A 55523-nucleotide genomic window follows, 5' to 3' on the forward strand; every position below is an offset into this window, starting at 1 on the left:
CGTGTAGCAGGCTCAGCGCCATCGACGCGGCGATGCCGGCCAGCAGCCCCAGCCAGACGTTCCCCGTCAGCGACGCCACGGCGGCTGAAAAGAACGCCGCCGCCAGCATCTTGCCATCAAGGCCGATGTCGAAAATACCGGCGCGTTCGGAAAACAGACCGGCAAGGCAGGCCAGCAGCAGCGGTGTGGCAAGGCGCACGGTGCTGTCGAACAGTTGGATGAGCGTGATATAATCCATTATTCAGCAGGCTCCACCGGTTTGCGTTCGGGCTTGGGGGCCCGTGCGGCGCGCAGCGCCAGAAAGATTTTCTCGAGCGGCATACGCACCATGTTGTCCAGCGCTCCGGTAAAGAGGATCACCAGCGCCTGAATGACGACGATCAGCTCGCGCGGGATCGAGGTCCAGAGCGCCAGTTCAGCACCACCCTGATAGAGGAACCCGAACAGGATCGCGGCAAGGAAGACACCCAGAGGATGGCTACGCCCCATCAGCGCCACAGCGATCCCGATAAAGCCCGCGCCTTCCGTCGCGTTCAGCACCAGCCGTTCGGCTTCGCCCATGACGTTGTTGATCGCCATCATCCCCGCCAAACCACCCGAGATGATCATCGCGATCATCGTGATCTTGACCGGAGAAATACCGGCGTATTTCGCAGCCGATTCCGAATGGCCATAGGCGCGGATCTCATACCCCAGCCGCGTGCGCCAGATCAGCACCCACAGGAAGATACAGGCCGCAACCGCCACCAGAAGAGAGATATTGGCGGGCGCTGCCTTTGAAAACTCGATCCCCAGCGGGGCAAGGATATCATGCAGCGTCGGCAGCTTGGTCGCGTCGGGAAAGCGGGCGGTTGCGGGGTCCATGCTGCCTTGGGGGCGCAGCATATTGACCAGGATATAGTTCAGCACTGCCGCCGCGATAAAGTTGAACATGATCGTGGTGATCACGATATGGCTGCCCCGTTTGGCTTGCAGGAACGCGGGGATCGCGGCCCAGGCGGCGCCGAACACGGCAGCCATCGCAGCTGCACCGATCAGGGCCAGTGACCAATGGGGCCACGGGATATACAGACAGGCCAGCGCCACGCCCAAACCGCCCAGCATCGCCTGGCCTTCGCCACCGATATTGAACAGCCGCGCGTGAAAGGCGATGGCAACGCAGAGGCCGGTGAACATGAAGTTCGTGGCGTAATACAGCGTATAGCCCCAGCCATAGGTGCTGCCCAAAGCGCCGGACACCATCAGTTTGACGGCAGCAACGGGGTCTTCCCCGATGCCCAGAATGACCAGCGCTGACAGGATCGCTGCCAGCAATAGCGAAATCAAAGGCACGAGGACGACCTCGGCCCATTTTGGCATTACGTCCATGTTACACTTCCTTATGCGGATCGCCGCCCGCATGGGCCAGATTGTCTTCGATCTCTTCGATGGAATGGGGCGCATCGGTATCGGTGATGCCCGCCATCAGCAAGCCCAGTTCCTTTTCATCGGTCTGGCTGGCCTCGCGGATGCCCATGACCTGACCGTCGAACATGACAGCCACCCGGTCGCTGAGTGCGAGAATCTCTTCCAGCTCGACCGAGACCAGCAGGATCGCCTTGCCCTGATCGCGCAGGGCGACGATCTGTTCGTGGATGAATTCGATCGCGCCGATATCCACACCACGGGTCGGCTGGCCGATCAGCAGCAGGTCGGGGTTGCGTTCGATCTCGCGCGCTAGAACGATCTTTTGCTGGTTCCCGCCGGAAAAGTTCTTGGCCGCCAGTTTGAGGTTTGGCGGACGCACGTCGAAACGTTCCATCTTTTCAACGGTGTCGGCCTTGATCGCGGCGTTATCCATCAACATGCCGCTGCGGTAGGCAGGGTCTTTGTGATAGCCAAAGGCGGTATTTTCCCACGCCTGATAGTCCATGATCAGACCTTCGCGCTGGCGGTCTTCGGGGACATGGGCGATGCCGTGGTTGCGGCGGGATTGGCCGTCGGATTTGTTGCCGGTCAGGTCCAGTGCCGTGCCATTGACGCGCACGCTGCCCTTGCCGGTCTGGTATCCGCCCAGAACCTCAAGCAGTTCGGATTGGCCATTGCCGGCCACGCCTGCAACGCCAAGGATTTCGCCCGCGCGAACTTGCAGATCGATGCCGCGCAGACGCTCGACGCCCTTGTCATCAACGACGCGCAGCCCTTCGACATCCAGAATGACCGGGCCAGGGGCCGCGGGTTTCTTGTCGACACGCAGCAGGACCTTGCGGCCGACCATCAGCTCCGCCAGTTCGGCGGGCGAGGTTTCGGCGGTCTTGACGGTGGCGGTCATCTCGCCGCGGCGCATGACCGATACGGTGTCCGTCGTCTCCATGATCTCGCGCAGCTTGTGGGTGATCAGGATGATCGTCTTCCCTTCGGAACGCAGACGCCCGAGGATGCGGAACAGCTGGTCGGCCTCGGCTGGGGTCAGTACGCCGGTGGGCTCATCCAGAATGAGGATATCGGCCTGACGATACAGCGCCTTGAGGATTTCCACCCGTTGCTGCATGCCGACGCCGATGTCTTGCACCAGCGCGTCGGGATCGACCTTGAGCCCGTAGTCATCGGCCAGCTTCATCAGCGATTTGCGCGCCTTGGCCAGTGATGGCTTCAACAGCCGCCCGTCTTCGGCACCCAGAATGATGTTTTCCAGGACCGTGAAATTTTCAACCAGTTTGAAGTGCTGGAACACCATCCCGATGCCTGCAGCAATCGCGGCCTGGCTGTCAGGGATGTCGGTCTTTTTACCGGCGATAAAGATGTCGCCTTTGTCAGCTTTGTAGAATCCGTAAAGGATCGACATCAGCGTCGATTTGCCCGCGCCGTTTTCCCCGATGATCCCATGGATCGTGCCGGGCATGACGCGGATAGAGATGTTTTTATTGGCCTGTACCGGACCAAAGGCCTTGGAGATGCCTTTCAGCTCGATCGCCGGAGCGGCAGTTTCCTGCCGCTCCGTATGTGTTGCAGTGCTCACGCTTAGAAGCTCAGGCTCGGGCAGCTGTCGTCGGACATGTAGTCATGTACCTCAAGCGACCCGTCTGCGATCTTGGCTGCTGCTTCATCCACAGCGGCCTGCATTTCAGCGGTAACCAGTGCCTTGTTGTGTTCGTCCATCGCGACGCCCACGCCTTCGTTGCCAACGCCCATGACGTTAAAGCCTTTTTCCATGCCGGGGCCATCGGACATCGCGTCAAACACAGCATTGTCCACGCGTTTGATCATCGAGGTCAGGACTTTGCCCGAGTGCAGGTGGTTTTGGTTGCTGTCCACGCCGATCGATAGGATGTCTTCGTCGGCTGCGGTTTGCAGAACGCCGACGCCTGTGCCGCCCGCGGCTGCATAGACAACATCAGCACCCTGGCTGATTTGCGCTTTGGTCAGCTCGGACCCTTTTACGGGGTCGTTCCATGCGGCAGGGGTCGAACCGGTCATGTTCGAGATCACGGTCGCGTCGGGGTTCACGGCCAGAACGCCTTGGGCGTAGCCGCAGGCGAATTTGCGGATCAGGGGGATGTCCATGCCGCCGATGAAACCGACAGTGTTGGAGTCGGAGGCCATCGCCGCCATCATACCGACCAGATAGGAGCCTTCGTGTTCGTTGAAGACAACGGAACGGACGTTGGGCGCGTCGACAACCATGTCGATGATGACAAAATCGGTGTCAGGGTAATCGCCTGCAACCTGACCAAGCGCATCACCAAAGGCAAAGCCGGTCATCACGATAGGGTTGGAGCCCGCTTCGGCGAAACGGCGCAGCGCCTGTTCACGCTGTGCTTCGGACTGCAGTTCGATCTCGCGGAAGCTTTCACCGGTCTCTTCGGCCCAGCGTTGCGCGCCGGCAAAGGCGGCTTCGTTGAAGGATTTGTCGAATTTGCCGCCAAGGTCGAAGATCAGGGCGGGTTCGGCCAGAGCCGCACCGGCACTAAGAGCCGTGGCCGCAGCAGCGCCGAGGAATTTGGTCATAAGGGTCATGGAGTGTCTCCCGGTTTATTGTGTTGGGGCGCAAGCGCGAAGCCTTTGCCCGGTCGCAGTTCCGCGCTTGCGCCCGGTTCCGTCGATCAGATGTACGATACTGCGTAGCCCATGGGTAGGGTCAACCGGATTCTCAAGCGCTTGGGGATGATATTGCCTATTAACCGTGCGTAAACTGACGCGAAAGGATCAATGCATCAACGGATGGCGTATCTTTACGCTGATAATACCCGCTACGCGTGGCCGTCTGGCGAAATCCTGCAGAAGTGTAAAGCGCGATGGCAGCGGTATTGTCGGCTGCAACCTCTAGAAAGGCGGTGTCGGCCTGCGCTTCAAGCCCGTCCATCCAGCGTTGCAGCAAGCGGCGGCCAATACCCTGACGTTGGGCTGCGGGATCAACGGCGAGGGTCAGCAGCTCTGCCTCTCCCGCGATCAGGCGGGTCAGGGCAAAGCCATGCGGTTCGCCCAGATACGTCACGAAAGGGGAGGCCAGCAGATCGGCGATCTCTTGCGCCGTCCACGCACGGTCATGCACGAAAGCGGCGGTGTGAATCCGCGCCATATCTTGCGGGGTCATGAAAAGATCGCGGGCGGTGTGTCGCGGGCCGGGGCGGCATCGGCGGGGCGCAGATACAGCGGGGCAGGGCGCGGGGTCCGGGTGCCAAGCTTCGTGGCGGCAATGCGTGCCGTTGCCTCTGCCACGGGCATACGAGGGGGCAAGGCGGTGCCGTTACAAAGTGCTGCGATCATATCGGCCTGATGCCCCACACAGACGGGATCGGCGCGCGAGGGCACCGAAGGCAGATCATCCAGCCCACACATCACAGGGTCGCGGTCATCCATCGTGCCGAACACCTGCACGAACAGCTTGTCTTGCCGCGCATCGATGCTGCTGATGACAACGCCATCATGCCCGAAGGCCAGGGCCTGAAGATGCGAAACACCTATCGCCGGCACCTCAAGGCCAAGCGCGAGCCCACGCGCGGCCGAGACCGCGATGCGGATCCCGGTGAAGTTCCCCGGCCCGATGCCGACGCCAATCGCTGTCAGATCGCTATACGCCACATCTGCACTGGCCAGCACCTCGGCACACAGGCCAAGCAGCCGTTCGCCCTGACCCTTGTTCATCGGTTCCTCGACGCTGGCGATGATCTGGTCGCCCGACAGCAAAGCGGCCGCACAATGTGCGGCCGATGTATCAAACGCCAGGAGAAGAGGCGTCTTAGGCAACCGGGCGTACCTCGGTCACTTCGGGGATGTAGTGGCGCAGCAGGTTCTCGATGCCCATTTTCAACGTCAATGTGGACGATGGGCAGCCCGCGCAGGCCCCTTGCATGTGCAGATAGACAACGCCGCGCTCGAACCCGTGGAAGGTGATGTCGCCGCCGTCCTGTGCCACGGCAGGGCGCACGCGGCTGTCCAGCAATTCCTTGATCTGGCCGACGATCGCACCGTCTTCGCCCGTATGCTCCGCATGGCCCGACGCGTGGTCATGGCCGGTTTCCATCACCGGCTGGCCGGATTGAAAATGCTCCATAATCGCGCCAAGCAGGGCGGGTTTCAGGTGGTCCCATTCGATTCCGTCAGCCTTGGTGATGGTCACGAAATCGGTGCCGAAGAACACGCCGGTCACGCCTTCGACAGCGAACAGACGTGTGGCCAAAGGCGAGGCGCTGGCCGCTTCGGGGGCGGGGAAATCGGCGGTGCCCATCTCTAGCACGGTCTGACCGGGCAGGAATTTCAACGTTGCGGGGTTGGGCGTGGATTCGGTCTGAATAAACATCACATGCTCCTGAAAGGGTTGATGCAGATATGCGACCTGAACGCGCGCAAGTCAAGGTTTGGAACGATTCTAAGTTTGCGACAGCGTGCGGTGCCGCCTCAGGTGATCATCTCGAGCCGTTCTTTGCTCATGTCACCGGGGACGATGGTGATCGGGACCGGCAGCGAGCCTGCGTTGCGGGAAAGTTGGGTCACCAAGGGGCCGGGGCCTGATTTCTTGTCCGTGCCCGCGCCAAGGACCAGCACGCCGACTTCGGGGTCATCGGCCAGCTGGTTGATGATCTCGTCCACGATCACACCTTCGCGAATGACCAGGGCGGGCTCCACGTTCAGCCGGTCGCGCATCCATTTGGCGAAGACCTCGAAATGCACCTCGATCCGCTCGCGGGCTTCTTCGCGCATGACCTCGGCCACACCGATCCAATGATTGAATTCGTCAGGCGGGATGACCGACAGCACCACCACCCCGCCGCCAGAGTTGGACGCCCGCATCGCGGCAAATCGCATGGCGTTCAGGCATTCGCGGCTGTCATCCAGCACAACCATAAATTTACGCATAGCATCCTCCTGTTGAACGGCGGGGGGCGGGGTCAGCCACGGTCAGAGGCCGCCCAATCCCAATACATCTCGCGCACGCGGCGGGTCATGGGGCCGATCTGGTACTGCGTGTCGTCAAACGCTTTGACCGGCGTGACCTTCATCATATTGCCGGACAGAAAGACCTCGTCTGCGGCATGGAAGTCATCAAAGCTAAGCACTGTTTCGTGCACCTTGATCCCGTCGGCGCGCATGTTCGACATATGCCGCGCGCGGGTGATACCGGCTAGAAACGTGCCATTGGGGATCGGGGTGAACACCTCGCCATCCTTGACCATGAACACATTGGCAGAGGCCGATTCGGCGACATTGCCCATGGCGTCGGCGACCAGCGCGTTGCCAAAGCCCTTGGCGCGGGCTTCAACCATCATGCGGGCGTTGTTGGGATAAAGGCAGCCCGCCTTGGCATTGACGACGTTGTCTTCAAGCACGGGACGCCGGAAACGGGTCCGTGTCAGCGTCGTGGCCGCATCGGGTGCCGCCATAGGGATCTGTTCAAGGCTGATGGCAAAACCGGTCGCGTCCTTTAATGGCACGATCCCCAGCTCGTCGCCCGCCAGCGCCCAATACATCGGGCGGATATAGACGGCGGCGTCCTTGGGGTAACTTTTCAGACCCTCGCGTACCATCTCGACCATATCGGCGGTCTCGACCGTGGGGGTGATCATCAGCGCCTTGGCCGACCGGTTGATCCGCGCGCAATGCGCCTCCAGATCGGGGCTAAGACCGTCGAACAGCCGCGCCCCGTCGAATACGGTCGTGCCCAGCCACGCACCGTGGTCAGCCGCCTTGATGACAGAGATGTCACCTTCGTGCCAACTGCCTTCGTAGAATGTCTTGATATGTGTGCCAGTGGCCATTGCGTGTCCTTTGGTTACCGCTTGGGCGCGGTGCGGTAGATGCCCTCGGGCAGGTTCAGCGCGGCTGTCAGATCGTGCAGCTGCTCGGGCGAGAGGCTGATCTTGCAGACAGAGTTGGTGCGCGGGTCCCATTGCTCGAATGTGATAACGCTGGCAAAGGCCTGCACCGTCACATCTTCACGCAAGGGTGCTTTGCCTTCGTCGATCAGAGTGATCACACTGGCATCGAATTCGTGTTCAATCGTAAACATAACGGCACAGTATTCTTTCGGCGGTCCAATGCAAGAGCAGCACTGCGCTGTCTGTTCAAATCCGCGCCGCTGCGTTAAAACGGTAGGGGACCTGTTCGTTGCCCTTTTGAGGATGCGTTACGTGATGTTGAGATACTGTCTTGCTCTGGCCGCTGCGGCATTTATGGCTGCCTGCGAACCGACGAAGATGTCGGGGCCTGTCTCCACCCAACCCGAGCAAGGGCAACCCGCTAGTTTTTCCGCCAATGAATCCGCCCGCAGCTTTATCCGCGTGTTGCAAACGGTCGAACCTGTCGCCGAACGCGAATGTCGCGTGCGGACCTCGCAGGTGAATTGCGATTTCAACATCGTGGTCGATGACCGCCCCGGCCAGCCCGCCAACGCCTACCAGACCGAGGATAAGGCGGGGCGGCCGGTCATCGCCTTCACGCTCGCCCTGATTGCGGATGCGCGTAACGAGGACGAGCTTGCCTTTGTCATGGGGCACGAAGCTGCCCACCACATTGAAGGGCATATCGCACGCCAGCAGCAGAACGCCGTCGCCGGTGCGGTGATCTTTGCCGGTCTCGCCACGCTGAGCGGGGGCGATGCCACCGCAGTCGAATCCGCGCAGCGTCTTGGAGCGCAGGTGGGTGCGCGGACCTATTCTAAGGACTTCGAGCTTGAGGCAGACGCCTTGGGCACCATTATCACCGCACGCGCAGGGTATAATCCGCTGCGGGGGGCCGAATTCTTTACCCGTATTCCTGACCCCGGTGACCGTTTCCTGGGCACGCACCCGCCCAATGCATCGCGTCTGGATACCGTACGGCGGACCGCGGCGGGCTTGTAACGGCACCGCATGAAGCAGCTTGGCCAGATACTGTCGGACCGCGGGTCGAAATACGCCGTCTCAGGCTGCCCCGCGTCCGATCGCGCCGCAGTGGATGCCGCACTGAAAGAGCTCAGGCGCGATAAGTCCTATGCCAAGGCCACCCACAACACCTGGGCAGTACTGCTGTCGAGCGGTGGCCCACTGAAAGGCGATGATGGGGAATCCGGTGCGGGGATGGTGATCATCCGCATGCTAGAGCGTGAGGGGCTGGAGGATCACCTGATCGTTGTCACACGCTGGTATGGCGGGAAACATCTGGGCGGTGACCGGTTCCGCCACGTGCAATCCTGCGTGCGTGCCTATCTGGATGCGGTCTGACGCAGGCTTACAAGCTGATTGAGATCGCGGCGAAAAAGCAGATAGAGGCGGTCAGCACAAAGCTGTGCCAGATCGCATTCTGAAAGCGCATGCCGGGGTGGGCAAAGACGATCGTCCCCAGCGTATAGATCAACCCGCCGGTGCCAATCAGCGTCAGCGCCGTGGTAGGCAGGTTTTGCCACATTGGCCAGACCAGCAGCACAGACAGCCACCCCATGCCAAGATACAGATAAAGCGACGCTTTGGAGTCCGTGCTCCAGAAAGACAGTTTGGCGACCGCGCCGATAATCGCCAACGCCCAGACCACGGCGAGGATGCCATAGGCGAACCCCGTTCCGATGAGCACAACAAACGGTGTGTAGGTGCCCGCGATCTTGAAGTAGATCGCCGCATGGTCAATCCGCCCCAGCAGGGCACGGGTACGATCAAACGGTAAAAGGTGGTAAATCGCCGACGCCAGAAGCGACAGGACAAAGCAGGCCGCATAGACCAGCGTCGGTGTAAGCTGCTCCCCCTGGCTTGCAGCATAGGTCGTCAGCAAGATTGTTGCCGGTATTGCAAATCCCAGACCCAACACGTGGATCGTGCCATCGGCGAGAGTGTCAGCGGTTGGGTGCGGATAAGCCATAGGTCAAAGCTAGCACCCGTTTGCAACATTCCCATGTCAGATTTCGTCTAATTAATGGCGCTTTGGTATCTTGGCCTACCCATTCGTATAGGTGGCTAAGCCGACGCGGGGCACCGCTATGGATCAGCGAGGTTTATTGCCGTCGATCCAGCGCGACATCATCGTCTTGTCGCGGAAACATTCCTGCGGGATATCGCGGCGCTTCAGACGGGCGATGCGTTCGGCAAAAGCAACCTGCTTTGACGAAGGATACTGCGAAAACGGCCCTTCCACTGGCTTGGGCTTATGGGCGTCGATCCATTCAGACAGCGCGGCGCGGTCGGTCAACGCCCGTTTTGGCACGGGCGCGCCGGTCTTGAGGCTAAGCGCGGTGGCATAGTGCATCTGCTTTTCCGTCGGCGGCAAAGTGGCGCGCGCGTCGCGGGCTGATACTTCTGTATGGGCAGGTACGGCCCCGTGGTCGGGATCGAACATGCCGGGAAACTGCGGTTGGTAGGACATCGTGTAGGCCCCCTTGTTCTGGTTGGAACATATATAGAACATCACGTGCGCATTTTCAAGGGTTTCACCTCTGATACGCCGTGATGTGTCTATATGTAGGGTGCGGATGTAAGTTTTCCACAACATGCGCTGCGGCTACAATGGAGCCTGCCTATGCGCATAGGAACGCCAAGACGCTTGCTTTGTTCCACGGTAGAGAGGGGGGAGGGCGGTGGTCTTAGACCACGCGCCCCCAAAGATCGTATTCGCCGGCTTCTTCGACTTCGACGGTCACGATCTGACCAACGTTCAGGTTTTCGAAGCCTTCGTCGATGAACAGGTTGCCGTCGATCTCTGGCGCGTCTGCCTTTGTGCGGCAGGTGGCGGCCTCGTCGTCGATCTCGTCGATGATCACATCCATGCGGCGACCGACTTTGGCTTCCAGCTTGGCGGCCGAGATGGCTTGCGCCTTCTCCATAAAGCGGTTCCAGCGGTCCTGTTTGACCTCGTCTGGTACATGATCGGGGAGCGCATTTGACCGTGCCCCGTCAACGTTTTCGTACTGAAAGCACCCCACCCGATCAAGCTGCGCCTCGTCGAGCCAATCCAGCAGGGTCTGGAACTCTGCCTCTGTCTCGCCGGGGTAGCCAACGATGAATGTCGACCGCAGGGTGATGTCGGGGCAGGTGTCACGCCACGCGGCGATTTCATCCAGCGTCTTTGCTGCTGCCGCAGGGCGGGCCATGCGTTTCAGCACGTCGGGATGCGCGTGCTGGAAGGGAATATCCAGATAGGGCAGTACCAGACCTTCAGCCATCAGCGGGATCAGGTTGCGCACATGGGGGTAGGGGTAGACGTAATGCAGCCGTACCCACGCTCCGAGCGACCCCAAATCACGGGCCAGATCGGTGATATGCGCGCGGTGTCCACGGTCTTCGGCATGTTTGATATCGACGCCGTAGGCCGAGGTATCCTGAGAGATCACCAGCAGTTCGTTCACGCCGTTCTGCACCAGCTTTTCAGCCTCGCGCAGGATCGCATGGGCGGGGCGCGATTGCAGGCGGCCGCGCATGTCGGGGATGATGCAGAACTTGCACTTGTGGTTACAGCCCTCCGAGATCTTCAGATAGCTGTAGTGGCGAGGTGTCAGGCTGACGGCCTGCGCGGGCAGCAGATCGATAAACGGATCGGGCGAAGGCGGCACGGCCCCATGCACCGCGTCCAGCACCTGTTCATATTGGTGCGGGCCGGTGACAGCCAGAATACGCGGGTGATGTTCGCGGATATAATCCGGCTCGGCCCCCAGACAGCCGGTCACGATCACTTTGCCATTTTCGTTCAGCGCCTCGCCAATCGCGTCAAGGCTTTCGGCCTTGGCGGAATCAAGGAAGCCGCAGGTGTTTACAATCACCGCATCCGCCCCTGCGTAATCCGGCGACACGCCGTAGCCTTCGGCGCGCAGGCGCGTCAAAATCCGTTCGCTGTCGACCAGCGCCTTGGGGCAGCCCAGCGATACCATGCCGATGGTCGGCTGGCCGGGGCGGGACGGATTGCTGATCTGGGCCTTTGGCGCAAGATCGGGGCGTAGATTTGGTGGGTTTGTGCTCATGAACTGCGCTATAAGCTATGCAAAGGGTCTGGGAAAGGCCCCGCATCAGGCAAGGAGACGGGCGATGAAGTGGATTATTCGGGCAATTGGCATACTGCTGCTGATTTTGGTGGTCGCGGTGGGGTCGCTGTTCTTGCTGCCCGCCGACCGAATTGCGCGAATCGCGGCGGACCAGCTGCGTAATCTGACAGGGCGCGAGGTCACGATCACGGGCGATGTGGGGCTGACCTTCTGGCCGGTATTGGGCGTGACCGCAGGCGGGCTCGAGGTCGGGAACGCCGATTGGGCCAAGGATGGGGCGATGCTCTCGGCCGCCAATGCCGCCATCGGGGTTGATGCGATGGCGCTGATCCGGGGCGAGATCAAGATCACCAACATCGAGGCGCAGAGCCCCACCATCCGGCTGGAGCAGCGCCGCGACGGGCGCGCCAGCTGGCAGTTCAGCGACGGCGGCGGCGAGGCAGCCATCGAGACCGCTCCGACCGCGCCTGCGCGCAGCCCGCGCCCGCTGACGATCCAGCGGCTCAATATCACCGACGCCACGTTGATCTATGATGCGGAGGGCAGCGATCTGGTGCGATTTGAGGGTGTGGACCTGTCGCTCGACTGGCCCGAACGGGCGGGCGATGCGGTGATCAAGGCCGCCCTGCGCCCCGCGGCCGAGCGCGTGTCGATCGAGGCGACGATCAACCGGTTTGACCAATTCCTGAACGGCGACATCCGCCCGCTGCGCGCCCGTGTGGACACCAAAGGCGGCGGCGTCTCGCTGACCGGACGGGCGGGGCTGACCGGCGCTGTCGCGGGGGATCTTTGGTTCAAGACGTCGGACACGGGGCGTTTTCTGGCGGCGCTCGGGGTGGGTAACATCGCACTGCCGCAGGGCTTGGGAAAGACGGCGGATATCAACCTTGACCTGACCCTGACGCCCGACCGGCGCTTGGCCCTGCGCGAGGTGGTCGCCGATCTGGGCGGGAACGCCCTGACCGGCGCGGCGGATATCACGCTGAACGGCACGCCGGATGTGAACGCGCAGATCAACGTCGGCGCGCTGGACCTGACCGGCTTTGCAGGCAGCGCCCCCAGTGGCATCGCGCCCGCGTCCAGCACCCCCGCGCCTGCGTCCCCGACAGGGTGGTCGAAAGCACCGATTGATGCGTCCGCGCTATCCGCCTTCAACGGCGAGATCGCGCTGCGGGCAGATAGCATCGATCTGGGCACTCTAAGCTTGGGCGCGACGCGCGTATTGCTGCGCAACGACCGATCGCGTCTGGTCGCCGAGCTGCGCGAGATCAGGGCCTATGCCGGTGTGATCAGTGGCGAGTTCGTGGTCAACAACCGTAACGGCCTGTCGGTGGGCGGGGCGCTGAACGCGACCTCCATCGCCATGCAGCCTTTGCTGCAACAGACCGCAGGGCTGGGCCGGTTCCACGGTACGGGCGATGCAGAGGTATCTTTCCTCGGGTCCGGCGCATCGCTGGATGCGATCATGCGGTCGCTTAGCGGATCGGGCGCGGTGAATGTCGGGCGTGGGCATATCGAGGGGATCGACCTTGATGCGCTGATGGGCAATTTCGACGTCGAGGGTGGCACGACGGTCTTCGATTCCCTTGCCGCGACATTCGACATGGATCAAGGCGTACTGCGCAACGACGACCTGCTGATGCAGCTGCCGAACTTTACCGCCACGGGCACGGGGCAGGTGGGGCTGGGGGCGCAGACTCTGGATTATACCGTCACGCCCAAGGCACTGCGGGTGAACGGTGATCGGGGGCTGGCCATTCCGGTGCGCATCTTCGGGCCGTGGGCCGCACCGCAGATCAAGCCGGATTTGCAGGCGGCGCTGGACATGAACTTTGCCAAGGAAAAGGAACAGGCCCGCCAAAAGCTGAACGAAAAGCTGGAGGAGGAACTGGGCGTATCGCGGCAGGACGGGCAATCGGTCGAGGATGCGGTGAAACAAAAGGTAGAGGACGAGCTGCGGCGCGGGCTGTTCAAGCTCTTTGACTAGCGGCGCGCCACGCGGGCGGTGTATTTCCAAAACCTCAGTTTGGAAAATTGCAATTTTCCGTGGCGTTTTACGGGCGAGGGGCGGTACGGGCCCTTCGCCGCCCCCGCCCCGTCTTTACCTGTCGCGGCGGGGGCGTTAAGGCTGGTCGCCAAGCGCAAGGAGCACCTCCATGGACAACGATCTTTTCAACTCTTTCATGACCGGACCTGACGAGAATGGCCGCTTTGGCGATTTCGGGGGGCGGTTTGTGTCGGAAACCCTGATGCCGCTGATCCTCGAACTGGAAGCGGAATATGAAAAGGCCAAGACGGACGACAGCTTTTGGGCCGAGATGGACGACCTGTGGACCCATTATGTCGGTCGCCCCAGCCCGCTATATTTCGCAGAGCGTCTAACCGAACATCTGGGCGGTGCCAAGGTTTACATGAAGCGCGACGAGCTGAACCACACCGGCGCGCATAAGATCAACAACGTGTTGGGCCAGATCATTCTGGCGCGGCGCATGGGCAAGAAACGTATCATCGCGGAAACCGGTGCGGGCCAGCACGGTGTGGCTACGGCCACGGTCTGCGCCAAGTTCGGTCTGCAATGCGTTGTCTATATGGGCGCGCATGATGTTGAACGGCAGGCCCCCAACGTCTTCCGCATGCGTTTGCTGGGTGCCGAAGTGATCCCCGTCACCTCGGGCCGTGGGACGCTGAAAGACGCGATGAACGACGCGCTGCGCGATTGGGTCACCAATGTGCGCGACACATTCTATTGCATCGGCACGGTCGCAGGGCCGCACCCCTATCCGGCGATGGTCCGCGACTTTCAGGCGATCATCGGCAAGGAAGTGCGCGAACAGATGGACGCCGCCGAAGGCCGTCTGCCCGACACGCTGGTCGCCGCGATCGGTGGCGGGTCGAACGCGATGGGGCTGTTCTATCCGTTCCTCGATGACAAGGACGTCAATATCATCGGCGTCGAAGCCGGCGGCAAGGGCGTGAACGAAAAGATGGAGCATTGCGCGTCATTGACCGGTGGCCGCCCCGGCGTGCTCCACGGCAACCGTACCTACCTGTTGCAGGACGACGACGGGCAGATCCTTGAAGGATTCTCTATCTCGGCGGGTCTGGATTACCCCGGGATCGGGCCCGAACATTCCTGGCTGCACGACATTGGCCGCGCGCAATATGTGTCGATCACCGATAAAGAAGCGCTTGAGGCGTTCCAGCTGAGCTGCGCGCTTGAAGGGATCATTCCCGCGCTCGAACCCAGCCACGCGCTGGCGCATGTGATGAAGATCGCGCCAGAGCTGCCCAAAGATCATATCATCTGCATGAACATGTGTGGGCGCGGCGACAAAGACATCTTCACCGTCGCCAAGGCGCTTGGTTTTGACATGAAGGTCTGAGGATCAGACGAAAGCTTAGACGCTGACGATCACGAAGGGGGCGGCGCATCGCCCCCTTTTCTTTTGGCGCTGGCTTTATCGGGTCAGTTCTAGGATATCAAAGTCGCTTTCGACCACCGGCGCGGGAAACATCAGCCGCGCCCGCTGGTTGGTGACACGTTCGAATACCGCCACATCGGGCTGCAGGGCGCCATCTCCGGCAAAACCGGGTGGCAGGGCGTCGTAAGCGGGCGGCACCTCTCCGGCGACATAGCCGACGCCTGCATAGACCGCGCGCCCGTCTCGCAGCGTGATGACCCCCGTGGTGCGCTGCGACCCGCTGAGCTTTTCAAACAGATACCCGTTGCCCTGAAACGTCAGGCGGCATTTGAACGGGCTATAGACCACCAGCGCGGGCAGCCCGCCCAGTTTCATCGTGCGGCAGGACCAATCGCCGGCCAGCCCCTCGTCAAAGGCAACTTGCGGCGTGCCGGACAAGGCGCGCGACAGGGCGGCCAGGTCATCCGCGCTGCCGCTTTGGAACGCTTGCAGCAGGGCATCGCCCGCCGTGGCCTCGAACCGGTCGAGGCGGAGCTGCTCTTGCGGGCGCAGGGCGTCTTGGGCGATGGCTGGGGCGGCGCAGAGCACTGCGGTCAAGGCCGTAGTCAGGCGCAGCATCAGTCTGCCCCGCCGTTAGGGCGCAAGGCATGGGCCTGCAGGATGTTCAGTGGCACGATATCCAACGCGCGCTGATGTGTTGCCTCAAGATGCACCTTTGGCGCGCAGCCCTCGTCCGCCGCTTGCAAGAAACGCCCCGCACAAAGACACCACGGATCGCCCGCCGACAGTCCGGCAAAGCCGAATTCGGGGCGCGGTGTGCTGAGGTCGTTGCCGACATATTTGGAATAGGCCAGGAATTCGGCCGTCATGATCGCGCAGACCGTGTGGCTGCCCTGATCGGCGGCACAGGTGTTGCACGACCCGTCGCGGAAAAAGCCCGTGACGGGGTCGCTGCCACAGACGGCCAGCGGGCCGCCCAGAATATTGATGCTTTCGTCAGGTGTCATGTGCCCCCCAAGGCTGCGCTGATCTGGCGGAAGATGGCGATGTTCTGATCGCTGACCCCGGCCTCGCGGAACTTGCGGTCGGCGGCATTGGTCGCGATCACCACCCCGTCAGCGCGGTTGATGTAGATATACTGACCATACACACCGCGGGCCATGAATTCACCCTCTGTCGCGCCTTGGGGGATCCACCACTGATAGCCATAGCCAATCTGCCCCTCTGCCGTCGGGGCCGATGGCACGGTAGAGGCGGCGACCCAGTCTGCCGGTACAATCTGCCGACCGTTGTAGCGCCCGTTTTGCAGGAACATCTGCCCCATACGGGCGTAATCGCGGGTCGTCAGGTTCAACCCGCCCAAGACAAACGCGACACCCGCGCCGTCAGTCACGTAATAGGGCGCGTGTTCTAGCCCCATTGGGGTGATGACTTTTTCCGACAAAAGGTCAGTGACGGACCGGCCTGTTGCCCCCCGAACGACCATGCCGATGACATGGGTATCGATCGACACATACTGCCATTGGCTGCCGGGCGTGGTGAAAGTGTCGTTCAGGCTTGCGGTGAAATCGTCCAACTCTCCGCCAAGGGCGAGGGCGCGGCCCATCTTGTTGATGTCGGAATCCGGGTCGAGATAATCTTCGTCAAAGGTAACCCCGCTGGCCATGTTAAGCACGTTGCGCAGCGTCGCCCCGTCATAAGCGGTGCCTTTCAGCTTGGGCGCATAGGTCGTGACCTGATCGTCAAGCGATGCAATCGCCCCTTCGTCCAACAAGATACCCACCAGCGCGGAAAGGTAGCTTTTGGCGACAGACCAGCTGATCCGCAGATCATCGGGCTGGGTGCCTTTAAAGTAGTTCTCATAGACGATCTGACCGTCGTTCAGCACCACCAAGGCGGTCACATCCCGCGCTTCGATCCAGTCGTTGACCGTGGCCGGGGGCGCGTATTCGGGACCATAGGACAGCTCTGCCGTGGGGCCATCACCGCGCGACAGGGGCTTGGACAGGAAGGCGTCGTCCATATGGCTGAAGTTATGCACGATCTTGTCTTCGGCAAAGAGCGAATTCACCGCCAGCAGCCGCGTGATCTCTTCGCGCTTCCACAGGCCGACAACGACCACAGCCACCACAAGAGCCAGTAAAATACGGCCCAGCCACTTCCCGAATGTGCGCATGAAATCCTCCCTGATATGCGGGGATACCCAAGCACGAAGGCTGCGGTGGTGCCAGATAAACTTGGCGTCAGCCGGTGTAGGTCCAATCGATCCAGCGTCCGTGGAAATCGACCCGCGCCAAGGGCAGGGTGATGTCACCGGGCCAGAGCCTGATCGTCAGCGCCGCCCCCTTGAGGCCCGATCCGTCCTGCTCCATCGACAGCCATGCCAGCGGGCGGTTGCGCGTGGCGCGTTTGCCAGCTGCCTCGATCAACGCCTTGCCACGGGCCTGTGCCGCTTTGGGGAAATACTGCCACGCGACGGTGTGCTGGATCAGGTGCAGGCAGCCTTCGGGGGATTGGGGCAGGGTGCGGGCCAGCCAGTCAATCGCATCGCCGCGTTGCACCTGCGCCGTCATGACAGAGGCCGCGGTCCGCGTCAGTGTCAGGCGTTCGGGCTGGTCCGCCCAGATATAGGACATCAGCCGCAACAGGTGGTCGGGCCGCGTCGGGTCCAGCGGGTTCAGATCAACGCCGCGACGTTTTTCGACCTGCGGGTTGATCGCCGGAGGCAGTTTGCCTGTCCAGTCGGGCGACAGCAGGATCGTGGACATATTCGACCCGAAGCGATGCCCCTCGATCTCGAGCACGAAGTGGTCCCACATCAGGTTGAGCCCGCCGCTGGCCCCAAGTTCGGACAGGCGGATCGGCAGGTTGAAATGTTGCGCCGCGACGCGGGCCCCGGCGATCAGAGCGGCAGAGCGGCGGACCTCGTTCGTTTGCGGCGCGCTGTCGGTCCAATCAAGCAAGAAGGCTTCATGCGTGGTGATCGCATCGCGCACGGCCTCTGACAGGGCTTGGTCGCTCGCCTTGTGCGGGGGGTACACGGCCATCAACGCAGGCGCTTTGCGTTTCAACACCAGCGCATGCAGCCCGCCCGCGATGCGCAGGGGAAGGGAGGCACCCGACGGGCCGATGTCGCCTTCGAACGCTGTGAATTTACGGCCGAGGGCTGTGTCGGCGGGCCAATCCCGCGCCAGCACGCCCATCAATTGCCCCATGAAGGGAGACCCCAGTGCGATGCAATGCTCTGCCTGCTCTTCAAAGGCGGCTTGCAGTGTCACTTGAACCGGTCCAGCAGCTTTTGCATCGGGTTGCGGTCGTCGGTTTGGGGGGCAGGCTCTGCCTTGGGTTGCGTTGGGGCCGGCTGCGCGGGCTTTGGTACGGCGGCTTGCGGCTTGGCCGCGGCGCTCGCGGGTTTCTTGGTGCCCGTGCCGGATCGTGGCGGGGCAACACGCAAGGCCACGGCGTTCATGAACTTGGCCGTATCGCCGCGCGCTAGATCCGCGGCACCGTCGCTGATCCCGCGCAATACGTCGTCCAGCCACGCCTGCTCTGCCTTGGCAAAGTCGCGCAAGACATAGCCCGGTACGGCGTCCTTATGGCCTGGATGCCCCACGCCAAGGCGCACACGGTCATAGTCGGGACCGATATGCGCATGGATCGACCGCAAGCCATTGTGCCCCGCATGCCCGCCGCCGGTCTTGCATTTGACCTTGCCGGGGGCGAGGTCGATTTCGTCGTGCAGAACGATCACATCTGCCGGTTCAAGCTTGTGAAACCGCATGGCCGATTGCACCGACTGACCAGAGTTGTTCATGAATGTCTCGGGCTTGAGCAAGACCACGCGGTCCGCGCCAAAACGCCCTTCGACCGTTAGCCCGTTGTGCTTGGTCTTCCATCCGGCAAAGCCGTGGTCCTGCGCGATGCGGTCCAGCGCCATAAAGCCTATGTTATGCCGGTTGCCCGCGTATTTGGCACCCGGATTGCCAAGCCCTACGATCAGTTTCATGCGGACCCCTTCACGTGGATAAAAACGTTTGTTTGGCCAAGGATAGCAGACCGCGGGGCCAAACGAAATAACGCCCCAACGAAAAACGGGGCCGCCTATGGCGACCCCGTCTCGACCCATCCGCCGATACGCGCCCGCAGGCGCGACGGATATATCGGTATCAGTCTTCTTTGACTTCTGTTGCGGGCACTTCGTCTGCTGCAACATCTTCGTCTTCATCATCGTCCTGGCTAGCCAGACCGGAAGGCGCGGAAATCTGCGCGATCACGAAGTCACGGTCGATGACCGGCTTGGTGCCGTTTGGCAGCTTCACGCTCGAGATGGTGAGGCTGTCGCCGATTTCCAGTTCGGAAACGTCGATTGTGATGTGATCAGGGATATCGCCTGCGGTCACAACCAGTTCAACTTCGGGACGTACCAGCGTCAGAACGCCACCTTTTTTCAGGCCGGGGCTGACTTCTTCGCCTTCGACTTCAACCTGGATGAAGAGGTTGATTTTGGTGGTGCGCTTCAAACGCATCAGGTCGACGTGCGTTGGCAGGTCTTTAACAACGTGACGCTGAACGTCGCGGCAGATGACGCGGACGTCTTCTTGGCCTTCAACCTTGAGGTTGAACAGGGTCGCCTTGAAGCGGCCTGCGCGCAGTTTGGTCAGCAGCTTGTTAAAGTCCAGGTTGATCGGCAGCGGATCAAGGTCACCACCGAATACGATACCAGGAACCATGCCGTCGCGGCGTGCCTGACGAGCGGCGCCCTTGCCTGTCCCCGTGCGTTCGAAAGCTTCAAGATCAGGAATCTCTCCAGCCATTGTAATCTCCAATATGTTTAGGGCGGACATCCTCCAAGGCTGTATGTCCGCGTGAAGCCGCGCGTATAGACGGGTTTGGGCGTTTGGGAAAGACTAAAACGCCGCTTTTGCGCAAGTTGGCTTTGGTTTGCGACCTATGCGGGGCGGGGCAGGAAGTGCGCACAGGGTTTCCGCCCGCCCTGACATATCAGCCAAGGCGGGCGTATCATACGAAGAAGGCGCAGGCTCAGGGCTGCCAGTCGCCTTCAAAACCTTTTGGAATAAGCAGGTTATGCTTGCCCAACCCCGCGACAGAGGTTTCACCGCAAAGCGCCATGGACAGGTCGAGCTCCTTGTGGATGACCTCCAGCGCCGAGGTAACCCCGGCCTGACCCATCGCACCAAGCCCGTAGATGAAGGCGCGCCCGATATAGGTGCCCTTGGCCCCCATCGCCATCGCCTTGAGCACGTCCTGACCGGACCTGATTCCACTGTCCAGATGGACTTCGATCTGGTCGCCCACGGCCTCCAGGATCGACGGCAGCGCCCGGATAGAGCTGATCGCCCCGTCCAGCTGGCGCCCGCCGTGGTTGCTGACGATGATCGCATCCGCCCCGACTTTCAGCGCCATCCGCGCATCGTCGGCGTCAAGAATACCCTTGAGGATAACCTTGCCGCCCCATTGCTCTTTCAGCTTGGCGATCTTGCCCCAGTCGAGGGTGGGGTCGAATTGCTCTGCCGTCCATGCGCCGAGGTTGGCGGTGTCGTCGACGCCGTGCACATGGCCTACGATATTGCCAAAGCTGCGCCGCTTGGCCCCCATCATGCCGATGCCCCAGCTCCATTTGGTTGCCAGATTGGCGAGCGTTTTGGCGGTCAGCTTAGGCGGGGCAGAGAGGCCGTTCTTCAGGTCTTTGTGACGCTGGCCAAGGATTTGCAGATCAAGCGTGATGACAAGGGCCGAGCATTTCGCATCCTTGGCGCGCTGGATCAGCCGCGCGACATAGTCTTCGTCGCGCATGGTATAAAGCTGGAACCAGAAAGGTTTCGTCGTCGCCTCTGCCACATCCTCGATCGAATTGATGGACATGGTCGACAGGGTGAAGGGCACGCCAAAGGCTTCGGCGGCGCGGGCAGCTTTGATCTCTCCGTCAGCGTGCTGCATGCCAGTCAGCCCGACGGGGGCCAGCGCCACAGGCATCGCCACATCCTGCCCGATCATCTGCGTCTTGGTGCTGCGCCCGCTCATATCCACGGCAACGCGCTGGCGCAGGCGGATCTGTTCAAAATCGGTCGTGTTCTCGCGAAAGGTCTGCTCTGTCCAGCTGCCCGATTCCGCGTAGTCATAGAACATCCGCGGCACGCGGCGTTCATGCAGGCGCTTGAGGTCGTCGATGGTGGTGATCACGGGCATGGTGGCAAGTTCCTATGTATTGGTCAGATGATCTAACCAATACGGCCCGTTGAAATCAATTGCTTTACGCCACGACATCGGGTGGCGGGCAGGGCACTTAGGCCCGATGCGCACCATCCGACAAGGTTTTGACAAAGGTTAGCACGTCTTCGACAGGCAACCCGTCCGCAATTTTGGAGACAATGGCAGAGCCGACAACAACCCCATCAGCAACGCCTGCAATGGCTTCGGCTTTGTCTGGGGTGTTCACACCGAACCCGACAATCACGGGCAGGCCGCTGGCGTTCTGAATGCGCTCTACCTCGGGGGCGACATCGCCCGCATCCGCTTCGGCAGAGCCGGTGATGCCGGTGATCGACACGTAATACACAAAGCCCGAGGTGTTCTGCACAACGCGCGGCAGACGTTTGTCATCGGTCGTAGGGGTCGCAAGGCGGATAAAGTTCATACCGGCAGCTTGCGCGGGCAGGCAGAGTTCTGGGTCTTCTTCCGGTGGCAGGTCCACGACGATCAACCCGTCCACGCCGGCCTTCTTGGCCGCCTCAAGGAAGTTATCCACGCCTTTGGAATAGATCGGGTTGTAATAGCCCATCAGCACGATCGGCGTCGTGTCATCCTGTTCGCGGAACGCCGCAGCAAGCGCCAGCGTCTTGTCCAGCGTCATCCCGCCTTCAAGCGCGCGCTGTCCCGCCAACTGAATGGCAGAGCCATCGGCCATCGGATCGGTAAACGGCAGCCCCAGCTCGATAATATCGACACCCGCGCCAGGCAGGCCGCGCACCACCTCGAGCGACGTGTCAAAGTCGGGATCGCCTGCCATCACATAGGCGACAAAGGCTTTCTTGCCTTGGGATTTGAGGTCAGCGAATTTGGCGTCGATACGTGTCATGAGGGCGGCCTTTTTACGTTACCCTGCTGCAATGCCGAATATATCACGGGAAATCAATCCAACTCCGCCGGTGGGCTTGGGCGATTTTCCGAAAAAACCGGTGCCGAGGGCACTGTATTTATGCAGGTGTGCATCACATACTCCTTTAAATCCCGCCGCCGGTGCCTACATTTACCGCATGAATTATGTACTCGCCCTTCTGTTGCCGCCGCTTTCCATCCTGCTAACGGGACGGATCTTCACGGCGATTATCGTCTTCCTGATCTGGATTCCGGCCGTGATCTTTTCGGGCGGGTTGACCCATCCGATGTTCATCGTGCTTGCATGGATCCTGATTTACCAGACGCACGAGGACCGACGCCTGCGCTAAGACTTGCGCAAAGGCGGCCAAAACCCTAGGACAACGCCAACTTATAAAGGATGCTTGTCATGGGCTTTAAGATGGGAATCGTGGGTCTGCCGAATGTCGGCAAGTCGACCCTCTTCAACGCGCTGACCAAAACAGCGGCAGCGCAGGCGGCCAATTTTCCGTTCTGCACAATCGAACCGAACGTCGGCGAAGTCGCGGTGCCGGATTCGCGGCTGGATAAGCTTGCCGCGATTGCGGGCTCCAAGCAGATCATCCCGACGCGGATGACCTTTGTGGATATCGCGGGCCTGGTCAAAGGCGCGTCCAAAGGTGAAGGTCTGGGCAACCAGTTCCTTGCCAATATCCGCGAGACCGACGCCATCGCGCATGTGCTGCGCTGCTTTGAGGATGGCGATGTGACCCACGTCGAAGGGCGCGTGGACCCCGTGGCCGACGCCGAGACCATCGATACAGAACTGATGCTTGCCGATCTGGAAAGCATCGAAAAACGCCGTGCCGGTCTGGTCCGCAAGATCAAGGGCAATGACAAGGACGCAGCCCAGCAAGACCGCCTGCTGGCCGCCGCGCAAGAAGCCATCGAAAACGGCAAACCTGCGCGCACCGTCGAGGTTGACGCGGATGACGCCAAGGCTTGGCGCATGCTGCAATTGCTGACAACCAAGCCCGTGCTTTATGTTTGCAACGTCGGCGAATCCGAAGCGGCCGAGGGCAATGCCCTTTCTGCAAAAGTCGCTGAAATGGCCGCGGCGCAGGGCAATAGCCACGTCGTGATCTCTGCCCAGATCGAAGAGGAAATCAGCCAGCTGGAGCCTGAAGAGGCCAGCATGTTCCTGGACGAGATGGGGCTAGAGGAAGCCGGGCTCGACCGGTTGATCCGCGCGGGCTACGAGCTGCTGCACCTTGAGACATACTTCACCGTCGGCCCGAAAGAGGCCCGCGCCTGGACGATCAAGGCCGGCACCTCTGCGCCAAAAGCCGCAGGCGTGATCCACGGTGATTTTGAAAAAGGCTTCATCCGCGCCGAAACCATCGCCTATGACGATTTCGTGGCCTTGGGCGGTGAAGGCCCCGCCAAGGAAGCCGGCAAGATGCGCGCCGAGGGCAAAAGCTACACCGTCAAAGACGGCGACGTGCTGCACTTCCTGTTCAACACCTGATCTTATTCGACGGGTCCGACACCTATCGGGCCCGTTTATCCTCTGGCGTTCAGCCCCGAACCGGTCTTGCGATCAATCGACATGAAAAGGCGGGGACGTCTGCGACCAAGCAGGATCGTGGCGTAAACGGCTAGGGGCGTGCGCGCGGCGTTCACCGCATTCAGAATGCTTTATATTGTAGGGGAACAGTCAAATGTCAGACCAGAAATCCAATGGCCGGATCATTCGTCACGTTGTATTTTTCAGCGCCAAAGACGCGCAGGATATTGATCAAATCGTCGACGGCCTTTCCATGTTATCCGCTATCCCGTCCGTCAAGCATTTCGAGGTATCGCGAAACCGCAATGAAGACCGTTTTGCCAACGACGTAGATGTTATTGTTTATGCGGAATTCGAAGACGAAGCCGCATTAAAGGCGTATCGCGCCCATCAGATCTATCAAGATTGCATCGATCTTGTGCGGCCCCTGCGCGACATGCGTATCGCGGCCGATTTCTAGATGACAGTGAACCCGCAAGCGCGGTCGATCCTCTTTGACCGAGGGCCGCTTGGGGAAGGCTCCTTATTCCATCAACCAGAGCAAATCATTGAGGCCTGGCATCCTGACGAGGTCAGCGATGCCCTGCGTAGAATCGAAGCCTGTCATCAGCGTGGGAAATGGCTGGCAGGTACTGCATCATATGAGCTGGGGTATGCGTTGGTCTCCAAGCTACGTGCCAAGCTACCGATGGACCGCAAGGAACCGTTGCTTCGGTTCGGGGTCTTTGACCACGTCCATGTGCCGCCTGCTCCCGCGTTTAAAGGCGATTTCCACCTAGCGGCCTTCAAGCCGGAGTGGGATTTTCCGACTTACAAGCAAGCCTTTGATATCATAAGAGGCTATTTACAAAGCGGCGATATATATCAAGCCAATCTGACGTTTCCAATGACGGCAGCATATGACGGCTGTCTTATGCGCCTTTACGAGCGGTTAAAGCAAAAGCAGCCCGTTCCTTTCGGTGCTTTCGTGGATCTTGGCGGTGCAAAGCTATTGTGCCGATCGCCTGAACTGTTCTTTTCTCTATCGGTCGACGGGCAGCTGCGCACCCGGCCCATGAAGGGGACAATCAACCGCGGTGCGAATGCGGCAGAAGATGAGGCGCTCAAGGCCTGGTTAAGCCATTCCGAGAAGAACCAGGCCGAGAACCTGATGATCACCGACCTTCTTAGGAATGACTTCGCGCGTATATCGCAGGTTGGCAGCGTTCGGGTGCCAGCGCTATTCGAAATCGAAAGCTACGCAACCGTGCATCAGATGATCTCGGAGGTAACTGCCACCATCAAGCCCGACACCACACTGACTGATATCCTGACTGCGGTCTTCCCGTGTGGTTCGATTACAGGTGCGCCGAAAATCCGAGCGATGGAGATACTCTCCGACCTGGAGGCGTCGGCCAGAGGTGCCTATTGCGGTACAATCGGATGGATTGCTCCTGACGGTTCCATGGAATTCAATGTCGCGATCCGCACCTTGATCAGTGATTCTGAAGGACAGGCAAAGCTGAACGTCGGTGGCGGCGTGGTCTATGACAGCACGGCCCAAAGCGAGTATAACGAGGCTTTGTTGAAAGCGCAGTTCGCGCACATCTAAACGTCGATCCCCCGCGCGCCTGCGCAGACGATTTTGGCTGGGTTTGTCTTCAATAGCCGCCATAGCGATGTGCGCAGAGTGAAGTCGAACGGTCGGGGCACATATACCGACAACGCTAAATCCCCCGGTCTCAGTACCATCGCTCCCTCCGGCGCTCTTTTTCAGGCAAATAGACCCAAGACCCATCGCTAATTTCCGCCGCCGAGCCATACCTTTCAAAGGATGTTCACGCAGTTTCCAGAAATTTCGAATTTGCCGCTTTTTCGGAATTTTGACCTTGTTTCCTAAGCTATCCCTCTCTAAACGGGTCGACGGAGACGTGGCCGAGTGGTCGAAGGCGCTCCCCTGCTAAGGGAGTAGGCCCGGAAGGGTCTCGAGGGTTCGAATCCCTTCGTCTCCGCCACCCAACCTTTTGAAATAGCGCCTCATTTTTAGGGGCAGAGGTTAAGCGGGTTTGCTGGTGCCTTTGGGGTAAAAACAGCGATTGACCAATTGTTGCCCAGAATCGCGGAAGTACTGAGAATTGCTTTGAAGTGGCCGGCGCGCTAACAATGAGCAAAAAGCCTGCCAGCGCGTTTTTTGTGAATGGTGGCGACCACGGTTCAGAGGTGAGCAGTTCTTATGACGAAAGCCCGTTTTGAAATAGCCTTTGAGGGCGATCCATTTGACGATGGCGAGATCGATGTCCGTGATCTTGCTCCTACTCTCCTCGCATTCGGGAATGTCGTGCAGGCGGCGAATAAAGCACTCAACGGCGATCGCGCTGATGCTCGTCTCAAAGTCGCAGCAACCGATCAGGGGTCCTTTGTGGCCGCACTTACGATGGATGTTGGCTGGTTAACTGACATGTTGGACGCGGTGAATGCTCACCCTCAGCGCGTTGTCGCTGCTGACAAATTAATGGACCTGTTGATCAAGGCTGGGGGCATTGTGAGCGGCGGAGCGGTCGGCCTCTTTACCGCAATCAAAGTTTTGAGAGGCAAACGGCCGGAAAAGGTTGAGCCACTTGGTGATGGGACCACCCAAATAACTATCAACCACACAACGTTTGTTGTAGATGATCGCACAGTTGCTCTGTTGCAGGACCTACCCACGCGAGAAGCCGTTGAGGACCTCGGCGCGAAGGCGGCGCGTGTCGATGGCCTCGATAGTCTACGGATTGGTGTCGACAGTGGAGGTTTCGATGCGGTTCGTCTTTCTCGCAGTGATCTTCAGGCTCTCAAGGTGCCGCCAGAGCCGGATGAACCGGATACTGAGGTCACCCACCGAGATGCATGGTTAAAGATTGTTTCGGTTCATTTCCGTGACGGGTACAAATGGCGTTTTTCGGATGGTGGCGAGCGAGCGTTTACAGCTGAAATGGAAGACGCAGACTTTCAGAATAAAGTACAGGAAGGGCTCGTGACCCTAAATGCCAACGACGCAATTCGCTGCCGTCTGCGGGAGGAGCAGTCGCTATCTGCGTCCAGCCTGCTCAAGATTGTTTATGTCGAAGAAGTCTTAGAGTACCGGCCTGGGGCGCGACAGATGAGCTTGCTCTGAAGCGAGTTTGGCCGCAATCTTCGCGAGCTTAGGCTCGCTGAGCTTCCTGTACCAAGTTAATTATTCTTGGTTGTATTGGTCCTGGAAATTGCTCAAAAATTCGGCAAAAAATATTGATTACACGAGTGTTCCAGCTCAGTTTGATAGGAAAGTAAGGCTGATGACTAAATTCGTGCATGAGGGATCTTTGGCGGCGTTTAAGATTTTCTTGTGTTGTGATGAAGTCGAATTGTCACAGGGCACTGGCTTTTTGTATGGACATGCTGAGAAGACTTACTTGGTCACTAACAGGCACAACATTTCAGGGCGAAACACACTTACTGGCCAATATCTGGATAGAGATAAGCTACAGCCGAACTGGCTGAGCACAGACGTCAGGGTTTCTGGGTCAGGGGGAATCAGATCGGTAGCCGTGGGATTCGGTTGGGGGTTTAGTGGGACAAAGGCTTGGCTTGAGCATCCAGCGGGCCCTAACGTGGACGTCGTCGCTTGCGATGTTTCTGAATTCTTCAACGAACAGTCCGGTTCTCCAGTTAGGATCAATGAAATCAGTTCTGAATCATACCTAGTCGAAGTGGCCGATGAGGTTTTCCTTCTAGGCTATCCGTTGGGTTTGCATCTCGACGATTTCCCAATTTGGAAACGGGGGACCATCGCTTCGGAGCCAGCCCTCGATTATGAGGGTAGACCGATGATGGTAGTCGATACTGCAAGTAACAAGGGAATGTCTGGATCTCCGGTGATCTTGCGAAAAAGTGACGGTAGGATGGCTGACGGAAGTCAGGTTTTTGGTGGGCCCGTCGGGTTTCAATTTCTCGGAGTTTATTCGGGTCGTGTTGCTCCAAAGCGTGATTTGGATGCTCAATTGGGAATGGTTTGGCGAGCTCAGGTAATTGGGGAAATCATTGCGGCAAACACGCAATATGAGCCGCCAATGCGTTAGCCTGGTGCCAATAGCAAAGGACTAGCTAGATTGGTGAAAATGTTCGGTCATCATTCACAATTCTTAGCTTATTGCGTCCGCCGTCAGGCGTTGCCGACCGGAAGCCCCAGCCGTGATCCAGCAGTCGCTCGGACAGATCATGGCTTGCCAGTTTGCGGTACCGGTTGACCATATCGGCTTTCGACCAAACGCGCATGGTCCATGAGGCTGCCAAATTTGTATGTTTGAGCGTAGGATCACGTCTCTCAGGCGGGACGCAGCAATCCGTCGGGGTACTGCATGGGTTTCGCGACACACTTGCCTTCGCGCGCTCTGGTGTGCTGATCTGCCAATCGACAGTTACAGGGCATAAGAAGCCTATCCCGCTACCGGTCGCACAGGAGAATTAGACTTTGGCGCTTCTACACATGACGGACCGACTCGAAAACCTTCAGTCGATATGTGAGTATGGGTTGCTGTTTACTTATAACCCGCTCGAAGCTGCCGACACCCTGTTCGGCTCGAAGGAGCAAGCGGTAGCGTCGTTCGCACCAGGCGGCATGATCTGCCTGACTGAGCTGCCATACTGCGACGCACGTGATCTATTTGGGTCCAGATATGGTGTAGCGGTGACACAAGAGTGGGCGAAGCAGATAGGCGCGAGACCTGTAGTATACATTGACTCCGAAACGGATGCTGAGTTCACGGAACTTCGGGATCAAATATTTGCGGAAATAAAATCTGGCCTCCCTGCAGAAATCACAGAGCACGATGACCTTACACGATGGCTGATGGAGCTGGCCGTGACTAAACCAGCATTCGCCAAGTCGATGGGCGTTCCTGATCAATATGCGACCCTTAGAAGGCAGGCACTTTGGTTTCAGCGCGCAGGCTACAGGGAGGAAAGGGAGTGGCGCATTCGGAGCGGCGACCCATTCATCAACATTGAAGACACCAACTTAGATAAGACTGAGCAGCTAGACATGTTGCTGAATATGGTTAAAAACATCAAGGGCCTGCAGGCAAATCTAGCGCGTGTCATTCCTCCAAATGCAGTTGATTGCTTCTACGTCCCGAAAGGCCGCCGCATCGCGTTCGCTGAGTTCATTCAGGGTACCCAATATCACGATTCCGAGATTGCCTGCGAATAAACGGCAGTAAGTCACCGCGCTGTTGGCCAGCGTGCTTTGTCTGCAGGACAGCCAGCCTGGAGATCGTTCAGCAAACGCCAGGCATGCATAACGAATTAAGCAATACGGCCAAAGAACGAACGCAATGTAGATCGAACTGGCATTTGTCCGTCGTCAGCACAACCTAGTGGCCTAGTTTGTACCGCGGTAGCCGCTTTGCATATTCGGTCACGTTAATGGTCACTGACGATCTATGTGTTTAATTTTTATGTGGGAAAGTTCCAAGCCGCGCTTCCCTCGATAACACGAGGATCGTATTGCGTTACTGACTACGCAGAAGGAAAGACCAATGACAAATCCCAATAACAAAAGCGTCTTAGACCACGATGGATGGCCTACAAAAAGTCAGTTCGCCGAACTGCTTGGCTATGTCGCAAACGCTATCACAATCACAGTTCCCGTGACTGGAGGCCTCATATATCTGTGGAGCGAAAAGTCACTAAACGGATTGGATTTGATCGCCTTCATCATCCTTTTATTCTTTGGCGGAATAACGACCATTTGGTCATGGCTGATCGTGCTTTTCGCTACTAAAGGTGCAAACGCTGGCGACCCTAAGTACATGGCAGGAATGATAGCGTTCGGCGTGCTCGCCTTAGGTACCGCCTGCGGCATTGGTGCGACGCTTGGCTCCATCCTGTCGTAGAGTATAGATTCAATACTGGCATACGTATGCGTCGCAGTGCACGTCTAGTTTTTCAGCTCGACAGAGATTTGGCATTGAAATGCTGCACAATGTGTCGAACATCTGCTTCGTGTGAATTGCAATTGCGCGCTTGGGCATCTGGCAAACGGCTGGACAGGGCCGGAAGTCCCAATCATGTCAGACGTTGCGCATTCGGCGGATGCACCGATCCATGATGCGTTAGCTTTCGCCCAGCGTTGTGCTCGATCTTGATATCCGATTGTCTAGTGGGTGGCGCTGTACAGTCGCGGTCGTGTCTAGCCATCGCTGACGATGCGGATCTTGTTTCTCCGGTCCTCGGGCAGCTCCGGCCGGAAGTCCCAGCCGTGCTTCAGCAGCCTCTCTGACAGATCATCGGGTGCCAGCTTGCGGTACCGGTTCGCCATGTCAGCTTTTGACCACCCGCCATGGTCCATGAGGCTGCCTGTTGATTGTCACCGAGAACTGACCCGGCAACTGTAGAAATTGTCATTGAGAATTGACCCATGTGCAACCTTGCCCCTGCTTGAATCAGCTGGGAGCTATTGGAGTGTTAGACATGGGATTTCTGAGGATTATTCGGAAATGGGCTCTGCGAGACAAGATGCCCATCCGCGAGATTGCGCGCCGGACAGGGGTGTCTCGCAACACGATCAAGAAGTATCTGCGGACAGGGATAGTTGAGCCCGAGTTCCAGATTTTGAACCGACCGAGCAAGTTGGACCCTTATGCTGATAAGCTGACAGGCTGGTTGCTGTCTGAGCAGCGTAAATCACGGAAGGAACGGCGAACGGCCAAGCAGATGCATGCGGATCTGGTTCAGCTCGGTTTTGATGGTTCATATGAGCGTGTCGCGGCCTTCGTGCGGAACTGGAAGGGCGAACGACAGCGTGCTCAACATACGACTGACCGTGGTGTTTTCGTGCCGTTGGTCTTTCAGCCAGGCGAGGCGTTCCAATTCGACTGGAGCGAGGACTGGGCCTATGTCGGGGGCGAACGCCTCAAGCTTCAGGTCGCCCATATCAAGCTGTCTCACAGCCGCGCATTTCTGGTCCGGGCCTATCGGCTGCAAACGCATGAGATGCTGTTCGATGCCCACTGGCATGGCTTTCGAGTGTTTGAGGGTGTTCCGGGGCGTGGCGTCTATGACAACATGAAGACAGCCGTCGACCGGATTGGCGTCGGAAAGAAGCGCGATGTAAACGCACGGTTCCTTGCGATGACCAGCCATTATGTCTTTGACCCTGAGTTCTGCAATCCCGCGGCAGGGTGGGAGAAAGGTCAGGTTGAGAAGAATGTGCGCGACGCCCGCCATCGGCTTTGGCAACTCATGCCCGCCTTTCCGAACCTCAATGCGCTGAATGAATGGCTGGAGGAGCGCTGCAAGCTTCTGTGGGCCGAGACACCGCATGGCAGATTGCCTGGCAATATTGCGGATGTCTGGGACGCCGAGAAGGCCGCGCTGATGCCACTGCCCACAATGTTTGACGGCTTTGTCGAGCAGAGCAAGCGGGTATCCCCCACTTGTCTGATAGCATTCGACCGTAATCGCTACTCAGTGCCTGCCAGCTTTGCGAACCGCCCTGTCAGTCTCCGCATCTATCCTGAACGGCTGGTCATCGTCGCCGAAGGCCATGTGGTCTGCACGCATGAGCGCATTATTGAACGCTCACACCGTCAGCCAGGGCGCGTTATTTATGACTGGCACCATTATCTGGCGGTGGTTCAACGCAAACCCGGCGCGCTGCGCAACGGGGGCGCCCTTCGTTGAGATGCCAGAAGGGTTCCGGAAGCTGCAGGATCATATGTTGCGTAGGCCAGGTGGTGACCGCGAGATGGTCGACGTTCTGTCCTTGGTGCTCCACCATGACGAACAGGCCGTGCTTTGCGCGGTGGAAATGGCGCTGGATGCGGGCGTACCAACAAAAACCCATGTCTTGAACCTACTTCACAGGCTGGTGGATGGCGCACCGATAGACCAGCCCGATGTGACCCCGCCTGCGGCCCTTTCTTTGAATAAGGAGCCCGAGGCCAATGTCGCACGATATGACGGGCTACGCACTACAGGAGGAACACGTCATGCGTCATGATCCCGCAGGCGCTGCCATCGTCATTATGATGCGCAGCCTGAAGATGCCGGGCATGGCACAGGCCGTGCAGGACCTGCATGAGCAGGGATCGCCCGCTTTCGATGCAGCGATCCCCATGTTGTCGCAGCTGCTTAAGGCCGAAATAGCTGAACGTGAGGTGCGTTCCATCGCCTACCACATGAAGGCAGCACGCTTTCCGGCATACAAAGACATCTCTGGCTTCGACTTTAGCGCCAGCGAAGTCCGTGAAGCTTTGGTCCGTCAACTTCATCGATGCGAGTTCATGGAGGCGGCTGAGAATGTAGTGCTGATCGGAGGCCCTGGAACGGGAAAATCGCATGTCGCTACCGCCCTCGGCATTCAAGCAATCGAGCATCATCGCAAGCGTGTGCGCTTCTTCTCCACGGTCGAGTTGGTCAATGCGTTGGAGCAGGAAAAGGCCCAAGGCAAGGCAGGAAAGATCGCCGAGGCGCTGGTGAAAGCCGATTTGGTGATCTTGGATGAGCTGGGATATTTGCCGTTCAGCGCTTCGGGTGGCGCGCTGCTGTTCCACCTTCTGAGTAAACTCTACGAGCGCACCAGCGTCGTTATCACAACCAACCTGAGCTTTAGCGAATGGGCCAGCGTGTTCGGTGATGCCAAGATGACCACCGCGCTCCTCGACCGCCTCACACATCGTTGCCACATTCTCGAGACCGGCAATGACAGCTATCGGTTCAAGGCCAGCTCGGCGACAGCCAAACAAAAACGAAAGGAGAAAGCGGCATTGACGCCATCATAAAGCAAAGAACATAACAACTGGGTGGGTCAAGTCTCAGTGACAATGCCGGGTCAGTTATAAGTGACAATCAACAACCGGTGGCATCGGGGCGGCTTGGGAGGCGGTCAAAACTGCCATTGATCCTGTGCTGACCTGGATCGGTGATAAGTTCACCACGCTGATGACCTTGATCAAACCAGTGATCGAGGCGTTGAAGTGGGGCTATGAGAACGCGCAGCGCGCCGGCAACGCCATCGGCTCGGCCGTAGGCTCTGCGGTGGCCACGCGCGTTGAGCCTGGCAAAGTCTCGGGGCTCGGCAATACGGCGTCAAATGACAACGCGGCACCGATGACCAGTTCGGCCGCGGAGAAGCTATACGGAATCAAGCCGCAGAAGAACGCCTTGGGTGGACCCTTCCGTCCTGGCTGGCACCTGACCGGCGAGCTCGGTCCGGAGCTCAAGTTCGAGAATCGCTCGGGGTATGTGGCGAACAACCGCGCCATGCGCCAGCTTGCCGGCTATGCCGATCGTGTCGGCTCTGTGTTCAGCCCGACAGCGCGGCCGGCAAAGGATCGAGGTGTCCGCGTTCTGGATAAGCTGCGTCGCAACAGCTCGGGTGCGCGGCCGGCCAGCGATCGAGGAGCCCGTGTCCTGGACAAGTTGCGGCGCAGCAGCCCGCGGGTGGGTATTCCTGCGCAGCCGGCGCGTCGCCTGGGGACGGCTCCGCTTGCTTCGAATGAACACAGTCAGTCGCGCCGGCCTGATGTCGACGGCATGATGGCGCGCATCGAGGCCGTATTTTCCCAGACGGCCGCACCGGCACTGGCAGCAGCTCCTGCGCAGGCATCGCAAACCGTCACCAACCACTACACGATCAACGCGCCTGGGGCTGACGCTCATGAAATCTTGCGGCTCCTGAAGCGTGAGGAACATCGCAACGCCGGCAACGGTCTATTCGATCGCGCGCCGGCCACGGGGCCGTTTGGGAGATAACGATGGCAGAAGTCATGATGCAGCTCGGGTTCTTTCAGTTCTCCCTGGATAATGCTGCCTACCAGCGGCTCAGTCGATCGGCTGAGTATCGGTGGGCACGTCAGGCGCGGATCGGCACTAATGATGCGCTGCAGTTCACCGGCCTGGGCCCGGAGACTGTGGAGCTCGAGGGGGTGATCTATCCCCACTTCCGGGGTGGGCTGAAGCAGATCGATAAGATGCGCACACAGGCTAGCCTTGGGCTGCCGCTGCCCTTGGTGTCTGGCATCGGTAAGGTGCTCGGCCTGTGGGTCGTGGAAGGCGTCACCGAGGGGCAGGAAGTCTTTGCCTCGCAGGGCATCCCGCATCGGCAAGAGTTTACAATGAGGATGGCAAGATATGACGGCGGTGTCCGATCTCTACTTCGTTTCGTCTGAGGGCGATGTCCTGGACCAGGTCGTGGCTGCGCACTACGGGGACACCCTGGGCGGCAAGGTCGAGGCGGTTCTTGCCGCTAACCCTGGTCTGGGCGCACTGGGTGCCGTGCTCGAGCCTGGCGTTCGCATCCGGCTGCCGGATTTGGATATCTCAGAGCCTTCCGAAACGGCGCAGCTATGGGGTTGATGGATTTCCGACCGTTGGTCCAGGTCACGATCAACGGGGTGCCGCTGTCGGGGTTCGTGTTCTCGCAGCTGAGTTCGGTGCGCGTGTCCGACACGGCCGGCTTTATCTCCGATACTGCTGAGATCACTTTCGCCAATACGTCGCCGCTGTCGCGCTTTGCCATGCCGGAGCCCGGGGCCGAGGTCGCGATCGCCCTGGGGTATCTCGGGGAATTCTTGCAGATGGGGATCTATATCGCCGATGAGGTTGAGGAGAGCTCACCCCCTCGCATGATCACGGCCGTGTGCCGTGCCAAAGCGCAGGGCGAGACACAGAGCGGCTTTGCCCCAATCAGCCAGCAGAAGTCCCGGTCGTGGCCGGCCGGCATGACACTGAAAGCGATCGCCACCACCATTGCCGGCGACAACGGGCTAGAGCCGGCCGTGACCGAGGCCGCGGGATCTATCGTGCCTGGTCACATCGATCAGCTGGATGAAAGCGACCTGTCGGTTCTGACGCGGATTGCGGTGCTGCATGATCTCATTGCGAAGCCGGCCGGTGGCGTTCTCTATGTCGGTCGCAGGGCGGAGGGGGTGAAAGCCTCGGGACAGCCAACGGCGACAGTGGTGCTGCAGGAGCCAGATGTCACCCGCTGGTCAATGCGCCGGGGGCTCAGCGAGGCGACCGGTACGATTATCGCCACCTATCGGGATCTCGAGAAGGCCGAAGATGTAGAGGTGAAGGTCGGGGACGCGGAGCCGGTGCGCCGGCTGCGTCAGCGGTTCCGCTCTGAGGAAGAAGCGCGCGCCGTCGCGACGGCCGAGTCGCGCCGTGCCGGCCGTGCAAAGGAGACGCTTGAGGTGGAGCTGCCTGGCAACCCCTCAATCGCGGCCGAGGGGCGCTTGATCCCGATCGGGTTCAGCGCGGCCGCATCCGGCGTTTGGGTTGTGAAAACGGCGACCCATGAAGTCTCGGAGGGAGGCTATCGCACGATGGCCCAATGTGAGCGGCCGGAGTAGGGAACCCGCCAGAGGCACCATTTTGTCCACGCGGCCATCTTGGCCGGAAATGTCTGCACCTGGAGCCTATCTGCATGTCTGAAGAAAAAACCCCGCGCGCGGGGCTGATCAACTGGTCGGAGTGGCGAAAGGATGGCGGCAAGTTTTTCCGCATCACCGTCATCGGGGCCTTCGCTGCGTGGATTGGTGCCTATGTGCCCGTGGTGAATGAGCTGGTGTTCTCGCCATGGCGTTTAGGCGACAAGGTGGATGCCAATACCCAGACGCTGTCGCATCTGGTCGAAGACGTCAAAATGCTGCAGCGTCCGGATGTGATCTTCCGGATATCGCGATCGGACGTCTTGGGGCCTCGGTGCGGTGGCGGGCGCAGTTGCGCGATCGAGGTCGAGATTGAGCGGACCGAGGAGGGGCGCAACTGTCAGATCGTACCCGGGCAAACGCGTTATTCTTTCCGCAACCCGCGGACCGATGCCAGCCTGTACGTTCGCCTCGATCGGCCGGTGCAAAGCCAAAACGTCGGGTCAAAGCCGATCACGTTCCAGTATCAGGTGACCGCGCCATATGGCTTGGAGCCCAACGCTGAGTTTTGCTTGGAGCCGCTTTATACGAGTTGTCCTGGAATGTCTGAAGGGGATTCCCCAATCCGGGCAAACCGCAGCTGCACGGCCGTGCCAGTCGAGCCGTAAGTCCCAAGTGAAATGGGGGGAAACATTGTTTGTGCGTAGGATGGCCAAATTTAATGCATTTCGATTAGCATCACGCGCAAAAAATGGCAGTTAGCATTGGCTCTTCGGCCTTCTGGTACGATGAGCCACGCGGGCGTAAGTAATGACGCATGTTCAAGTGCCGGTGTGTTTTTGCAAAGTGATATTGTTACTCACTTCAAGAAATTGTATTCTGGCTCCCAACCGGCATGAAGGTAACTCGCGGAACCTTTTTACCGTCATCATCTACAATCTCGCCGTTAATTTCTACTGCAACACAAATTTCAGAATGACGAATAGGGGTGTCAGCAAAAATGTCACGGTACGTCATTCTGCTATAAACAATCATTGTTCTAGAGCCGTTTCTCACAGTCTCGGCATCCGCATCATTCAGCGCTCGCATCGGCCCCGAGACAACGTTGCCGGGGCCGATTGACGCTGTCTTGATTTCCCCTTCGTGTGGACCCGGTTGGAAGACCGGTGTCTTTTCGCCTGGGTTTATCAGTTTGTGCTCCGTGTAGCACTCAGTGTTGATACTTGGGCTTCGACCTGCGTTTTTCCAATTTGCGATAACAGCAAATCCATTTTTTGTGCGGACGTCATCTACAAATCCATTTATAGGACCAGAATCGAAACCGTGAGAGATGAGCCATGCCCTCTCCGCTTGCGCGGTCTTTACCGCAGCCTCAGTGCTACGCCAGTTTAAGTAAAGCGTGTATATAAGCGCGGTAGTGCCAAGCAGGCCAAGGACGAATTGCAGCTTGGTCAGCAAAACGATCTGATCAGTGGCGTCAGCCATGTTTTGCTGCGCGACAAGATCTTTTATTTCACGCTCGGTGGCTTCCCGCTGTTGCCTCACGAAGACTTCGGATTGTTTCGGTTCCTCAATTATTCTTACAGGAATGCCAAACGGTACGGGTTGATGCGCGCTCGTATCATTCGGCTTTGGGGTAATAGTTCGGTCATATTCGGCAATTTTGGCTGACTGGGCAAAAGACTGCCCTGCGAGCGCGCACATCAATCCAAATGTAGCTGCGATGATGCAACGGATGACATTCATAGCAACATAAACGCCGGTCAAAACTTCCCACAGGATAGCTTATTGGCGTCGTTGACCCCATTCTCACTGTTTCCGATAGCGCACAGCTTTTCAGTATATTGGGCTAATGTCACCCCCTTACCATTAGATTCCGAGTTGAGCAGGTTTGCGGTTTTCATGTGTCCGCAGATCATACCGTGAACAGACATTGCCCAATAATTGCCCCTTATCAGTGCACGTATATGCATTGTTCTGCACATTTGGGGTGGTGCCGTATCTGGCGTTTTTCGGCTCAAATCACTGCAAATAACCTTATTTTATTGGCTCTAAGGGGTGGTGCCGGATTTACCTGATTTGTCGGTGGCACTCCCCTGCTAAGGGAGTAGGCCCGGAAGGGTCTCGAGGGTTCGAATCCCTTCGTCTCCGCCATAACAATCGATTTTGGCACAATATTTCTCGTATGGGATTGCGACGGCGCAATTTCTGCGGGGGTGCCGTTGTGCAATGCATCGTCGTGGTTAAGACGGCGAGGGTCGTTTAAGCGTGAGTGATGTGTGGCATCTCGCGGCTTGATCGTAACAGCACAGTCCAAATTAAATATAGACGTAAATGAAGCATAGTTTTCAACGGCGTACTGAAAACTATGCAAATGCTGTTTGCTGACCTTTGGGGAGTATCAGGCTAGGCAAAACCATGACCGACTTTTGGCTATTTTGAACGGATGACAGGGCTTGAACAGACCTCAGGGCCGCGTGGCCGAATTGGATCCCCATGACAAGCTCGGCACGCTTTGGCCATGCACAAAAGCCCCGCTGTAACCGCAGGGCCTTTGTGTTTTCGGCGCTAGCGCGAGAGCTTTCGGCGCTGCATTATGCCGCGGCTTTATTCACGCCGCCTGTCGCGATGTCGGTCATGCGGCGGTCACCGTCATAGGTTTGGTCCAGACATTCCTGCAAGATGGCACCGTCCTCGTCTTTGCCCAAACGGTTAGCGAAGGCTACGAGGCAGCCATATCCGGCCAACGCATAGTGGACCATGCGTTGGTACTGGGTGATGATCATGGCGTCGCGCACGTCGTCATCGCCAAACTCAGCATTCAGTACGTGGGCCTTGGCTTCGGCAACCAAGCCCTCCATGCCTTTGCAGTGCTCGCCGGTTGGTTCGATACCGTGTGCGTTGCAGATTTCCGCGACTTTTTCCATGCCTTCGCTGATGCCGTTCGACCCGGCGATCAGGGCTTCGGAAAGCTCTTTATCAGAGGCCGCGCGGCCAAGGGCGACAACCACATCCAGCGACTGTTTGTTTGCGCTGTACAGGTCTTGAAGTTGGTCGTGGTACACGTCTTTAAGGCTATTCATCGGCATATCGATCTCCTTTGCGATGTGATTTGTATTCCCTGTCCAACGCGGCGATGCGCCAATGCGTTCCACGTTGTCTGCGTGCTCGGCGGTCTCGCGCGTACCTTTATATGCACGCCAAAATCACGCCCGTTCCGATGCAAGTTTTATCGTCCCTAAGGCCGGAAGCGGGGAACGAAATTCAACTTTGACGGTTGGTCCTTCGATAACAGGAACGTGACAAAAAAGGAGAAATTGAATGCATGGAATTTTCTACCTCATCGGCCTGATCGTGGTCGTTCTCGCCGTTCTCAACCTCATCGCCTAACAAAAGGAGCGCATCATGACTGACACAAAACATAGCAATCCTGCCGGCGCGCAGGACCTGAATGAAAAAGTAAAAGCCACCGCCGCTTCCGCTACGGATGAAGCCAAAACGCGGGCGAAAGACATGGCCGACACCGTTGCCTCCGATGCTGCGCGCTATGCAGATGAAGCCAAAGGTGCCGCCGCGAGCGAAGTCAAAGGCGTGGCCAGCGCATTGCGCACCGCCGCCGACGAATTGCGCAGCGGGTCGCCACAAGAACGCACCTTTAGCCAGCTTGCAGACGGGCTTGCGGATGCCTCTGACACCATGCGTGACAAGGATCTGGGCGAGATGGTCGGCGCGGTATCTGACTTTGCCAAACGCAACCCCTTCGTCTTTCTGGGCGGTGCTGCCTTGGTCGGCTTTGCCGCGACACGGTTTGCCAAAGCGTCGAACACTGGCGCACGCGGCGAACGCTATGCCTACGAGGGCCGCGAGATGGAACGCCCCGTACCGGCAGAGCGCGCGCATAACCTCGATACAGGTGATGTCGCCAGCCCCGCCGTAACCACCACACCGAAAGGGAGCACAGTATGACCACCGATCCCAATAAATCCACCGGCAGCCTGCTGAGCGATGCGCTGACCCACGTCAGTTCGCTTGTCCGCAGCGAGGTCGATCTGGCCCGTGCCGAAGTAAACGAAAACCTGAAATCTGCGGGTGCGGCCATCGGTCTGATCGTCGGCGCTGTCGTCGTTGCCCTGACTGCGCTGAATGTGCTGTCCGCGGCATTGGTCGCAGCCCTCACCGAAGCAGGCATTCCTGCGGGGTGGTCGGCCCTGATCGTCGGCGTTGCCTTTGCGCTGATCGCCTATGTGATGGTCAACAAAGGGACCAATTCGCTGAAGCTCAGCAGCTTGGCACCAAGCCGCACCACCAAGAACGTAAAACGTGACGCGCAAGCCGTGAAGGAGGTTTACGATGACAAATGAAAACCGCAGCCCCGAAGAGATCGAACGCGAGATTGAGCGCGAGCGCGCCGGATTGACCAGCACGCTGGACGATTTGCAAGACAAGTTTTCGGTTGAAACCATCGCCCGCCAATTCTCGGACCAGTTCCGCGAGCACGGGGGCGACATCGGCCGCTCTGTCACCGATGCGGTGAAGCGCAATCCGATTGCGCTGGCACTGACAGGTGCCGGGCTGGCGTGGTTGATGGCTGGCGACAAGGTGCCAAGCCGCGACCGCTATGTCGGCAGAGACCGTGACCCACGCGATCGAGCTGATTATTATGGCGTACGCGACGATCGCCGCGATCTGCCCGTTAGCGCACAGCAGCACGGCGTCGTGCCTGCGGGTCAACGGCGGGACTTGGGGCCGCAGCCCGGGGACCCGGCCAAGCCCTATTATTCGGGTCAGGTCGCGCGCACCGGTGATGTGCCATCTTGGGCGTTGGCGGATGATGATGATCAGCCCGGTATTGCACAACGTGCGGGGGATGCGGCATCGCGAGCTGGCGACCATGTGTCGGGCGCGGCGTCCAGCATCGCTGGCTCGGCGCAGTCGGCCGGATCTGCTGTTTCTGACAAGGCAAAAGGGGCTGCCGGTGCGGTGTCTGATGCCGGCCAATCGGTTGCGTCTGGTGCACGCGACTTTGCCTCCAGCGCCTCGGACCGTGCAGCACAGTTGCGCCGCCGTTTGGCAGAAGGCACAGAGGACTTGTCCGACCAAGCCCGCGAGCGTGTGATCGCCGCGCGGGAAAGTGCAGTCCGGGCACGTGCCGCCGCCGCCTCTTATGGCCGTGAGGGCCGCGATCGGGCTGTCGATATATTTGAAGAGCAGCCGTTGATCGCAGGTGCCCTTGCCTTGGCGGTTGGTGCAGCCATTGGTGCCGCTTTGCCCCGCAGCCGTACCGAGGATCGCTATATGGGCGATCAAAGCGACCAGCTGATGTCAGACGCCGAACGGATCTTTGCCGAAGAAAAAGCCAAGCTTGGCAAAGTCGCGCAAGCTGCTACCGACGAAGCGAAGAAAGTCTTGCGCGAAACCAAGGAAGACGCTGACGCCGCAGCACCTGCTGAAACCGCAGCTGATGCGCTGGCCAAGAAGGCCAAGGCGTCGGGTCAACGTGTCGTAGACGCCGCAGAGGCTGAAGCGGACAAACAGAACCTCGGCAGCGCCAAAAAGTCCTGAGTTTCTGCAAACAACTGATAAAAGCCCGCGCCTCAACGCGTGGGCTTTTTGTCGTCTGCGTTATACTTCCCTGCGAAACCACGCTGCGATAGAGGGGGTGGCATACTCAGGAGCGGATCATGGAATTAAAGAACAAGCGTATCATCGTCACTGGTGGCAGTGACGGTATTGGGCGGCATATTTGCCTTAAACTGGCGGCATTAGGGACGCGCCTGGCCATTCTGGGGCGCGATGCTGACCGTTTGGCTGCGGTAGAGGCTGAATGTATCGCCGCTGGTGCCAGCGCAGCGATCGGCATTCCTTGTGATATCCAGAACCCGGATGCGATCAACGGGGCGGTGGATCAGGTAACAACTGCATTTGGCGGGCTGGATATTCTGATCAACAATGCGGGGATCTGGCACAAAACCGGTCCGCTGGACGAAATCCCGCCACAGCTTTTGCAGGCGACCGTACAGACCAACCTGACGGGCTTGATGCAGATCACGCAAGCCGCCATGCCGGCGCTGCGGGCGAATGACGAGGGGATCATTCTGAATGTCGTCTCCAAGTCCGGCGTCGTCGCGCAGGCCGGGCAATCTGTCTATACCGCCACGAAATACGGGGTGCGTGGCTTTACCGAGGTGCTGAAAGCGGACGAGGAAAACACCGGCGTGCGCGTGGGTGGTGTGTACCAGTCGGGAACGAACACGGGGATGTTCTCGAAGGCGGGGGAGGATGTGCCCAACCATATCTTTACCGAGCCCGACGATCTGGCGGATGTGGTGGTCTTTGTGCTTTCGCGGCCGCCAAAACTGTGGATCCACGATATCCGCATCGAATTGTGAGTTTGGCGCGCATCTGTCGCGCCTGCTGGCAAGACGGGTGCCATTCCAAACATCGCGTCACGTGAAACATGGGGGGCGGGGGTAATGCCCCGCCCCAACATCAACACATCAGGTGGTTTTCTTGTCGTTGACGATGTTCATCGACGCCACGCCGCTTTCGCCCAGGTCGACCGCGGCAAAGGGGCCACCGTGGTGCATTTGGCCGGGGTCTTTCAGATCGACCGGTGGTGCTTCGGCAAGGATCTTCTCGGCGAACTGCTCTGCGTTGTCTTTGGGGCGGTAGCCAAGGAAGGACGCTTTGGCATTGTCCACGGGCGCGCGGTCGTTGTTGGACACGCCGTAGACAACGCTGAAGCCGACCGACGGCGTATCAACGGCGCGGGTGACCAGCTGGATCAGATCGTCATAGGACAGCCAAGACCCCAAAGCGCGGGTGTTGTTGACCTGTGCGCAGCTGAGGATACGCAGGCACACGGCCTCTAGCCCGCGTTTGTCCCAATACATCGACGCAAGGTCTTCGCTAAAGCATTTGGCGAGGCCGTAGAACGTATCGGGTTTGTGGGGCGCGTCGATGCCGATGAAGTCGGATTTCTTGTGCATGCCAACGGCGTGGATTGACGAGGCATAGACGACCCGTTGCAACCCGTGCTGATAGGCGGCTTCCCACACGTTGTAAGACCCGACAAAGTTCGGCCCCAGCAGTTCCTCGAACGGTTTCTCGTCGACGATGGCACCGAAGTGGACAACCATATCGGCACCCTCCAGCAGCGGTGCGATCTGGTCGTAGACGGCGACATCGGCCTTGGCATAGCTTTCGCCTTCGTAGAGCTTGCCGATATCATCGACGATGTCGGTGCTGACCAGTTCTTGGCACATCTTGGACAGGGGTTCACGCAGGTAAGACCCAAGCCGCCCTGCGGCCCCCGTCAGAACCAGTTTCTTCATCATGTTGTCTTCCTTCCACTGTCATTTCGCGCGGCTGTGCGATGGTATGGGCCGACGCAAAGGGTGTTGCTTGGCATGGGTAAGTCATTGAGGCAGGCGGATCAAATCACCGCTTTTTCGATCAGCGATTGGTTTTGCTCGATCCGGCGGTAGGCATAGGGATTCAGGTCCAGCGTGCGGTATGCGCCATAGGCGATCCATTCAGCGATCCCGCGCCCCAACGCAGGGGCCTGCTGTAGCCCGTGACCCGAGAAGCCGTTCAGACACAGGAAATTCTCGACCACACTGTGCGGGCCGACAATCGCGTTCTGGTCCAGCGTGTTATAATCGTAGTGCCCTACCCATTCGTTGATCACCTTGACCTGATCGAACTGGGGGATACGGGTCGCGATGGCTGGCCAGACCTTGTCTTCCCACAGGCTGTGATCAAAGGCGAAGTCATCATAGGCGACCGCAGGATCTTTGCGCGGGGGGCAACCGGCCATATAGTATTTCCCTTCGGTTCTGAAATGTACGCCCGAGGGGTCAATCGTCAGCGGCAGGTCGCGGTCCAGCGGTTTGGCGGCATCGAACACAAAGGTGTAGCGTTTGCGCGGCTCGACCGGCAGGGTGATCCCAGCCATGCCTGCCGTCGCAGCCGCCCGCGGACCAGAGGCATTGACCACCGTCCCGCAGGCCACGGTCGCGCCGGATTTCAGCCTCACATGGGTGACGGATTTGCCACCGGGGGCTTTGGTCATCGCCGTCACTTCGTCGTGCAGATATTCCACCCCGTTGCGGCGGGCCATGCGTTTGAACCAGTCAAACATGGTGCCGCCGTCAAAATAGCCTTCGTCCACGCGGTTGTGGTTGGCGGCGAGGATGTCATCAAGCTGGTAGAACGGGTAGGCGGCGGCGACTTCGGCGGCGGTCATGTGCTGCGTGCCCGCCCCCAGTGCCACCTGTATCTGCTGGTTCTGTTGCAGCGTCTGCGCAAACTCGGGTGTGTCCGCGAGGTAGAGATAGCCAAAGTTCTGCAACGTCAGATGCGGCACCTCTGGATCATCGCCCATAAACCGGCGGAAGTTCTTGATAAACTCGGCCCCGAACTGCGACACCTTCACGTTGATGGCCGAGCTGAACTGCTGGCGGATGCAACTGTTGGTATGGCTGGTGGCGGCGTATTCATAGGTGGGGTCGCGTTCGACCACCAGAACCTTGCCGTCAAAACCGGCCATCTGGGTTAGCCACCATGCGACCGACGATCCAAAGATCGCGCCACCGATAATGACAACGTCATAGGTGCTGTGATTGGGTTGCGGCATCGCGATACTCCTTCCACATATGGGCCAGATAGGGGCCAGACAGAGGGGACGCCGTGCAACGGTGTACAACAGGGCAGCCCTGTTACGACTAAACGCGCAAGACCGGCCCCCGTCCATAGCTTGTGAACGCGGGGGCCGATTTCCGCGCCCGCTTGCCGCCCGATAGATTACGCATTGGCCAACGCGATGCGCCTGGGTTACACAAAACCGTCCAGTGACAACGCTTTGCTGGACAAATGTAGTGAGTGCCGTAGGTTTCGGTGTAAAGCTGGAAACCCGTTCAGGTGGAGAAATGGCCCGTGCAAATGGACCGACAAGAAATCGAAAACTTGATTGCCCGCGTCGCGTTGAAAGACCGCGCGGCGTTTGACCAGCTCTATGATCGCGTTTCTGCGAAACTTTTCGGGGTCTGTCTGCGTGTGTTGAACAAACGCGCCGCAGCAGAGGACGCCATGCAAGACAGTTTCGTCAAAATCTGGAACAATGCCGATAAGTATAATGCCAATGGCCTGAGCCCGATGACGTGGCTGATCACCATTGCGCGAAATACCTCTATCGACCGTCTGCGCGCCCGCAAAAAAGGCCATCAGGATGTCGATACGCCCGGTTTTGAACTTGTCTCCCCCGGTCCCACGCCCGAACAATACGCCGTTGCCTCGTCAGAGGCGTCGCGCCTGTCGGGCTGTCTTGATACGCTGGAAGAAGACCGTGGCAAAGCCATTCGGGGTGCCTATCTGGATGGCGAGACCTATTCCGATCTGGCCGAACGCTTTGGCGTGCCGCTGAACACGATGCGAACCTGGCTGCGCCGTGGCCTGATCGCCCTGCGGGAGTGTATGAGCCAATGACCCAAACGCCTGAAACACCCCATGATGATGATCTTCTGGCCGCCGAAATGGTGCTGGGCCTGTCGTCTGACGACGATATGATCGCCGCGCGCCACCGTGTCGCGACTGAACCTGATTTCGCGGACCGCGTTGTGTTCTGGCAGGAACGACTGACCGCAATGACGGACGGGATCGACCCTGTCGCGCCGCCCGCGCGCGTGAAGAAAAAGCTGATGGCGCATGTCTTCCCGAAGCAGCGTGTATCGATCTTGCAGCGTCTGTGGCTCTGGCAGGGGGTGGCGATGGCATCGCTGCTATTTGCGGGCTACCTTGGCGTGCAACTGCTTGAGATCAACACACGTCCGGGCGATCAACCGACAGTTCTGGCCGCACAGCTGGTCAGCGACACCAGCCCGTTGCAAGTGCTGGCCGTGGTCGAACCGATCAAGCACGAGATCGCGCTGCGCCGCGTTTCGGGCACCGCGAACGAGGGTCGTGTGCTAGAACTTTGGGCGATCTTGCCCGATCAGGCTCCGGTTTCCTTGGGCGTTCTGCCCGACAGCGAGACAACGCGGATTCTTGTTCCGGCAGAGCTGCGCAGCCAAGCGGCACAGATCACGCTGGCGATTTCGGATGAACCCGTCGGCGGCTCGCCCACGGGTGCGCCGACGGGCGATGTGATGGCCGCAGGGGCGATGTTTGAACTGTAATTCGAATCTATCGGGTTCGCTGACCATTTAAGCAAAGACTTCGCCCGCTTTCATGTGGGTGGAGTCTTTGTTTCTTAAAGGTATTTGAGAAATTTTAATAAAAACTGCGGTTTTTTGCGTTTTCGGTGAAACTTCTCGTTTTCTACTTCCGTGTATTTCCACAACTCAGGCCGACACTGGTTGCAAGCCCATGTCGCTGAGGGACCGTGCCGTGTTTTTGGCGCGGTTTGGTAACGAGTTTGTTGGCGTGGAACCATGCATTCCGCCAACGGGTTTATCCAGTATCGGCACCTTGCGTGCCTTGTAACGAGTACCGCCGGATGTCAGCGCTACGCGCGACGTCCGGCGGCCCTTTCAACAGACATCCAATCTATCCGCAGTACCGCAACCTTAAGGGGGCATTATGAAACGCCGGAATTTCCTGAAATGCACAACGATGACGATGGCGGCCTTGCCTTTTGGCGTAGGCGCGGCGGCGCAGGCCGGGACCGTGGCACAGGGCGACTTTGAAGTCAGCCGCACCCCTGCCGAATGGCGCGCGCAACTGGGCGATGACGCATATGCCGTCCTGCGCGAGGGGGATACCGAACGCGCGTTTACCAGCCCGCTGAATGATGAGGTCCGCAAAGGCGTGTTCCACTGCAAGGGTTGTGATCAGGCGCTTTATAGTTCCGAAACCAAGTTCAAAAGCGGCACCGGCTGGCCAAGCTTCTTCGCCCCGCTGGACGATGCTGTCGAAACGATGCCGGACAAAGGGCTCTTTACCACGCGTACCGAGGTGCATTGCGACCGCTGCGGCGGCCATCTGGGCCATGTGTTCGATGATGGCCCCGCACCCACGGGCAAACGCCATTGCATCAATGGTTTGGCGATGACCTTTGCGCCCGCCGCCGCGTGATGCAGCGGGTTGAAATGATTGCAATTTATACGGGCCGCCTGCTTTTGGCGGCCCTTTTCGTCGCGGGATGTGTGCAAAAGCTGGTCGACCCAGCAGCGGCGCAGGGGTTGCTGTCGGATCGCGGATTGCCCGTGTTCCTCGTCTGGCCCGCGATGCTGTTTAACGGGGTGGCGGCGATCAGCCTGATCTTCGGTCTCTGGCTCGCCCCGATGAGCGCAACACTCGCGCTGTATTGCATGGCAACGAGCATTTTTCACTTCGTCCCTGACGACCCGTGGCAGATGTCGATCTTTGCGAAGAACTGGGCGATTGCGGGCGGGTTGCTGGTACTCGCGGGGCACGCCGCGCAACATCGTGAGGGCTCAGGTGCCGCGGGGTTTGGCCCGTAGCGTCGGATCGGCCTGCGTCGGGTCTTCGGGCCACGGGTGGCGCGGATAGCGGGCGCGCATGTCCTTGCGCACATCGGCATAGGACCCAGCCCAAAACCCCGGCAGATCGGTGGTCACCTGCACGGGTCGCTGCGCGGGGGACAGCAGCGTGATCTGCAAGGGCTGCCCTGCGATCATGGGGTGACGGGTGGTGCCAAAGACCTCTTGCAGACGCAGGGCGATCTGGGGCTGCGTTTCGCTATAATCAATCGCGATCTTGCGCCCCAGCGGCGTGGTGAAATGCGCAGGCGCTGCACGATCAAGCGCTTGCTGGTCGTCCCAGCTAAGCCGCGCGGTCAGGGCAGGCAGCAGGTCAAACGCCTTCCAGTCGGCGGTGCTGCGGACACCTGCCAGATGACCGGGCAACCAATCCTCCAAGGTCTCAAGCAGGTGATCCTCGCTGAAATCGGGGAAACCATCGCCCATCAGCCGTGCCCGTGCGAGAAACAGCGCCGCCGCTTTGCCGGGCATCAGTCCCAGCTGCCGCACCCCGTCGAGCATGGCCAGCGCGATGTCTTCGGCGGGGGCATCGGACCACGCCCTGTCGTCCAGCGCCAATGCACCAAAACGTTCCTGCTGCCGCGCCAGCACGCGGCCCTCGCGGCGGGACCAGACACACAGTTTATGCCACCCGATCTGATCCGCGAAACTGTCCCGCAGATCGCTGTCGGACAGGCGCGTGGCTTGGCGAATGCGTGCTTCTCGCGGGTCGCCGTCAAGATCGGTCGCCACCAGCAAGCGTTCCCCCGCCAGCGGATCGCTTTCAGACAGGATCGCGCCTTTGCCGCCCGACATGACGTATCGCGGCCCATCGCCCTTGCGCCGCAGCGCCACCCTGTCGGGGTAGGCTAGGGCCGCCAGCACCCCTAGCGTATCGGGGCCGTCGCCGGTCTGCCCCCGGGCCAGCCGTTTGGCGTCTTGCTTGATGCGGGAAAGGGCCGCGTGGTTGACCTCGGCCGGGACGCGCTTGCCCGCGACCGCATCCAGACGCAGCGCCAGATCGACAGAGCCGCCGCGCAAGGGGTCACGCTCCGACAGGATCGCGGCCAGCGTCGGGGCGCTGCGCCCGCCTTTGGCAACCATATGCGCCAGACGGGGATGCAGCGGCATCTTCGCCAAGCTGCGGCCATGCTCTGTGATCCGGCCCGTCGCATCCAGCGCGCCCAGCATGTGCAGCACGGCCTGTGCTTCGGCCAGACGGCCTGCATGGGGTGGGGTCACGAACTTCAGGTCATCGGCCTGCGCCCCCCAGACCGCGAGCTCTAACGCGAAGGCGCATAGATCGCCGGCCTCGATCTCGGCGGGGGGGTAGGCGGCCAGCGCGCCTTCCTCGCCACGGGTCCAGAGTTTGAACGCGGCCCCTTCCGACACGCGCCCCGCACGGCCTGCGCGCTGCGTCGCTTCGGCGCGGGTTACGCGGTCGGTGATCAGCCGCGACATGCCAGAGGACGGGTCGAACTGCGCCCGCCGCGCGCGGCCCCCGTCCACCACGATCTGCACCCCTTCGATGGTCAGCGAGGTTTCCGCGATAGAAGTCGCGAGCACGACCTTGCGCCCTGTTTTGGCCGGGGCAATCGCAGCGCGCTGCGCTTTGAAGTCCATCGCACCGAACAGCGGGGCGAGCGTGCAATCGGCGGGCAGCCGTTCGGTCAGCGCAGCTTCAACCCGTCGGATTTCACCTTCGCCGGGCAGGAACACCAGCGCCGATCCGGGGGCGGTATCCAGTGCGTGCGACACCAGATCGGCGACTGCCTGCTCGAACCGTTGCTTGCCCACCGGCCGGTCCAGCCAATGGGGCGTCACCGGAAAGCTGCGCCCCTCGGAGGTGACCACCGGTGCCTGCATCAGCGCGGCGACAGGGGCGGCGTCCAGCGTGGCGGACATGGCGACGATCAACAGGTCATCGCGCAGCGCTTCGGCCACCTCTAGACAAAGCGCGAGTCCCAGATCCGCGTTCAGGGATCTTTCGTGGAATTCGTCAAAGATCACCGCGCCGACACCGGGCAGGTCGGGGTCGTCTTGCAGCATGCGAGTGAGGATACCCTCGGTCACGACCTCAATACGGGTGGATTTGCTGACGGCGCTGGCACCGCGGACGCGAAAGCCCACGGTTTGCCCCGGTTCTTCGCCCAAGGTCGCAGCCATGCGTTCGGCAGCTGCTCGCGCGGCAAGGCGGCGCGGTTCCAGCATCAGGATGCGGCCCGTGGTCAGCCCCGCATCCAGCATCGCCAGCGGTACGCGTGTGGTCTTGCCCGCACCGGGGGGCGCTTGCAGCACAACACGGCCCTTGCCGCGCAGCGCGTCGATCACCTGCGGCATCACGTCATCAATGGGAAGGGTAAAAGCCATAAGCGTGGTTATGGGCGAAACCCGCCGCGGGGCCAAGACCCGGCCTGCGGTCTGGACATTTGCGCCGCCGGGATCGAAACATGGGCCAAAGGGCGTGAGGGGCAGAACCTATGAACATTGACGATCTGGCAAAGGGTATCGCAGCAGGGGAACGCCGCGCGCTGGCGCGGGGGATCACCTTGATCGAATCCGGTCGCGAGGATCACCGCGCACAGGCGACAGAGCTGCTTGCCGCGCTGCCCAAGGGGCGCGAGGCGCTGCGGATCGGGTTGTCGGGGACGCCGGGTGTGGGGAAATCCACCTTTATCGAAAGCTTCGGCATGATGCTGATCGGGCGCGGGCTCAAGGTTGCGGTGCTGGCGATTGATCCGTCCTCTTCGCGTTCGGGCGGGTCGATCTTGGGGGATAAGACGCGGATGGACCTCTTGTCGCGCGAACGCGATGCTTTCATCCGCCCGTCGCCCAGCCAGACGCATCTGGGCGGCGTGGCCCGCCGCACCCGCGAGGCGGTGACCCTGTGCGAGGCCGCAGGCTTTGACGTGGTACTGATCGAGACGGTCGGCGTCGGCCAGTCAGAGACGGTGGTGGCAGAGATGTCCGATGTTTTCATGCTGTTGCTGGCACCTGCGGGCGGGGACGAGCTGCAAGGCGTCAAGCGCGGCATCATGGAGATGGCGGATATCATCGTGATCAACAAAGCCGATGGGGATCTGAAGCCCGCCGCGTCGCGGACCTGTGCTGATTACGCCGGTGCCCTGCGGTTGCTGCGCAAACGTCCGCAAGACCCAAAGGGGTTTCCCAAGGCAATGATGGTCTCAGCGCTGGAGGAAAACGGGCTGGACGAGGCATGGGCCGAGGTAGAGGCGCTGACCGAATGGCGCCGCGCCGAAGGGTTCTGGCAACATGCCCGTGCCGCACAAGCCCGCTATTGGTTTGAACAGGCGGTGAAGCAGGCGTTGCTTGCGCAGTTGGAAAAGCCCAAGGCCAAGGCCGCGTTGACCGAGCTCAGCGATCGTGTGGCACAGGGGCTGGCGGACCCCACCAAAGCCGCGCAGGATTTCGTCACCCAGCTGGACCGTTAACGCCCGCCGTTAGTTGCCGCCGCCCGCCTTGGGGTGGGCGCGGTTATAGACATCCATCAGACGCGCGGTATCGACAGCCGTATAGGCCTGCGTGGTCGAGAGCGAGGCATGGCCCAAAAGCTCTTGGATCGCACGCAGATCGCCCCCCGCATCCAGCAAATGCGTGGCAAAGCTGTGGCGCAGCGCGTGGGGTGTGGCGCTGGCAGGCAGGCCAAGCTGCATCCGTGCGTCCGCCATGACCTGCGAAATCGCCCGCGCTGCCAAAGGCCCGCCGCGCACTGCACGAAACAGCGGCGCATCCCGTTCCTGCCCATAGGGGCAGACGCGCAGATAGGCCTCCACGGCATCGCGCGCCGCAGGGAGCACGGGCACCACCCGTTCCTTACCGCCCTTACCGATGATACGCAGCACCTCGGGCAGGGGCGCGTCGGCCCCCTTGAGGCCAAGCGCTTCGGATATCCGCAGCCCGCACCCCCACAGCAGGGTCAGGACCGCCACATCCCGCGCGGCCACCCAGGCATGACGCGACTGCATTTCCACGCTGTCGATCATCGCCTGAGCGGCATCAATCGCCAACGGGCGGGGCAGCTTTTTGGGAAACTTCGGCGATCTGGTAGAGAGCACGGCGGTAGGCTCGAACCCCTCGCGCTCTGCCAGCCAGCGATAGAACGCCTTGACCGCCGACAGCTTGCGCGCCATCGACCGTGGCCCGACATCCCCGCTGCGGGTCTGCGCCATCCAGGCGCGCATGTCCGAGATGGAGATCTTTGACAGCGCGCCCAAGCCTTGGCTGTCGCCCTTGTGCAACGTCATGAACGCAAGGAAATCGACCAGATCCCCCTGATAGGCGGTGATCGTGTTCTCGGCGGCCCCTTTCAGGGCGCGTTGATGGTCCAGCCAGCTTTGCAGGGCGTCCCGCGCGGCGGGGCTGATCAAAAGCGCGTTTGCCCCGCTCAAGACAGCCAGCGGCGCATCGTCCGCTCGAACACGCCAGCGAAGAAGCCCAGCAGATCGGTGCCCTGTTGCGGGCTGAACATATGCGGGTCTTCGGAGCCAAGGATCAGCAGGCCCGGCAAACGGCCCGCGCCAAAGTTCAGTTTCAGGCAGGCTTCCGACCGGATCCAATCCGCCGCGCCGCCGTAGATATGTTCGGGGCTGTGCTGCACACCGCGCAGGGTCACCTGACGCACCGTGCCGCCGCGCCCGTGCGACAGGTAGTCGTCAATAAACCCGGGTTCGGCGACGTTCAGCACATCGCCCAAGCGCTTGATCGCGGGATCATCGTCATTCTCGGCAGATTCCAGCACCAGCCGCACAGCGTCGACCCGCAGGATATCGGCAACCTCGCCCCCGAGATCCTTGAGGAAGGGTTCGAAATCTACAGGGTCCAGCATGCGCAGGATCGCGCGGTGGATCTGGTTGGTCCCCGCAAGGTTTTCATAGGCCGCGGCGATCACGTTGCGGTGCGTGTCCTCAAGCCGGTCCAGACGGGTTTCCAGTCGGTCCATGGCGATGCCGCGCAGATCGACAATATTGCCCCCCATCGCGCGTTCATTCGCGGCGATCAGGGCCTGCATCACGTCGTTGTCGTCAAGGATGACGTCGGGCTGTGAAATAATCGCTTCCCGAAGGGAATCTTCGATCTTGTGGTTACTGCTCATGCGGGTCTCTTTTTATATTTGGCACTGACATAGCATGCGCGTCAGGCTAAATCTGCTTTTTTCTTTTGGTATAGGGGTGGTATTTCGGCGTCAAACCGCCCTTTGCCGCGCATGGACGGGGCAGAGGTAGGGCGAGGTTGGTGCGGTTTTCCGCGAGGGCACGGGCCAGCGACGGGCCCATGCAGGTCGTGGTGGGCACGCGCAGCCTGTGACGCGCGTGCACCGTTTGTCGTCGCCCGAAAGGCGGGATCAGAGGATGTTCTGACCTGTCTTTGCCCAATCGGCCATAAAGGTCTCAAGACCCTTGTCCGTCAGCGGGTGCGCGGCCAGCTTCTTGATCACTTCTGGTGGGGCGGTCATAACGTCGGCACCGATACGCGCGGCATCCAGCACGTGGTTCACGGTGCGGATCGATGCGGCGAGGATTTCAGTCTCGAACCCGTAGTTGTCATAGATCGTGCGGATGTCTTGGATCAGGTCCATGCCGTCAAGGTTGATGTCATCCAGACGCCCGATGAATGGCGAGATGAACGTGGCACCGGCCTTAGCCGCGATCAATGCCTGGTTCGCCGAGAAGCAGAGCGTGACGTTAACCATCTTGCCCTCGTCCGAAAGCACTTTGCACGCTTTCAGGCCGTCCCATGTCAGGGGCAGCTTCACGGTGATGTTTTCCGCGATCTCGGCCAGTTTGCGGCCTTCGGCGATCATGTCATCCGCTTTGGTCGCGACAACTTCGGCAGAGACGGGGCCGTCGACCAAGTCACAAATCTCTTTCGTGACTTCCAGAATGTTGCGGCCGGATTTCAGGATCAGCGACGGGTTTGTTGTTACCCCGTCTACCATGCCCAGATCGTTCAGCTCGGCGATGGCATCGATTTCGGCGGTATCTACGAAGAATTTCATGTTACGTCCTTCAGGTTGGAATAGGCAGCAGGAATGGCTATGTCTGTCGCCTAGGGCTTTAGCGCATCATCCGCCAAGCTGGAACCCTAATTCCCGTAACCCCGTTCCGGAGCGATTGGTGAAACCGCCAGAATTTTTTCATGCAAATGAGCTGGTGGCCGTGATGACCACCCAGCCGCTGGGCCGTGCGCTGGATTACAAAGCGCCCGAAGGCGGCTGCCATATGGGTGCCTTCGTCGAGGTGCCTTTGGGTCCGCGCAAGGTGATCGGTGTTGTCTGGGGCGCTGGGCAGGGGGATTACGAACTGTCCAAGATACGGTCGGTGATCCGCGTGCTCGATGCGGCCCCCATGCGCGAAGAACTGCGCAGCTTTCTGACCCGTGCCGCCGCATATACGCTGACGCCGATGCCCGCGATGCTGCGGCTGGCGACGCGTGCGCCGGGGTTGGGTGACCCGCCATCGATGCGCAAAATTTACCGGCGTGGAGAGGGGGAACCCGACCGGATGACCGACGCGCGCCGTCGCGTGTTGGAAACTCTGGCGGAGTATGGCGACCTTTCGTTCACGCTGAAGGAACTGGCCGAGATGTCGGGGGTAACGGCCTCGGTGATCAAGGGGTTGGTGACCCAAGGCGCAGTGCTGGAACAGGATAGCCCGCGCGATCTGCCGTTCATGCGCATGGACCCGAGCCTGCCCAGCAAAGAGCTAACGGATGATCAGGCCTCGGCCTCGGCGCTGTTGGCGGCGGGGGTGGCCTCGGGCACATATGGCACCACCTTGCTGCGGGGCGTGACCGGATCGGGCAAGACCGAAGTTTATCTGGAGGCCGTGGCCGCCGCGCTAAAATCCGGCAGACAGGCTTTGGTGCTGCTGCCGGAAATCGCGCTGACCGAACAGTTCTTGCACCGCGTGCAGGCGCGGTTTGGCGCAAAGCCTGCGGAATGGCATTCGGGTGCCACAATGACAGAGCGGCGTCGCATCTGGAAAATGGTCGGGCAGGGGCAGGCTCAGGTGGTGATCGGTGCGCGGTCGGCGCTGTTTTTGCCGTTCCAGAACCTTGGTCTGATCGTCGTCGACGAGGAACATGACACATCCTACAAGCAGGAAGAAGGCGTGCTGTATAACGCCCGTGACATGGCTGTGCTACGGGCGTCCATCTGCGGGGCGCAGGTGGTGTTGGCGTCGGCTACGCCTTCGTTGGAAAGCTGGGCCAACGCCGAGGCTGGGAAATATACGCGGGTCGAGCTGACATCGCGCTTTGGGCCGGCGGTGATGCCGACGATGGGCGCGATCGACATGCGCAGCGAAGGCCTGCCGAGCGATAAATGGGTGTCGCCCACGTTGAAGGTCGAGGTCGACAAGCGGCTGGAACGGGGCGAGCAGGCGATGCTGTTCATCAACCGCCGCGGCTATGCGCCGGTGACCCTGTGCCGCGCCTGCGGGCATCAGATCGGCTGCGATCATTGCGATGCGCGGATGGTCGAACACCGCTACCTCAAACGACTGGTCTGCCACCAATGCGGCGAAAGCAAACCCATGCCCGAGGTCTGCCCCTCGTGCGAGGTCGAAGGCAAGCTGGCTGCCGTGGGACCGGGGGTGGAACGTCTGGGCGAAGAGGCCGCCGCCCTTTGGCCCGAGGCGCGGGTCGCGACGCTGAGTTCGGACATGTATGGCTCTGCCCGCGCGCTCAAGGCCGAGATCGCGGGGATCGCCGACGGCGCGGCGGATATCATCATCGGCACGCAGCTGGTCGCCAAAGGGCACAACTTTCCCAACCTCACGCTAGTGGGGGTCATCGACGCGGATCTGGGGCTGATGGGATCGGACCTGCGTGCGGCAGAGCGAACCTATCAACTGATGCGGCAGGTCGCAGGGCGCGCCGGACGGGCAGAGGCTCCGGGCACCGCGCTGTTGCAGACCTTTCAGCCGGATCACCCCGTGATCCGCGCCATTCTGGCAGGGGATGAGGAGGGGTTCTGGAAAGCCGAAGCCGGAGAGCGCCGCCATGCCGGCGTGCCGCCCTATGGCCGGATGGCGGGCATCATCCTGAGCGGCCCCGATGTGGCCGCGCTGTTTGATGCGGGCAACCAGCTGGCGCGGCAGGATGGGCCGCTGCGGGCCGTCGGCGCGCAGGTGTATGGGCCTGCGCCCGCGCCAATCGCACGGGTGCGCGGACGCCATCGGGTGCGGCTGTTGGTCAAGGCCGAAAAGGCCGCCCCCTTGCAAGAGGCATTGGCGAAATGGGTCGCACAGCTGCGGTTGAAGAATGACGCGCGCATCGCCGTCGATATCGACCCGCAGAGTTTTTATTAGCAGTGCGACGCGCTTGCCCCAGCGGGGCAAACGGCCTTCGGCGAGGATTTTGGGCCATTTGGAAGGCGCGGTTGCGCGGACCACGCGCGTGGGGCGGGTGATTTGATCTCGTCAAGGGGCGGGAACGGGGGTAAGGAATTGCCCATGACCCAATATGTGACCCTTGAAGATGCCAAGCATCAACCGTTCTGGCGCCGCCCCGTGGCGCTGCTGTTCCTTATGGCGCTCGCGATGCCGATTGCCTTCAACACATGGTCGGCGCTGCTGAATAACTTTGTGATCGAGGTCGCAGGGTTCGACGGATCAGACATCGGGTTGCTGCATACGGTGCGCGAGATACCGGGCTTTCTGGCGGTCGGCGTGATCGCGATTATCCTGTTCGTGCGCGAACAGGTGCTAGGATTGGTGTCGCTGGTGCTGCTGGGGGTGGCGACGGCGCTGACCGCGTGGTTCCCGTCGATGGGCGGTATCCTGACGATCACCATGCTCAGCTCTATCGGGTTTCACTATTACGAGACGGTGAACCAGTCGCTGCAGCTGCAGTGGCTCAAGATCGAGGACGCGCCGCGCATGATTGGCTGGCTGATGGCGGCGGGGTCGGCGGCGACGCTGGTCGCCTATCTGGCGATCATGGCGCTGTGGGATACCTTGTCGCTGTCCTATAACATTGTCTACTTGATTGGCGGCGGCGTGACGGCGGTGATCGCATTGGTGGCGCTGGTGGCTTATCCGCAGTTCGAGGCCCCGACACCACAAGTCAAGAAGATGGTGCTGCGCAAGCGGTACTGGTTGTATTATGCGCTGCAATTCATGTCTGGCGCGCGGCGGCAGATCTTTGTCG

59 protein-coding genes, 2 tRNA genes and 1 pseudogene (2 of these 62 only partly in view) are annotated in these 55523 nt (G+C 60.0%); 32 read left to right on the top strand and 30 right to left on the bottom strand.

Translation table 11 applies throughout. The features are described from left to right. From GLP43_RS04660 to GLP43_RS04705, 10 genes are all read right to left on the bottom strand, one after another. Positions 1-238, bottom strand: the beginning of a protein-coding gene (locus GLP43_RS04660; protein ID WP_005851549.1) for an ABC transporter permease. The gene continues 731 nt to the left of window position 1, outside the view; the window shows 238 of its 969 coding nt (coding positions 1-238); the start codon lies at positions 236-238; its stop codon lies beyond the left edge, outside the window. Continuing rightward, positions 238-1368, bottom strand: coding sequence for an ABC transporter permease (locus GLP43_RS04665; RefSeq protein ID WP_005851551.1), 1131 nt, complete (start codon positions 1366-1368; stop codon positions 238-240). The genes GLP43_RS04660 and GLP43_RS04665 overlap by 1 nt, the downstream gene beginning before the upstream one ends. A gap of 1 nt (position 1369) precedes the next feature. Beyond that, positions 1370-2998 carry an ABC transporter ATP-binding protein gene (locus GLP43_RS04670; protein ID WP_237278386.1) on the bottom strand — a complete coding sequence of 543 codons (1629 nt, stop codon included), beginning with the start codon at positions 2996-2998 and terminating at the stop codon, positions 1370-1372. Between the two features lie 2 nt (positions 2999-3000). Next, positions 3001-3996, bottom strand: a complete 996-nt coding sequence (locus tag GLP43_RS04675) for a BMP family lipoprotein (protein ID WP_237278387.1) — start codon at positions 3994-3996, stop codon at positions 3001-3003. A 160-nt stretch (positions 3997-4156) separates the two neighbouring features. Then, positions 4157-4573, bottom strand: coding sequence for a ribosomal protein S18-alanine N-acetyltransferase (gene rimI, locus GLP43_RS04680; protein WP_237278388.1), 417 nt, complete (start codon positions 4571-4573; stop codon positions 4157-4159). After that, positions 4570-5226 (bottom strand): tRNA (adenosine(37)-N6)-threonylcarbamoyltransferase complex dimerization subunit type 1 TsaB, encoded by a 657-nt coding sequence (gene tsaB / locus GLP43_RS04685; RefSeq protein WP_237278389.1) that lies wholly within the window; start codon positions 5224-5226, stop codon positions 4570-4572. Before tsaB ends, rimI begins: the two co-directional genes overlap by 4 nt. Beyond that, positions 5219-5779, bottom strand: coding sequence for a NifU family protein (locus tag GLP43_RS04690; RefSeq protein ID WP_005851560.1), 561 nt, complete (start codon positions 5777-5779; stop codon positions 5219-5221). Before GLP43_RS04690 ends, tsaB begins: the two co-directional genes overlap by 8 nt. 98 nt (positions 5780-5877) lie before the next feature. Next, entirely contained in the window at positions 5878-6336 is a 459-nt protein-coding gene (locus GLP43_RS04695) for a universal stress protein (protein ID WP_005851562.1), read from the bottom strand. 32 nt (positions 6337-6368) lie between these two features. Next, positions 6369-7235 (bottom strand): branched-chain amino acid aminotransferase, encoded by an 867-nt coding sequence (locus GLP43_RS04700; RefSeq protein ID WP_005851564.1) that lies wholly within the window; start codon positions 7233-7235, stop codon positions 6369-6371. Between the two features lie 14 nt (positions 7236-7249). Further along, the gene (locus tag GLP43_RS04705; RefSeq protein ID WP_005851566.1) at positions 7250-7486 is read right to left on the bottom strand and encodes a hypothetical protein; all 237 of its coding nucleotides are present in this window, start codon (positions 7484-7486) and stop codon (positions 7250-7252) included. Between the two features lie 124 nt (positions 7487-7610). Between GLP43_RS04705 and GLP43_RS04710 the strand changes: the two genes are divergently transcribed. Next, positions 7611-8318 carry a M48 family metallopeptidase gene (locus tag GLP43_RS04710; RefSeq protein WP_237279917.1) on the top strand — a complete coding sequence of 236 codons (708 nt, stop codon included), beginning with the start codon at positions 7611-7613 and terminating at the stop codon, positions 8316-8318. A gap of 9 nt (positions 8319-8327) precedes the next feature. Continuing rightward, positions 8328-8678 (top strand): YigZ family protein, encoded by a 351-nt coding sequence (locus GLP43_RS04715; protein ID WP_237278390.1) that lies wholly within the window; start codon positions 8328-8330, stop codon positions 8676-8678. A gap of 7 nt (positions 8679-8685) precedes the next feature. Here the strand turns inward: GLP43_RS04715 and trhA are convergent, their stop codons facing one another. From trhA to rimO, 3 genes are all read right to left on the bottom strand, one after another. Beyond that, complete coding sequence (gene trhA, locus GLP43_RS04720) at positions 8686-9306, bottom strand: PAQR family membrane homeostasis protein TrhA (RefSeq protein WP_237278391.1); 621 nt, start codon at positions 9304-9306, stop codon at positions 8686-8688. Between the two features lie 123 nt (positions 9307-9429). Then, the gene (locus tag GLP43_RS04725) at positions 9430-9849 is read right to left on the bottom strand and encodes a hypothetical protein (protein WP_237278392.1); all 420 of its coding nucleotides are present in this window, start codon (positions 9847-9849) and stop codon (positions 9430-9432) included. 175 nt (positions 9850-10024) lie between these two features. After that, positions 10025-11395, bottom strand: a complete 1371-nt coding sequence (gene rimO / locus GLP43_RS04730) for a 30S ribosomal protein S12 methylthiotransferase RimO (RefSeq protein WP_237278393.1) — start codon at positions 11393-11395, stop codon at positions 10025-10027. Positions 11396-11459: 64 nt separating this feature from the next. Here rimO and GLP43_RS04735 point away from each other — a divergent pair, with 64 nt between their 5' ends. Both GLP43_RS04735 and trpB read left to right on the top strand, forming a co-directional pair. After that, a complete protein-coding gene (locus GLP43_RS04735; protein ID WP_237278394.1) occupies positions 11460-13403 on the top strand; it encodes an AsmA family protein in 1944 nt (647 codons plus the stop codon). 169 nt (positions 13404-13572) lie between these two features. Beyond that, a complete protein-coding gene (gene trpB / locus GLP43_RS04740) occupies positions 13573-14799 on the top strand; it encodes a tryptophan synthase subunit beta (RefSeq protein ID WP_005851582.1) in 1227 nt (408 codons plus the stop codon). Between the two features lie 75 nt (positions 14800-14874). Here trpB and GLP43_RS04745 read toward each other — a convergent pair whose 3' ends face one another. From GLP43_RS04745 to trpA, 8 genes are all read right to left on the bottom strand, one after another. Continuing rightward, positions 14875-15456: a DUF4893 domain-containing protein gene (locus tag GLP43_RS04745; protein ID WP_237278395.1), complete on the bottom strand. Its 582-nt coding sequence runs from the start codon at positions 15454-15456 to the stop codon at positions 14875-14877. Continuing rightward, positions 15456-15845, bottom strand: a complete 390-nt coding sequence (locus GLP43_RS04750) for a DUF2237 family protein (RefSeq protein ID WP_005851586.1) — start codon at positions 15843-15845, stop codon at positions 15456-15458. The genes GLP43_RS04745 and GLP43_RS04750 overlap by 1 nt, the downstream gene beginning before the upstream one ends. Then, the gene (locus GLP43_RS04755; protein ID WP_237278396.1) at positions 15842-17014 is read right to left on the bottom strand and encodes a serine hydrolase domain-containing protein; all 1173 of its coding nucleotides are present in this window, start codon (positions 17012-17014) and stop codon (positions 15842-15844) included. Before GLP43_RS04755 ends, GLP43_RS04750 begins: the two co-directional genes overlap by 4 nt. A 67-nt stretch (positions 17015-17081) precedes the next feature. After that, positions 17082-18116: a DUF2332 domain-containing protein gene (locus tag GLP43_RS04760; RefSeq protein WP_237278397.1), complete on the bottom strand. Its 1035-nt coding sequence runs from the start codon at positions 18114-18116 to the stop codon at positions 17082-17084. Further along, on the bottom strand, positions 18113-18844 hold the full coding sequence (gene pth / locus GLP43_RS04765; RefSeq protein WP_237278398.1) for an aminoacyl-tRNA hydrolase: 732 nt from the start codon (positions 18842-18844) through the stop codon (positions 18113-18115). The genes GLP43_RS04760 and pth overlap by 4 nt, the downstream gene beginning before the upstream one ends. A gap of 160 nt (positions 18845-19004) precedes the next feature. After that, positions 19005-19652, bottom strand: a complete 648-nt coding sequence (locus GLP43_RS04770) for a 50S ribosomal protein L25/general stress protein Ctc (RefSeq protein WP_005851594.1) — start codon at positions 19650-19652, stop codon at positions 19005-19007. 226 nt (positions 19653-19878) lie between these two features. Beyond that, complete coding sequence (locus tag GLP43_RS04775) at positions 19879-21045, bottom strand: alpha-hydroxy acid oxidase (protein WP_009826077.1); 1167 nt, start codon at positions 21043-21045, stop codon at positions 19879-19881. A 97-nt stretch (positions 21046-21142) separates the two neighbouring features. Next, a complete protein-coding gene (trpA, locus tag GLP43_RS04780) occupies positions 21143-21934 on the bottom strand; it encodes a tryptophan synthase subunit alpha (protein WP_237278399.1) in 792 nt (263 codons plus the stop codon). Between the two features lie 178 nt (positions 21935-22112). Here trpA and GLP43_RS04785 point away from each other — a divergent pair, with 178 nt between their 5' ends. The 9 genes from GLP43_RS04785 to GLP43_RS04825 all read left to right on the top strand — a co-directional run bounded on the left by GLP43_RS04785 (position 22113) and on the right by GLP43_RS04825 (position 29391). Then, on the top strand, positions 22113-22304 hold the full coding sequence (locus tag GLP43_RS04785) for a hypothetical protein (protein WP_005851599.1): 192 nt from the start codon (positions 22113-22115) through the stop codon (positions 22302-22304). A 59-nt stretch (positions 22305-22363) separates the two neighbouring features. Further along, the gene (gene ychF / locus GLP43_RS04790) at positions 22364-23461 is read left to right on the top strand and encodes a redox-regulated ATPase YchF (RefSeq protein ID WP_005851601.1); all 1098 of its coding nucleotides are present in this window, start codon (positions 22364-22366) and stop codon (positions 23459-23461) included. Between the two features lie 193 nt (positions 23462-23654). After that, positions 23655-23960: a Dabb family protein gene (locus GLP43_RS04795; RefSeq protein ID WP_237278400.1), complete on the top strand. Its 306-nt coding sequence runs from the start codon at positions 23655-23657 to the stop codon at positions 23958-23960. Next, entirely contained in the window at positions 23961-25091 is a 1131-nt protein-coding gene (locus GLP43_RS04800; RefSeq protein ID WP_237278401.1) for an aminodeoxychorismate synthase component I, read from the top strand. Positions 25092-25404: 313 nt separating this feature from the next. After that, positions 25405-25494: transfer RNA gene (locus GLP43_RS04805), tRNA-Ser, on the top strand. A gap of 218 nt (positions 25495-25712) precedes the next feature. Next, entirely contained in the window at positions 25713-26633 is a 921-nt protein-coding gene (locus GLP43_RS04810) for a hypothetical protein (RefSeq protein ID WP_237278402.1), read from the top strand. A 7-nt stretch (positions 26634-26640) separates the two neighbouring features. Continuing rightward, positions 26641-27576, top strand: a complete 936-nt coding sequence (locus GLP43_RS04815) for a S1 family peptidase (RefSeq protein ID WP_237278403.1) — start codon at positions 26641-26643, stop codon at positions 27574-27576. Between the two features lie 407 nt (positions 27577-27983). Then, on the top strand, positions 27984-28706 hold the full coding sequence (locus GLP43_RS04820) for a hypothetical protein (RefSeq protein WP_237278404.1): 723 nt from the start codon (positions 27984-27986) through the stop codon (positions 28704-28706). Positions 28707-29034: 328 nt separating this feature from the next. Then, on the top strand, positions 29035-29391 hold the full coding sequence (locus GLP43_RS04825; RefSeq protein WP_237278405.1) for a hypothetical protein: 357 nt from the start codon (positions 29035-29037) through the stop codon (positions 29389-29391). Between the two features lie 296 nt (positions 29392-29687). Here GLP43_RS04825 and GLP43_RS04830 read toward each other — a convergent pair whose 3' ends face one another. Then, complete coding sequence (locus tag GLP43_RS04830) at positions 29688-29846, bottom strand: hypothetical protein (protein ID WP_237278406.1); 159 nt, start codon at positions 29844-29846, stop codon at positions 29688-29690. Between the two features lie 122 nt (positions 29847-29968). Between GLP43_RS04830 and istA the strand changes: the two are divergent. From istA to GLP43_RS04865, 7 genes and pseudogenes are all read left to right on the top strand, one after another. Next, positions 29969-31499 (top strand): annotated as a pseudogene (gene istA / locus GLP43_RS04835) (IS21 family transposase). Beyond that, entirely contained in the window at positions 31489-32280 is a 792-nt protein-coding gene (gene istB, locus GLP43_RS04840; RefSeq protein WP_237278124.1) for an IS21-like element helper ATPase IstB, read from the top strand. The pseudogene istA and the gene istB overlap by 11 nt, the downstream one beginning before the upstream one ends. 124 nt (positions 32281-32404) lie before the next feature. Then, entirely contained in the window at positions 32405-33253 is an 849-nt protein-coding gene (locus tag GLP43_RS04845) for a hypothetical protein (protein ID WP_237278407.1), read from the top strand. A 2-nt stretch (positions 33254-33255) separates the two neighbouring features. Further along, on the top strand, positions 33256-33669 hold the full coding sequence (locus GLP43_RS04850) for a phage tail protein (protein ID WP_132998301.1): 414 nt from the start codon (positions 33256-33258) through the stop codon (positions 33667-33669). Beyond that, positions 33632-33856 (top strand): tail protein X, encoded by a 225-nt coding sequence (locus GLP43_RS04855; protein ID WP_237278408.1) that lies wholly within the window; start codon positions 33632-33634, stop codon positions 33854-33856. The genes GLP43_RS04850 and GLP43_RS04855 overlap by 38 nt, the downstream gene beginning before the upstream one ends. After that, entirely contained in the window at positions 33847-34854 is a 1008-nt protein-coding gene (locus GLP43_RS04860; protein WP_237278409.1) for a phage late control D family protein, read from the top strand. The genes GLP43_RS04855 and GLP43_RS04860 overlap by 10 nt, the downstream gene beginning before the upstream one ends. Before the next feature lie 74 nt (positions 34855-34928). After that, complete coding sequence (locus tag GLP43_RS04865; RefSeq protein ID WP_237278410.1) at positions 34929-35540, top strand: hypothetical protein; 612 nt, start codon at positions 34929-34931, stop codon at positions 35538-35540. Between the two features lie 196 nt (positions 35541-35736). Here GLP43_RS04865 and GLP43_RS04870 read toward each other — a convergent pair whose 3' ends face one another. Then, the gene (locus GLP43_RS04870; RefSeq protein ID WP_237278411.1) at positions 35737-36618 is read right to left on the bottom strand and encodes a hypothetical protein; all 882 of its coding nucleotides are present in this window, start codon (positions 36616-36618) and stop codon (positions 35737-35739) included. Positions 36619-36927: 309 nt separating this feature from the next. Between GLP43_RS04870 and GLP43_RS04875 the strand changes: the two genes are divergently transcribed. Beyond that, positions 36928-37026, top strand: a tRNA-Ser gene (locus GLP43_RS04875). 440 nt (positions 37027-37466) lie between these two features. Here GLP43_RS04875 and GLP43_RS04880 read toward each other — a convergent pair. Further along, positions 37467-37961, bottom strand: a complete 495-nt coding sequence (locus GLP43_RS04880) for a ferritin-like domain-containing protein (protein WP_237278412.1) — start codon at positions 37959-37961, stop codon at positions 37467-37469. Between the two features lie 316 nt (positions 37962-38277). Between GLP43_RS04880 and GLP43_RS04885 the strand changes: the two genes are divergently transcribed. From GLP43_RS04885 to GLP43_RS04900, 4 genes are all read left to right on the top strand, one after another. Next, positions 38278-38838, top strand: a complete 561-nt coding sequence (locus GLP43_RS04885; RefSeq protein WP_237278413.1) for a hypothetical protein — start codon at positions 38278-38280, stop codon at positions 38836-38838. Then, complete coding sequence (locus tag GLP43_RS04890) at positions 38835-39233, top strand: phage holin family protein (RefSeq protein ID WP_237278414.1); 399 nt, start codon at positions 38835-38837, stop codon at positions 39231-39233. Before GLP43_RS04885 ends, GLP43_RS04890 begins: the two co-directional genes overlap by 4 nt. Further along, entirely contained in the window at positions 39223-40434 is a 1212-nt protein-coding gene (locus GLP43_RS04895; RefSeq protein WP_237278415.1) for a DUF3618 domain-containing protein, read from the top strand. The genes GLP43_RS04890 and GLP43_RS04895 overlap by 11 nt, the downstream gene beginning before the upstream one ends. Positions 40435-40553: 119 nt before the next feature. Next, on the top strand, positions 40554-41261 hold the full coding sequence (locus GLP43_RS04900; protein WP_237278416.1) for an SDR family oxidoreductase: 708 nt from the start codon (positions 40554-40556) through the stop codon (positions 41259-41261). A 108-nt stretch (positions 41262-41369) separates the two neighbouring features. Here the strand turns inward: GLP43_RS04900 and GLP43_RS04905 are convergent, their stop codons facing one another. Beyond that, entirely contained in the window at positions 41370-42206 is an 837-nt protein-coding gene (locus GLP43_RS04905) for an NAD-dependent epimerase/dehydratase family protein (protein WP_237279918.1), read from the bottom strand. 101 nt (positions 42207-42307) lie between these two features. Beyond that, positions 42308-43510, bottom strand: coding sequence for an NAD(P)/FAD-dependent oxidoreductase (locus tag GLP43_RS04910; RefSeq protein ID WP_237278417.1), 1203 nt, complete (start codon positions 43508-43510; stop codon positions 42308-42310). A 305-nt stretch (positions 43511-43815) separates the two neighbouring features. On the opposite strand from GLP43_RS04910, the gene GLP43_RS04915 reads away from it, so the two are divergent. The 4 genes from GLP43_RS04915 to GLP43_RS04930 all read left to right on the top strand — a co-directional run bounded on the left by GLP43_RS04915 (position 43816) and on the right by GLP43_RS04930 (position 46334). Then, a complete protein-coding gene (locus GLP43_RS04915; RefSeq protein ID WP_237278418.1) occupies positions 43816-44358 on the top strand; it encodes a sigma-70 family RNA polymerase sigma factor in 543 nt (180 codons plus the stop codon). Next, positions 44355-45047, top strand: a complete 693-nt coding sequence (locus GLP43_RS04920) for an anti-sigma factor (protein WP_237278419.1) — start codon at positions 44355-44357, stop codon at positions 45045-45047. Before GLP43_RS04915 ends, GLP43_RS04920 begins: the two co-directional genes overlap by 4 nt. 403 nt (positions 45048-45450) lie before the next feature. Continuing rightward, on the top strand, positions 45451-45945 hold the full coding sequence (msrB, locus tag GLP43_RS04925; protein WP_237278420.1) for a peptide-methionine (R)-S-oxide reductase MsrB: 495 nt from the start codon (positions 45451-45453) through the stop codon (positions 45943-45945). A gap of 14 nt (positions 45946-45959) precedes the next feature. Continuing rightward, positions 45960-46334 carry a DoxX family protein gene (locus GLP43_RS04930; RefSeq protein ID WP_237278421.1) on the top strand — a complete coding sequence of 125 codons (375 nt, stop codon included), beginning with the start codon at positions 45960-45962 and terminating at the stop codon, positions 46332-46334. Here GLP43_RS04930 and hrpB read toward each other — a convergent pair. Continuing rightward, complete coding sequence (gene hrpB, locus GLP43_RS04935; protein WP_237278422.1) at positions 46308-48722, bottom strand: ATP-dependent helicase HrpB; 2415 nt, start codon at positions 48720-48722, stop codon at positions 46308-46310. The genes GLP43_RS04930 and hrpB overlap by 27 nt on opposite strands. 110 nt (positions 48723-48832) lie before the next feature. Here hrpB and meaB point away from each other — a divergent pair, with 110 nt between their 5' ends. After that, the gene (gene meaB, locus GLP43_RS04940) at positions 48833-49804 is read left to right on the top strand and encodes a methylmalonyl Co-A mutase-associated GTPase MeaB (RefSeq protein ID WP_005851619.1); all 972 of its coding nucleotides are present in this window, start codon (positions 48833-48835) and stop codon (positions 49802-49804) included. Positions 49805-49813: 9 nt separating this feature from the next. Here meaB and GLP43_RS04945 read toward each other — a convergent pair whose 3' ends face one another. The 3 genes from GLP43_RS04945 to fsa form a co-directional block, all read right to left on the bottom strand. Then, complete coding sequence (locus GLP43_RS04945; RefSeq protein ID WP_237278423.1) at positions 49814-50761, bottom strand: tyrosine recombinase XerC; 948 nt, start codon at positions 50759-50761, stop codon at positions 49814-49816. Next, on the bottom strand, positions 50758-51465 hold the full coding sequence (locus GLP43_RS04950) for a DUF484 family protein (protein ID WP_005851624.1): 708 nt from the start codon (positions 51463-51465) through the stop codon (positions 50758-50760). Before GLP43_RS04950 ends, GLP43_RS04945 begins: the two co-directional genes overlap by 4 nt. 249 nt (positions 51466-51714) lie before the next feature. Then, the gene (gene fsa / locus GLP43_RS04955; RefSeq protein WP_009826101.1) at positions 51715-52368 is read right to left on the bottom strand and encodes a fructose-6-phosphate aldolase; all 654 of its coding nucleotides are present in this window, start codon (positions 52366-52368) and stop codon (positions 51715-51717) included. Between the two features lie 118 nt (positions 52369-52486). Between fsa and GLP43_RS04960 the strand changes: the two genes are divergently transcribed. Both GLP43_RS04960 and GLP43_RS04965 read left to right on the top strand, forming a co-directional pair. Then, positions 52487-54682: a primosomal protein N' gene (locus tag GLP43_RS04960; protein WP_336885966.1), complete on the top strand. Its 2196-nt coding sequence runs from the start codon at positions 52487-52489 to the stop codon at positions 54680-54682. Positions 54683-54826: 144 nt separating this feature from the next. Beyond that, positions 54827-55523: the 5' portion of an MFS transporter gene (locus GLP43_RS04965; protein WP_237278425.1), read on the top strand. 536 nt of this gene lie beyond the right edge of the window; the window shows 697 of its 1233 coding nt (coding positions 1-697); the start codon lies at positions 54827-54829; the stop codon falls past the right edge of the window.

This window comes from Sulfitobacter sp. M39 (genome assembly GCF_021735935.1).
GTDB lineage: Bacteria > Pseudomonadota > Alphaproteobacteria > Rhodobacterales > Rhodobacteraceae > Sulfitobacter.

Bases quoted from the DNA above. Each gene is read 5' to 3' on its own strand.
- GLP43_RS04665 (WP_005851551.1), bottom strand. From the start codon at position 1,368: ATGGACGTAATGCCAAAATGGGCCGAGGTCGTCCTCGTGCCTTTGATT.
- GLP43_RS04675 (WP_237278387.1), bottom strand. From the start codon at position 3,996: ATGACCCTTATGACCAAATTCCTCGGCGCTGCTGCGGCCACGGCTCTT.
- rimI (WP_237278388.1), bottom strand. From the start codon at position 4,573: ATGACCCCGCAAGATATGGCGCGGATTCACACCGCCGCTTTCGTGCAT.
- GLP43_RS04690 (WP_005851560.1), bottom strand. From the start codon at position 5,779: ATGTTTATTCAGACCGAATCCACGCCCAACCCCGCAACGTTGAAATTC.
- GLP43_RS04695 (WP_005851562.1), bottom strand. From the start codon at position 6,336: ATGCGTAAATTTATGGTTGTGCTGGATGACAGCCGCGAATGCCTGAAC.
- GLP43_RS04700 (WP_005851564.1), bottom strand. From the start codon at position 7,235: ATGGCCACTGGCACACATATCAAGACATTCTACGAAGGCAGTTGGCAC.
- GLP43_RS04705 (WP_005851566.1), bottom strand. From the start codon at position 7,486: ATGTTTACGATTGAACACGAATTCGATGCCAGTGTGATCACTCTGATC.
- GLP43_RS04710 (WP_237279917.1), top strand. From the start codon at position 7,611: ATGTTGAGATACTGTCTTGCTCTGGCCGCTGCGGCATTTATGGCTGCC.
- GLP43_RS04715 (WP_237278390.1), top strand. From the start codon at position 8,328: ATGAAGCAGCTTGGCCAGATACTGTCGGACCGCGGGTCGAAATACGCC.
- trhA (WP_237278391.1), bottom strand. From the start codon at position 9,306: ATGGCTTATCCGCACCCAACCGCTGACACTCTCGCCGATGGCACGATC.
- GLP43_RS04725 (WP_237278392.1), bottom strand. From the start codon at position 9,849: ATGTTCTATATATGTTCCAACCAGAACAAGGGGGCCTACACGATGTCC.
- rimO (WP_237278393.1), bottom strand. From the start codon at position 11,395: ATGAGCACAAACCCACCAAATCTACGCCCCGATCTTGCGCCAAAGGCC.
- GLP43_RS04735 (WP_237278394.1), top strand. From the start codon at position 11,460: ATGAAGTGGATTATTCGGGCAATTGGCATACTGCTGCTGATTTTGGTG.
- trpB (WP_005851582.1), top strand. From the start codon at position 13,573: ATGGACAACGATCTTTTCAACTCTTTCATGACCGGACCTGACGAGAAT.
- GLP43_RS04745 (WP_237278395.1), bottom strand. From the start codon at position 15,456: ATGCTGCGCCTGACTACGGCCTTGACCGCAGTGCTCTGCGCCGCCCCA.
- GLP43_RS04750 (WP_005851586.1), bottom strand. From the start codon at position 15,845: ATGACACCTGACGAAAGCATCAATATTCTGGGCGGCCCGCTGGCCGTC.
- GLP43_RS04755 (WP_237278396.1), bottom strand. From the start codon at position 17,014: ATGCGCACATTCGGGAAGTGGCTGGGCCGTATTTTACTGGCTCTTGTG.
- pth (WP_237278398.1), bottom strand. From the start codon at position 18,844: ATGAAACTGATCGTAGGGCTTGGCAATCCGGGTGCCAAATACGCGGGC.
- GLP43_RS04770 (WP_005851594.1), bottom strand. From the start codon at position 19,652: ATGGCTGGAGAGATTCCTGATCTTGAAGCTTTCGAACGCACGGGGACA.
- GLP43_RS04775 (WP_009826077.1), bottom strand. From the start codon at position 21,045: ATGCCCGTGATCACCACCATCGACGACCTCAAGCGCCTGCATGAACGC.
- trpA (WP_237278399.1), bottom strand. From the start codon at position 21,934: ATGACACGTATCGACGCCAAATTCGCTGACCTCAAATCCCAAGGCAAG.
- GLP43_RS04785 (WP_005851599.1), top strand. From the start codon at position 22,113: ATGAATTATGTACTCGCCCTTCTGTTGCCGCCGCTTTCCATCCTGCTA.
- ychF (WP_005851601.1), top strand. From the start codon at position 22,364: ATGGGCTTTAAGATGGGAATCGTGGGTCTGCCGAATGTCGGCAAGTCG.
- GLP43_RS04795 (WP_237278400.1), top strand. From the start codon at position 23,655: ATGTCAGACCAGAAATCCAATGGCCGGATCATTCGTCACGTTGTATTT.
- GLP43_RS04800 (WP_237278401.1), top strand. From the start codon at position 23,961: ATGACAGTGAACCCGCAAGCGCGGTCGATCCTCTTTGACCGAGGGCCG.
- GLP43_RS04810 (WP_237278402.1), top strand. From the start codon at position 25,713: ATGACGAAAGCCCGTTTTGAAATAGCCTTTGAGGGCGATCCATTTGAC.
- GLP43_RS04820 (WP_237278404.1), top strand. From the start codon at position 27,984: ATGACGGACCGACTCGAAAACCTTCAGTCGATATGTGAGTATGGGTTG.
- GLP43_RS04825 (WP_237278405.1), top strand. From the start codon at position 29,035: ATGACAAATCCCAATAACAAAAGCGTCTTAGACCACGATGGATGGCCT.
- GLP43_RS04830 (WP_237278406.1), bottom strand. From the start codon at position 29,846: ATGGACCATGGCGGGTGGTCAAAAGCTGACATGGCGAACCGGTACCGC.
- istB (WP_237278124.1), top strand. From the start codon at position 31,489: ATGCGTCATGATCCCGCAGGCGCTGCCATCGTCATTATGATGCGCAGC.
- GLP43_RS04850 (WP_132998301.1), top strand. From the start codon at position 33,256: ATGGCAGAAGTCATGATGCAGCTCGGGTTCTTTCAGTTCTCCCTGGAT.
- GLP43_RS04855 (WP_237278408.1), top strand. From the start codon at position 33,632: ATGACGGCGGTGTCCGATCTCTACTTCGTTTCGTCTGAGGGCGATGTC.
- GLP43_RS04860 (WP_237278409.1), top strand. From the start codon at position 33,847: ATGGGGTTGATGGATTTCCGACCGTTGGTCCAGGTCACGATCAACGGG.
- GLP43_RS04865 (WP_237278410.1), top strand. From the start codon at position 34,929: ATGTCTGAAGAAAAAACCCCGCGCGCGGGGCTGATCAACTGGTCGGAG.
- GLP43_RS04870 (WP_237278411.1), bottom strand. From the start codon at position 36,618: ATGAATGTCATCCGTTGCATCATCGCAGCTACATTTGGATTGATGTGC.
- GLP43_RS04880 (WP_237278412.1), bottom strand. From the start codon at position 37,961: ATGCCGATGAATAGCCTTAAAGACGTGTACCACGACCAACTTCAAGAC.
- GLP43_RS04885 (WP_237278413.1), top strand. From the start codon at position 38,278: ATGACTGACACAAAACATAGCAATCCTGCCGGCGCGCAGGACCTGAAT.
- GLP43_RS04890 (WP_237278414.1), top strand. From the start codon at position 38,835: ATGACCACCGATCCCAATAAATCCACCGGCAGCCTGCTGAGCGATGCG.
- GLP43_RS04895 (WP_237278415.1), top strand. From the start codon at position 39,223: ATGACAAATGAAAACCGCAGCCCCGAAGAGATCGAACGCGAGATTGAG.
- GLP43_RS04900 (WP_237278416.1), top strand. From the start codon at position 40,554: ATGGAATTAAAGAACAAGCGTATCATCGTCACTGGTGGCAGTGACGGT.
- GLP43_RS04905 (WP_237279918.1), bottom strand. From the start codon at position 42,206: ATGAAGAAACTGGTTCTGACGGGGGCCGCAGGGCGGCTTGGGTCTTAC.
- GLP43_RS04910 (WP_237278417.1), bottom strand. From the start codon at position 43,510: ATGCCGCAACCCAATCACAGCACCTATGACGTTGTCATTATCGGTGGC.
- GLP43_RS04915 (WP_237278418.1), top strand. From the start codon at position 43,816: ATGGACCGACAAGAAATCGAAAACTTGATTGCCCGCGTCGCGTTGAAA.
- GLP43_RS04920 (WP_237278419.1), top strand. From the start codon at position 44,355: ATGACCCAAACGCCTGAAACACCCCATGATGATGATCTTCTGGCCGCC.
- msrB (WP_237278420.1), top strand. From the start codon at position 45,451: ATGAAACGCCGGAATTTCCTGAAATGCACAACGATGACGATGGCGGCC.
- GLP43_RS04930 (WP_237278421.1), top strand. From the start codon at position 45,960: ATGATTGCAATTTATACGGGCCGCCTGCTTTTGGCGGCCCTTTTCGTC.
- hrpB (WP_237278422.1), bottom strand. From the start codon at position 48,722: ATGGCTTTTACCCTTCCCATTGATGACGTGATGCCGCAGGTGATCGAC.
- meaB (WP_005851619.1), top strand. From the start codon at position 48,833: ATGAACATTGACGATCTGGCAAAGGGTATCGCAGCAGGGGAACGCCGC.
- GLP43_RS04950 (WP_005851624.1), bottom strand. From the start codon at position 51,465: ATGAGCAGTAACCACAAGATCGAAGATTCCCTTCGGGAAGCGATTATT.
- fsa (WP_009826101.1), bottom strand. From the start codon at position 52,368: ATGAAATTCTTCGTAGATACCGCCGAAATCGATGCCATCGCCGAGCTG.